The 57,671-nt window shown below is 66.9% G+C and carries 42 protein-coding genes and 3 pseudogenes (1 of these 45 running past the window's edge); 20 read left to right on the top strand and 25 right to left on the bottom strand.

The genetic code is table 11. The features are described 5' to 3' along the window. The 3 genes in view from AB0M45_RS27725 to AB0M45_RS27715 are tightly spaced (at most 2 nt apart) and all read left to right on the top strand, a layout consistent with a single transcriptional unit that may run on beyond the window. A protein-coding gene (locus tag AB0M45_RS27725) for a helicase-related protein (RefSeq protein WP_364335237.1) crosses the window boundary here: on the top strand, positions 1 to 1,056 show its 3' portion. It extends 1,830 nt beyond the left edge of the window; 1,056 of the gene's 2,886 nt are visible here — the last part of the coding sequence; the start codon falls outside the window, past its left edge; the stop codon is at positions 1,054 to 1,056. 2 nt (positions 1,057 to 1,058) lie between these two features. Further along, a complete protein-coding gene (locus tag AB0M45_RS27720) occupies positions 1,059 to 5,693 on the top strand; it encodes a class I SAM-dependent DNA methyltransferase (protein ID WP_364335294.1) in 4,635 nt (1,544 codons plus the stop codon). Further along, positions 5,690 to 6,379, top strand: coding sequence for a hypothetical protein (locus tag AB0M45_RS27715; RefSeq protein ID WP_364335235.1), 690 nt, complete (start codon positions 5,690 to 5,692; stop codon positions 6,377 to 6,379). Before AB0M45_RS27720 ends, AB0M45_RS27715 begins: the two co-directional genes overlap by 4 nt. Before the next feature lie 82 nt (positions 6,380 to 6,461). Here AB0M45_RS27715 and AB0M45_RS27710 read toward each other — a convergent pair whose 3' ends face one another. From AB0M45_RS27710 to AB0M45_RS27700, 3 genes are all read right to left on the bottom strand, one after another. Further along, positions 6,462 to 6,830 carry a hypothetical protein gene (locus AB0M45_RS27710; RefSeq protein ID WP_364335233.1) on the bottom strand — a complete coding sequence of 123 codons (369 nt, stop codon included), beginning with the start codon at positions 6,828 to 6,830 and terminating at the stop codon, positions 6,462 to 6,464. A 225-nt stretch (positions 6,831 to 7,055) separates the two neighbouring features. Then, on the bottom strand, positions 7,056 to 7,262 hold the full coding sequence (locus AB0M45_RS27705) for a DUF397 domain-containing protein (protein WP_364335231.1): 207 nt from the start codon (positions 7,260 to 7,262) through the stop codon (positions 7,056 to 7,058). After that, positions 7,252 to 8,085: a helix-turn-helix transcriptional regulator gene (locus AB0M45_RS27700; protein WP_364335292.1), complete on the bottom strand. Its 834-nt coding sequence runs from the start codon at positions 8,083 to 8,085 to the stop codon at positions 7,252 to 7,254. Before AB0M45_RS27700 ends, AB0M45_RS27705 begins: the two co-directional genes overlap by 11 nt. Positions 8,086 to 8,428: 343 nt before the next feature. Between AB0M45_RS27700 and AB0M45_RS27695 the strand changes: the two genes are divergently transcribed. Together AB0M45_RS27695 and AB0M45_RS27690 are read left to right on the top strand one after the other, a co-directional pair. Next, positions 8,429 to 8,626, top strand: a complete 198-nt coding sequence (locus AB0M45_RS27695) for a hypothetical protein (protein ID WP_364335229.1) — start codon at positions 8,429 to 8,431, stop codon at positions 8,624 to 8,626. A gap of 31 nt (positions 8,627 to 8,657) precedes the next feature. Continuing rightward, positions 8,658 to 8,942: a hypothetical protein gene (locus AB0M45_RS27690; protein ID WP_364335227.1), complete on the top strand. Its 285-nt coding sequence runs from the start codon at positions 8,658 to 8,660 to the stop codon at positions 8,940 to 8,942. A gap of 120 nt (positions 8,943 to 9,062) precedes the next feature. Here AB0M45_RS27690 and AB0M45_RS27685 read toward each other — a convergent pair whose 3' ends face one another. The 5 genes from AB0M45_RS27685 to AB0M45_RS27665 all read right to left on the bottom strand — a co-directional run bounded on the left by AB0M45_RS27685 (position 9,063) and on the right by AB0M45_RS27665 (position 11,674). Further along, positions 9,063 to 9,371 carry a hypothetical protein gene (locus AB0M45_RS27685; RefSeq protein ID WP_364335225.1) on the bottom strand — a complete coding sequence of 103 codons (309 nt, stop codon included), beginning with the start codon at positions 9,369 to 9,371 and terminating at the stop codon, positions 9,063 to 9,065. A 124-nt stretch (positions 9,372 to 9,495) separates the two neighbouring features. Beyond that, a complete protein-coding gene (locus AB0M45_RS27680) occupies positions 9,496 to 9,807 on the bottom strand; it encodes a hypothetical protein (protein WP_364335223.1) in 312 nt (103 codons plus the stop codon). Beyond that, on the bottom strand, positions 9,807 to 11,054 hold the full coding sequence (locus tag AB0M45_RS27675; protein WP_364335221.1) for a polymorphic toxin type 37 domain-containing protein: 1,248 nt from the start codon (positions 11,052 to 11,054) through the stop codon (positions 9,807 to 9,809). The genes AB0M45_RS27680 and AB0M45_RS27675 overlap by 1 nt, the downstream gene beginning before the upstream one ends. 1 nt (position 11,055) lies before the next feature. Continuing rightward, positions 11,056 to 11,355 (bottom strand): WXG100 family type VII secretion target, encoded by a 300-nt coding sequence (locus AB0M45_RS27670; protein ID WP_364335219.1) that lies wholly within the window; start codon positions 11,353 to 11,355, stop codon positions 11,056 to 11,058. Between the two features lie 4 nt (positions 11,356 to 11,359). Then, a complete protein-coding gene (locus tag AB0M45_RS27665) occupies positions 11,360 to 11,674 on the bottom strand; it encodes a WXG100 family type VII secretion target (RefSeq protein WP_364335217.1) in 315 nt (104 codons plus the stop codon). Positions 11,675 to 12,084: 410 nt separating this feature from the next. Here AB0M45_RS27665 and AB0M45_RS27660 point away from each other — a divergent pair, with 410 nt between their 5' ends. The 4 genes and pseudogenes from AB0M45_RS27660 to AB0M45_RS27645 all read left to right on the top strand — a co-directional run bounded on the left by AB0M45_RS27660 (position 12,085) and on the right by AB0M45_RS27645 (position 22,674). Then, on the top strand, positions 12,085 to 18,432 hold the full coding sequence (locus AB0M45_RS27660) for a DEAD/DEAH box helicase (RefSeq protein WP_364335215.1): 6,348 nt from the start codon (positions 12,085 to 12,087) through the stop codon (positions 18,430 to 18,432). Next, positions 18,432 to 20,660, top strand: a complete 2,229-nt coding sequence (locus AB0M45_RS27655) for a 3'-5' exonuclease (RefSeq protein ID WP_364335213.1) — start codon at positions 18,432 to 18,434, stop codon at positions 20,658 to 20,660. Before AB0M45_RS27660 ends, AB0M45_RS27655 begins: the two co-directional genes overlap by 1 nt. A gap of 502 nt (positions 20,661 to 21,162) precedes the next feature. Then, positions 21,163 to 21,255 (top strand): annotated as a pseudogene (locus AB0M45_RS27650) (TIGR03089 family protein); the annotation flags it as partial. Positions 21,256 to 21,369: 114 nt separating this feature from the next. Then, positions 21,370 to 22,674: a cytochrome P450 gene (locus AB0M45_RS27645; RefSeq protein ID WP_364335211.1), complete on the top strand. Its 1,305-nt coding sequence runs from the start codon at positions 21,370 to 21,372 to the stop codon at positions 22,672 to 22,674. A 558-nt stretch (positions 22,675 to 23,232) separates the two neighbouring features. On the opposite strand, the gene AB0M45_RS27640 is transcribed toward AB0M45_RS27645, so the two are convergent. Then, the gene (locus AB0M45_RS27640; protein WP_364335209.1) at positions 23,233 to 24,147 is read right to left on the bottom strand and encodes a helix-turn-helix transcriptional regulator; all 915 of its coding nucleotides are present in this window, start codon (positions 24,145 to 24,147) and stop codon (positions 23,233 to 23,235) included. A gap of 117 nt (positions 24,148 to 24,264) precedes the next feature. Here AB0M45_RS27640 and AB0M45_RS27635 point away from each other — a divergent pair, with 117 nt between their 5' ends. From AB0M45_RS27635 to AB0M45_RS27625, 3 genes are all read left to right on the top strand, one after another. Then, a complete protein-coding gene (locus tag AB0M45_RS27635; protein WP_364335207.1) occupies positions 24,265 to 25,023 on the top strand; it encodes an SDR family oxidoreductase in 759 nt (252 codons plus the stop codon). A 119-nt stretch (positions 25,024 to 25,142) separates the two neighbouring features. Continuing rightward, positions 25,143 to 26,030, top strand: a complete 888-nt coding sequence (locus AB0M45_RS27630) for an LLM class F420-dependent oxidoreductase (protein WP_364335205.1) — start codon at positions 25,143 to 25,145, stop codon at positions 26,028 to 26,030. Between the two features lie 438 nt (positions 26,031 to 26,468). Continuing rightward, on the top strand, positions 26,469 to 26,918 hold the full coding sequence (locus AB0M45_RS27625) for a helix-turn-helix domain-containing protein (RefSeq protein WP_364335203.1): 450 nt from the start codon (positions 26,469 to 26,471) through the stop codon (positions 26,916 to 26,918). Positions 26,919 to 27,230: 312 nt separating this feature from the next. Here AB0M45_RS27625 and AB0M45_RS27620 read toward each other — a convergent pair whose 3' ends face one another. After that, positions 27,231 to 28,505, bottom strand: a complete 1,275-nt coding sequence (locus AB0M45_RS27620) for an IS256 family transposase (protein ID WP_364335201.1) — start codon at positions 28,503 to 28,505, stop codon at positions 27,231 to 27,233. Positions 28,506 to 28,642: 137 nt separating this feature from the next. Here AB0M45_RS27620 and AB0M45_RS27615 point away from each other — a divergent pair, with 137 nt between their 5' ends. Further along, on the top strand, positions 28,643 to 30,049 hold the full coding sequence (locus tag AB0M45_RS27615; protein WP_364335199.1) for a hypothetical protein: 1,407 nt from the start codon (positions 28,643 to 28,645) through the stop codon (positions 30,047 to 30,049). A gap of 78 nt (positions 30,050 to 30,127) precedes the next feature. Here AB0M45_RS27615 and AB0M45_RS27610 read toward each other — a convergent pair whose 3' ends face one another. Next, complete coding sequence (locus AB0M45_RS27610) at positions 30,128 to 31,279, bottom strand: hypothetical protein (RefSeq protein ID WP_364335197.1); 1,152 nt, start codon at positions 31,277 to 31,279, stop codon at positions 30,128 to 30,130. A gap of 257 nt (positions 31,280 to 31,536) precedes the next feature. After that, entirely contained in the window at positions 31,537 to 32,691 is a 1,155-nt protein-coding gene (locus tag AB0M45_RS27605; protein ID WP_364335195.1) for an IS630 family transposase, read from the bottom strand. A 111-nt stretch (positions 32,692 to 32,802) separates the two neighbouring features. Here AB0M45_RS27605 and AB0M45_RS27600 point away from each other — a divergent pair, with 111 nt between their 5' ends. Further along, positions 32,803 to 33,147, top strand: a complete 345-nt coding sequence (locus AB0M45_RS27600; RefSeq protein WP_364335193.1) for a hypothetical protein — start codon at positions 32,803 to 32,805, stop codon at positions 33,145 to 33,147. A 334-nt stretch (positions 33,148 to 33,481) separates the two neighbouring features. Here AB0M45_RS27600 and AB0M45_RS27595 read toward each other — a convergent pair whose 3' ends face one another. The 5 genes from AB0M45_RS27595 to AB0M45_RS27575 all read right to left on the bottom strand — a co-directional run bounded on the left by AB0M45_RS27595 (position 33,482) and on the right by AB0M45_RS27575 (position 37,162). Beyond that, positions 33,482 to 33,673: a hypothetical protein gene (locus tag AB0M45_RS27595; protein ID WP_364335191.1), complete on the bottom strand. Its 192-nt coding sequence runs from the start codon at positions 33,671 to 33,673 to the stop codon at positions 33,482 to 33,484. 107 nt (positions 33,674 to 33,780) lie between these two features. Further along, positions 33,781 to 34,359 (bottom strand): hypothetical protein, encoded by a 579-nt coding sequence (locus AB0M45_RS27590; protein WP_364335189.1) that lies wholly within the window; start codon positions 34,357 to 34,359, stop codon positions 33,781 to 33,783. 166 nt (positions 34,360 to 34,525) lie between these two features. Continuing rightward, the gene (locus AB0M45_RS27585) at positions 34,526 to 35,356 is read right to left on the bottom strand and encodes an alpha/beta fold hydrolase (protein ID WP_364335187.1); all 831 of its coding nucleotides are present in this window, start codon (positions 35,354 to 35,356) and stop codon (positions 34,526 to 34,528) included. A 176-nt stretch (positions 35,357 to 35,532) separates the two neighbouring features. Beyond that, a complete protein-coding gene (locus AB0M45_RS27580; protein ID WP_364335184.1) occupies positions 35,533 to 36,015 on the bottom strand; it encodes a nitroreductase/quinone reductase family protein in 483 nt (160 codons plus the stop codon). Positions 36,016 to 36,229: 214 nt separating this feature from the next. Next, on the bottom strand, positions 36,230 to 37,162 hold the full coding sequence (locus tag AB0M45_RS27575; protein WP_364335182.1) for a universal stress protein: 933 nt from the start codon (positions 37,160 to 37,162) through the stop codon (positions 36,230 to 36,232). A gap of 645 nt (positions 37,163 to 37,807) precedes the next feature. On the opposite strand from AB0M45_RS27575, the gene AB0M45_RS27570 reads away from it, so the two are divergent. Together AB0M45_RS27570 and AB0M45_RS27565 are read left to right on the top strand one after the other, a co-directional pair. Next, positions 37,808 to 37,975: a hypothetical protein gene (locus tag AB0M45_RS27570; RefSeq protein WP_364335180.1), complete on the top strand. Its 168-nt coding sequence runs from the start codon at positions 37,808 to 37,810 to the stop codon at positions 37,973 to 37,975. Continuing rightward, a pseudogene (locus tag AB0M45_RS27565) lies at positions 37,959 to 38,078 on the top strand (universal stress protein); the annotation flags it as partial. The gene AB0M45_RS27570 and the pseudogene AB0M45_RS27565, both read left to right, overlap by 17 nt. A 24-nt stretch (positions 38,079 to 38,102) precedes the next feature. Here AB0M45_RS27565 and otsB read toward each other — a convergent pair. After that, the gene (otsB, locus tag AB0M45_RS27560; RefSeq protein ID WP_364335178.1) at positions 38,103 to 42,083 is read right to left on the bottom strand and encodes a trehalose-phosphatase; all 3,981 of its coding nucleotides are present in this window, start codon (positions 42,081 to 42,083) and stop codon (positions 38,103 to 38,105) included. Positions 42,084 to 42,223: 140 nt separating this feature from the next. On the opposite strand from otsB, the gene AB0M45_RS27555 reads away from it, so the two are divergent. From AB0M45_RS27555 to AB0M45_RS27545, 3 genes are read left to right on the top strand one after another with little or no spacing between them, the layout of a single operon-like run. After that, complete coding sequence (locus AB0M45_RS27555; RefSeq protein ID WP_364335176.1) at positions 42,224 to 43,222, top strand: NAD(P)H nitroreductase; 999 nt, start codon at positions 42,224 to 42,226, stop codon at positions 43,220 to 43,222. Positions 43,223 to 43,242: 20 nt separating this feature from the next. Further along, positions 43,243 to 43,950: an SRPBCC family protein gene (locus tag AB0M45_RS27550; protein ID WP_364335174.1), complete on the top strand. Its 708-nt coding sequence runs from the start codon at positions 43,243 to 43,245 to the stop codon at positions 43,948 to 43,950. After that, a complete protein-coding gene (locus AB0M45_RS27545; RefSeq protein WP_364335172.1) occupies positions 43,947 to 44,954 on the top strand; it encodes a hypothetical protein in 1,008 nt (335 codons plus the stop codon). The genes AB0M45_RS27550 and AB0M45_RS27545 overlap by 4 nt, the downstream gene beginning before the upstream one ends. 61 nt (positions 44,955 to 45,015) lie before the next feature. Here the strand turns inward: AB0M45_RS27545 and AB0M45_RS27540 are convergent, their stop codons facing one another. The 5 genes from AB0M45_RS27540 to AB0M45_RS27520 all read right to left on the bottom strand — a co-directional run bounded on the left by AB0M45_RS27540 (position 45,016) and on the right by AB0M45_RS27520 (position 50,517). Further along, the gene (locus tag AB0M45_RS27540) at positions 45,016 to 46,623 is read right to left on the bottom strand and encodes an ABC transporter permease (protein ID WP_364335170.1); all 1,608 of its coding nucleotides are present in this window, start codon (positions 46,621 to 46,623) and stop codon (positions 45,016 to 45,018) included. Next, entirely contained in the window at positions 46,620 to 47,534 is a 915-nt protein-coding gene (locus AB0M45_RS27535; RefSeq protein ID WP_364335168.1) for an ABC transporter ATP-binding protein, read from the bottom strand. Before AB0M45_RS27535 ends, AB0M45_RS27540 begins: the two co-directional genes overlap by 4 nt. Then, on the bottom strand, positions 47,531 to 48,988 hold the full coding sequence (locus AB0M45_RS27530) for a serine hydrolase domain-containing protein (RefSeq protein WP_364335166.1): 1,458 nt from the start codon (positions 48,986 to 48,988) through the stop codon (positions 47,531 to 47,533). The genes AB0M45_RS27535 and AB0M45_RS27530 overlap by 4 nt, the downstream gene beginning before the upstream one ends. 253 nt (positions 48,989 to 49,241) lie before the next feature. Continuing rightward, a complete protein-coding gene (locus AB0M45_RS27525; RefSeq protein ID WP_364335164.1) occupies positions 49,242 to 50,219 on the bottom strand; it encodes a 1-phosphofructokinase family hexose kinase in 978 nt (325 codons plus the stop codon). Positions 50,220 to 50,316: 97 nt separating this feature from the next. Beyond that, complete coding sequence (locus AB0M45_RS27520; RefSeq protein ID WP_364335162.1) at positions 50,317 to 50,517, bottom strand: hypothetical protein; 201 nt, start codon at positions 50,515 to 50,517, stop codon at positions 50,317 to 50,319. A 237-nt stretch (positions 50,518 to 50,754) separates the two neighbouring features. Here AB0M45_RS27520 and AB0M45_RS27515 point away from each other — a divergent pair. Then, positions 50,755 to 52,468 (top strand): annotated as a pseudogene (locus tag AB0M45_RS27515) (adenosylcobalamin-dependent ribonucleoside-diphosphate reductase); the annotation flags it as partial. 69 nt (positions 52,469 to 52,537) lie between these two features. Here the strand turns inward: AB0M45_RS27515 and fdhF are convergent. Both fdhF and AB0M45_RS27505 read right to left on the bottom strand, forming a co-directional pair. Then, positions 52,538 to 55,225: a formate dehydrogenase subunit alpha gene (gene fdhF, locus AB0M45_RS27510; RefSeq protein WP_364335160.1), complete on the bottom strand. Its 2,688-nt coding sequence runs from the start codon at positions 55,223 to 55,225 to the stop codon at positions 52,538 to 52,540. Continuing rightward, the gene (locus AB0M45_RS27505) at positions 55,225 to 56,826 is read right to left on the bottom strand and encodes an NADH-ubiquinone oxidoreductase-F iron-sulfur binding region domain-containing protein (RefSeq protein WP_364335158.1); all 1,602 of its coding nucleotides are present in this window, start codon (positions 56,824 to 56,826) and stop codon (positions 55,225 to 55,227) included. The genes fdhF and AB0M45_RS27505 overlap by 1 nt, the downstream gene beginning before the upstream one ends. Positions 56,827 to 57,671 lie beyond the last annotated feature (845 nt).

Here is a 57,671-nt window from a genome sequence, read left to right as displayed (position 1 = left end):
GAGGAGTCGGCCATCCGCGACGTGCTGGCCCGCAAGACCAGCCTGGAGGAGCAGGTCCGCACCGTCGAGGAGGTGATCGGCGGCGAGGACATCGACGCCTTCTTCGCCCAGCTCGACATGCTCGACGACGACACCCCCGAGCTGCCCGAACTCCCCCGCCAGAGCCTCTACCCCGACGACGTCACCTTCCTCGACGAGGCGCTGCGCGCTGCCTTCGACGACGTCCCCCACGCCGAACCGGCCGCGGGCGGGGTCGGCTGGACCGTGCACGCCAATCACGGCATCGCCGAACTGATTCCGCCGCGCGATTTGCGCCAGCGCCTGAACCAACTGCCGCAGAATTACCTCGAGCACGGCCGGGTGCTCGAACGCCTGAAACTCGCGACCACGCCGCAGGTCGGCGACGCTCAGTTGCGTGCCGCCAAGCAGGGCAAAGGCGTCGACAACAGCACCTGGCCAGAGGCGCATTTCCTGGGCCCGCTGCACCCGGTGCTCGATTGGGCCAGTGACCGCGCGCTGAGCGCGCTGGGCCGCAATCAAGTCTTCGCGATCCGCGGCGCGCTGCCCGCGCCGACCGTGCTGTTGATGGGCACTCTGATGAACCGGCGTGGCCAGCTCGTCTCCCGCGTGTTCGCCACGGTCGTCTTCCCGAATCCGGGCAACCCGTCGTTTTCGCTCGTGGAGACCCACCAGGATCTCGGGTTCCTGCTCACCGACACCGGTTTGCGCCCCGGCACCCCCAATCCGGGCCCTCTCGACGACACCGGCGCCCTGCGTCCGCTCATCCCGCGCGCCGTCGGGCAGGCGGCGCAGGCGATGCGGCTCGTGCTGGATCAACAGGAGAGTTCGGCCACCGAGCGGCTCGCCGCCTGGCGTGCCCGCGCCGACCGCTGGTATGCCGCCGCCGATCAGCTCGAGCTATTCGGTAACCAGAAGTCGAAGGTGGACAAGCTTTCCCGCCGTATCGCCGAGGAGCAGCGGCTGGCCGAATCCCTCGCCCCCACCCAGCAGCTGGTACGCCCGCTGCTGGTGATCGTCCCGGAAAAGGATCGATGACCATGCCTTCTTTCGACTCCATCGTCGTCGGCGAGGACTGGATCAGCGAGCACTACTTCACCACTGATTCGGTGAAGGAGTCCTTCCACGGCCGGGTGATGGACCTGCGCAAGACGTGGGACGCCGAAGCGAAGGAGGGCCGCGCCACCGTCCGCAGCCGCTTCCTCGCCGCGGCCCGCGACCTGCAGACCGTGCTGGCCGCTCTCGCCGAGAACCCGGAGGCCGCCCCTAAGGCGCACGCCCAGGTCCGCGCCGTCTTCGGCTTCACCGGTGAACTGTGTGCATTCACCGCCGAACGCGCCGGCTCAGACCTGGTGATCCCTGACGCCCAGGTGCCCAGCACGGCGAACGTTCTTTTCCTGCAAGCGAATCCGGTAGGAGCACTGGAGGACCTGCTGGCCCCGGAGACCGGTCTGCTCATCGCCCCCGCCACCGCGGACGGCAAGCCGATCGAGTCGGTGTCCAAGGCCGTCTCGGCGGCGTTCCGTTCCGACACCCCGCCCGCGTTCGTGGTGGTGCAGGCAGGCCAGTGGCATCTGCTCGCCGAGGCGGAACGCTGGGCCGAGGGCCGCTATCTGGCTGTCGATCTGCTCGTCGTCACCGAGCGCAAACACGAGGCGCGCGGCGGCGAGATCGACCGCACCTGCGCCATTTTCGGGCATCAAGCGCTGCTGCCCGACGCCGACGGCAACATCTGGTGGACCGGCGTGCTGGAGGACTCGGTCAAACACACCGTCGGCGTCTCCAAGGATCTGCGTGAAGGTATCCGCCTGTCCATCGAGATCATCGCCAACGAAGTGGTGCGCCGCCGCCTGACCATGGACGGCGTCGACGGCAACGACCTCGCCAAACAGTCGCTGCGCTTCCTGTATCGAATCCTGTTCCTGCTGTATGCCGAGGCGTCGCCGGAGATGCAGGTGCTGCCCACCGGCGCCGCCGAATACGAGGAGGGTTACGGTCTCGATCGCCTGCGCGAACTCACCCTCACCGAACTCGTCTCCCACCGCGCCCGCACCGGCACCCACCTGTACGAGTCGTTGAAGAAACTGTTCGACCTCATCGACCAGGGCCATACCCCCGCCGTCCGCGAGGCCATCGCCGACGACCCCGCCCCCGGCCTCGAGTTCAACCCTCTGCGCGCCGACCTGTTCTCCCCAGAGGCCACTGCCCTCATCGATGAGGTCAAGCTCGGCAACGAGGCCACCCGGCAGGTGCTCGAGCACCTGCTGCTCAGCAAGGAGAGCAAGTCCCGCAAGGGCGCCGACCGCGGCTTCATCAGCTACGCCGAACTCGGCATCAACCAGCTCGGCGCGGTGTACGAGGGCCTGATGTCCTATACCGGCTTCTTCGCCGGGGAGGACCTGTACGAGGTCGCCAAGAACGGCGACCCGGAGAAGGGTTCCTGGGTGGTGCCCGTCGACCGCGCCGACCATCTCGCCGAAACCGATTTCGTACGCAAGGAGGACCCCGACACACACGAGATGCGCCCTGTCGTCCATCGCAAGGGCACCTTCGTCTTCCGCCTCGCCGGCCGCGAACGCCAGCAGTCCGCCTCCTACTACACCCCCGAGGTGCTGACCAAGTTCGTCGTCTCCCAGGCGTTGGAGGAACTACTCGACCAGAACGGCCACCGCACCACCCCCGAGGAAATCCTCGGACTCACCATCTGCGAGCCCGCTCTCGGCTCTGGTGCGTTCGCCATCGAAGCTGTGCGTCAGCTCGCCGCCGAGTATTTGAAGCGTAAGCAGGAAGACCTCGGCGAACTGATCGAAGCCGATCAGTATCCGGTCGAGTTGCAGAAAGTGAAGGCGCATATCGCCCTGCACCAGGTATATGGGGTGGACTTGAACGCTACCGCCGTCGAACTCGCGGAAATCTCGCTGTGGCTCGACACGATGGTCGCCGGGTTGCAGGCTCCGTGGTTCGGGTTGCACCTGCGGCGGGGCAACTCGCTCATCGGGGCACGGCGGGCGGTGTATGAGCCGGGGCAGCTGGCGAAGAAGGCATGGCTCAAGACGGTGCCGAAGGATGTGCCGCTCGGGGAGGAGATCGGGGCCGGGATTCACCACTTCCTGCTGCCCGCCGAAGGGTGGGGTGCAGTGGTCGACACTGCCGAGGCGAAGACGTATGCGCCGGAGAAACGGGAAGAACTCCGGTTGTGGCGCAACGAGATTCGCAGGCCGCCGTCGAAGGAGATGGTGAAGCGGCTCGCCGGGCTGGCGCAGCGGGTGGAGACGTTGTGGGAGTTGACCTTGCGGCGGCTCACCATTGCGGAGTCGGCTATTCAGCGGGATCTGCATCTGTGGGGTAGGGAGCCGGTCGAGCCTGGGCCTGCCGTTAGTCGGGAGCAGATCGAGGCGGTGCTGAATGATGAGAACGGGGCCTATCGGCGGCTGCGGCGGGCGATGGATGCTTGGTGCGCGTTGTGGTCTTGGCCGGTGACGGGAGATGTTGCTGCGCCGGATTGGGATCAGTGGGTTGATGGGCTGGAAGCAGTGCTGGGAATTCCGCCCAAAGCGGGGAAGTATGAGAAGGACGGACAGATCAGTATTGCCGGGGAACTCAGCTGGTATGACCTGGATATCGCGGAAGATACCGATCGGAAGTTCTCCCGGGCGTTACCGATCGACAAGGCGCTGACCGAGTTTCGGTGGCTGGAGGTGGCCGCCGATATCGCGGAGGATCAGGGATTCCATCACTGGGAACTCGACTTCGCACCGGTACTCGCGCGGGATGGCTTCGACCTTCAGGTCGGTAATCCGCCGTGGGTGCGTCCGGATTGGGATGAGGCGGCTGTGCTGGCTGACTTCGATCCGTGGTGGCGGTTGGCGAACAAGCCGCCGGAAGCCGTCAAGCGAATCAAGCTGTCTGACACTCTAGTTTCACGTCCTGCGCATTTGGCGTTCCTGAACGAACGTACAAAGCAGGCCGGACAGAGCGCACATTTCGGATCAAGTGTGGATCGACCAGCGCTCACCGGACTCCGTCCAGACATGTACCGATGCTTCATGGAACGCACTTGGCGGATCGCTGCCCCCGCCGCGACCATAGGATTGATACATCCTGACAGCCATTTTACTGAACAACGAGCACATCGGCTTCGCCGGGAGACCTATCTGCGACTGCGTCGACACTGGGAGTTCCGCAATGCGCTCAACCTTTTCACTGAGATAGATAGACATATCCACTACTCTGTAAATGTCTACAGCTCCCGACGAACACAACCAAAATTCATTCAGGCCTCATCACTCTTCCGCCCCGACACAGCGATCCGCTCACTCGTCCACGATGGTTCAGGACCAACGCCAGGACTAAAAGACTTCGACGGGAAATGGAATAGTGCGCCGCATCATTCACGAATAATTTCTGTTAGCGACGAGGTGCTCAGCAGGTGGGCGGCGCTGGTCGATGAAGCTGGCACGCCTGCCGCCGAAGCCCGTATGTTGTACCCAGTGAACCGTGCCAGCGCCGAAGTACTGGATAAGATCGCCGACGCGCCCAGGCTATCCGATACCGACTTCCAATGGACTGCAGGTTGGAACGAGACGACAGACCGCAAACTCGGCTACTTCGAATCCCGCTCCGCCGTCCCCGACCGCTGGGACGATGTAATCCTGCAAGGCCCGCACCTCACCGTCGCCACCCCGATCTACCAACAGGGCAACCCGACGATGCGCAGCAATGTGGACTACTCGCCGGTCGACCTGGAAACCGTTCCCGAGGATTTCATTCCCCGGACGAACTACCAGGTAGCGCGGCCGTCGGCCGACTACCTGGCAGCGTACCCACACTGGTACGGCAAGCCCAGCTCAAACTACTACCGACTGGCCTGGCGAGCAATGGCCGACTCAGCTACGGTTCGGACCTTGCATTCCGCGATCATCCCGCCCGGTCCGGCGCATGTTCTAGGGTTGTTCTCGTTGTCGAGCCCGGACCCAGTCGACCTGGCGCTGGCCGCAGCATTCACCTCATCGCTGGTCTCCGACTTCGTAGTTAAAGTAACCGGAGTGTCCAATATTAAGATTGGCGTTCTGGGCAAAACTCCACACGTCAAGAACCACGTGCTCGAATCGAAGCTTATCCTGAGAATTCTTCGGCTGAACTGCCTGGTCCGCCCGTACGAAACACTATGGCGGGAACTGTATTCCGAATCGTGGGAATTGGACTCCTGGGTCCTAGATGGCGGGCGTCAGCAACGCCTTTCCAGCGCAATGTCTCCGGCCGGTGCTGCCTGGACCACGTCGACCCCATTCCGCACCGCCGCCGACCGCCGCCAAGCCCTGATCGAGGTTGACGCCATCGTCGCGGTCATGCTCGGAATCAACGCCGACGAACTCCTCACCATCTACCGCACTCAGTTCCCCGTCCTCCAACGCTACGAACGCGAAGCCCGCTACGACGCCAACGGGCGCCAACTCCCGACAAGAATCGCCTCCGAACTCCGCAAGGACCCCACGCTGGGCCGCAGCGACATCACCGCGGACGGCATCACCTACGCCGCCCCCTTCACCAGCGTCGACCGCGAACGCGACATGGAACTCGCCCATTCACACTTCTTAAACCTCGCGCGCTTCAGGATCTCCGAAGACTCCGGCGGATCTCACTTTGAGCGGACAACCGAGGAGGCACAGCGATGATCATCGCGACCGGATACACCGGATTGTCGAGCGTTGAGGACCTGCTGGGCGGGCTCCCTGACCGCACGCTGACCGATCACGACCGAGGGACCACGGTCTTCCTGCGCAAGATGTCCGGACGGAAATGGCGATACGTCGTGAAACTGACTGAGCGGAGTCCATCAGGAGACCTGCGGATTGGTGAAGTCATCCAGTCGGGCGAGCGCACCACATCACGGCGTGCGGACTCGCTTGCACTGGAAATCGCGGAGAAAGCCGAGCCGCAAGCCCGGGAGATCCTGGACAAGCGTGAGCGCGAACGAGTACAGCGCGCCGAAGAGAGCAGGAGTCGCGAGAACGAGATGTTCGAGCGCGATATGCGGATGGCTCCATCGGTGAATGCGGAAAACATGCGTCGTCTGCAAGCTGGCGGCCCAGATCGGGTGGTCGGCGAGTGGCGGTCCGGTGACGTGATAGATGTCAGCCCAATCCATCCGGGACGCGGCAAGCCGGTCAGCGCCATGCAGCTGGCCGGATATACGGTAACCGCGTCGCGACAAGCCCTCCCTGACGTATTCGCGATATGCCGAAACCACAGAACCGCATACGGCACATTCAGTCAGGGCGATGCGCGAGAACTCGTCTCACACAGAGCCCGATGGTGCCCTGGCTGCCTTGATGAGGGTGCCGAATCGCCGACCACCTAAGTAAGGCGCGAGCTCGGCTCGACGATGTGTCGTCCGGCTCGTTGCGGTTCTCGTCGGCACTTCGCCCCAAAATCATCTTGCTCTACAGAAGCTCGATCTGACCGGGCTCGGGCAGCGCGTGTGGGTGTTCGTCCGTATACCAGGCGTACTCGATTCCGCTGAGCCAGCCGTTCTCGACCCACAGAATGACCTCGCCGATCGGTGATCCGTTGCAGTCGGTGACCGCTCCGCTGGCGAAGATCCCGTCCGGCGAACCGGATGCTCGCACCGCACCGGGCCGCACCGCCAGATCGACGCTGGGTGAACCGATACCCCAGATTACGACCACCTGCGAATACGGCACCTGCGCCAGGTATTCGGAGGCGCCGGGCAGCCCTGACGACAGCAGCTTGGTGACAACGCTGGTTTCGAGATCGGTCAGCGTCCGCGGCTGAACCGGTGTACTACTCATCGTGCTTCTCGGTTCTCGCGCTGCGTCTGAAATGATGCGGTGCCGATTTTGAAGACACCGTCGATTTCTCGGAGATACCTCAGCCCGATAGGTTGGCCAGATCGTCGTCCCGGCCGCCGAACATGTGCCACGAAACTGCACCGCAATCGCGGTCAGTCGGTAGGCGTAACCGCGCCTACCGACCGCGCGACGAGATCGGCCCCACAGGCGAGACTGGCGCTCGGCTCAAGACCGGTCGAACTCTCCACCCCGCGCGCCCGCCAGGAATGCATCCCACTCCGAGGGCGTGAACACCAGCACTCCACCTGCGGGGTTCTTCGAGTCACGAACCCCCACGTGCCCGCCGTCCAGATGTGCGATCTCCACGCAGTCACTACCGGCGGAACTGCGAGTGCTCTTGAACCAGCTCACCCCGGATAGATCAACGGACACAGTCGAACTCCTTCGCTGCCTGCCGCAACAGGCGTTTGCTACTCTGCACGTCCAACGCTACCCGCTGCATAACCTCGATTGCCGCTCGATACCGCCGAACAGTGCCGGGTCGCTCCAGATAGATGTCACCGGTGTAGCTCTGGACGTAGACGACCGGCGGCTCCAATGGCCGCCCGTCGTCGTGACTCGCAAAGTCCAAAATCGTGAATGGTCCGGTGGAGGTTCCCAGCGGATACCCTGCCCCGAAGGGAAGCACCTGCACGCGAACGTTCGGCGGCAGGTCCGCCAGGTGCCGCATCTGCGTCGACATGACGCGAGGATTGCCGACGACCCGCCTGATCGCTGCCTCGTCCAGCAAGAGCACCGCTGCCAGCGGCGCGATATCGCGGGTAATCAACCGTTGCCGGTTGCGCCGAACCTTGACCCGACGCTCGATCTCCTCAGCGGTGTCCATCGGGAAATACGCACGGTCGAGCGCACGCGCGTACTCGGGGATCTGAAATATTCCGGGCAGCAAGTCGGAACGGTAGCTCGTGAGATGGGAGGCCGCCGCCTCCATCTGGATGTAGGCGTTGAACGTCGGATTCACCTGATCGGGAAACTCGTCCAACCACGACGGCGTTCTCCCCTGCGCTGCCAGCGATTTCAACACCGGCAGCATGTCCACCTGCTGATACAGCCTGCACAGCCGCCGCAGGTCTTCCTCCCGCACGATCACGTTCGGCGCACCGGTCTCCAATCGGTGCAGCGTCCCCGCCCCGCGCCCGATCGCCCGCGCCGCCACTTCGATGGACAGTCCCGCCTCCTGCCTCATCCCGCGCAGGCAGCGGCCGAGGCTGCGGTGTGGAACGCCTCCGGTCCCGCGAATGTCGGCCTTGACCTGCCGATCGTCGGCGCTCGCATCCCTCTCCCCCATACTGTTTGCTCCCTTCTGTGGAATATTCGCATTCGCTGAGTGGAATTTCCTGAAAGATATTGTCGAAGGCCATAATTCGACCCTATGAACGCCATTGTGCAGGGTCGCTGGAAGGTGTCCAGGGCGTTTGCCACTTTCTGTCGCGAATTTCCCCGGGGATGTCCACGCGGCCCGCATCCGGTGCTCCACTGACCGCGTGATCGGCGCGGCGAGACTCCCCTTTCGCCGCCACTCGACCAGCGGAGGACACATGACCAACGCACTACCGCAACGCGTTCCGTTCCCACGGCCCCGCGCCCCCTACAAGGGCGTGCCGCTGCCCGTGCTCGAGCGCTACGCCGTCGCGCTGCGGCAGTGGGCCGACACACCCGAACGTCCCGGAGGCGGGGTGCAGACCCCTCCCCCGCCTCCGGTGACCCTCACCGAAGCCCTGTCATGGGCCGAGTGACCCGGCACAGGCCCGTCCGAGCGCGGAGGTCGTGACCGTGCGCCAGTACCGCGTCGAAGTGCACTGCTGCGGCCCGCGATGGCTCATCCACGTGCCGGAGGTGGACCGCTGGACATTGACCGGCGACAAGTCGGCGATCCGGTCCACTGCTCGGCGGATGATCGCGGCGATTACTGGACACAGCGACCAGTCGTTCGAGTTGCACCTCATCGCGGGCCGGGCGCTGCGCGATGCCGAGGAGTTCGCGGTGGGCTGCCGGGTGCTGACGCGGTGGCATCCGCCCGGGGGCCAGGCAGGGCGCACACTTCCGGAGTGAATTCGGTCCGAGGACGGAGGTCGCCATGATCTGAGAGAATCGCGGCGACCTCCTCCGCGCAGACGTCGACGCCTTGGTCGACGACGCACCCGCAGCCGGAAACGGTGCGCAACGACTGACCTAGCTCGACGTGCCGAAGACTGATTCGTACCAGTAACTTTCGGTCTTTCGGAACCATTTGCCGATCCGCTCCGTATCGAACACCCGCAACTGCGACATGTCGATTTGGTATCGATGGAACAGGGATACGATTTCGTATACGGATTCGTCATCGGCTGTGGCGTCGACTTTGATATAGAGTGTTCGCAGCTCACCTTCGTATGACCGCACGGCAGGAATCTTGTCGAGCCACTCGAAGAAGGCCGCTTCATCGAACGGTGACCCGTATCGTACGCCGGTTGCCTTTAGCAGGATGCCATCGTCGCTCATCGCCGTTCGCCTCCTGAGCAAACGTTGTCAGTAATCCTTACTGCCCTTGCCCTGCACGTCCCAGCGTGGTCCACCATGGGCGATACCACCCTGTCCGGTCGGCACCCACACATTTCCATACGGACTAGCTCGACGTGCCGAAAATAGATTCGTGCCAGTATTTTTGAGGGTCGCGGAACCAGGGGCCGATTTGACTGTTGTCGAGCTGGCCAAGTTGGGCCAAGTCGATGCGGTACCGGTAGAAGAGCGCTAGGAGTTCTCGCAGAGAGTCGTCGTCTACTGGGGTCTCGACGACAATCTCCAACGTGCTGAGTCGCCCACCGTACGAGCGGACCGCGGGGATCCTGTCGAGCCACGCGAAGAACGCCGCCTCATCACCACGCGAGTAGTACCAGACATCGGTCGCCTCCAGTACCACCGTCGACCCGTCGCCCATCAGCTTCCTCCTCCTGGTCTGACGTTCTTGTAGCCGCCCTTCGGGAACTCCACATCCCAATGCGGGCCGCCGTGTGCCGCACCGCCCTGCCCGGTCGGTACCCACACATTTCCATCGGCATCCTCCCAGCCGAAGCCGCGACCGTTGGGATTGGGCACCCAGCGGTCACCGCCTTTGGGTGGCACGAATCCTTCCGCTTCGCCTGGACGGCCTGGCGCCTTTGGCCCGTTGGGATCATAGGCATTGCTCGGGGGCTTGTAGTTCGAGTTGAATGTCGAGTCCCCGGCTATGGACAGGATGGTCAGGCCGGTGATGGAGGCGAGTGCACCGACCGCGAGTGCCGCGGCGCTGAACTTTATCCCGGCCAGTGCTGTGAAGAACGACCCGATGGCGCCGGCGATGGCGGTCGCGGCGGTGTCCAGGGCGGGGCCCTCCACAGTTGCCGCCCGCGGATTGCGGATTGCCACGGCGGTTACGGCGATTACGACCGACGCGACGACGAGCGTTGCAGCCACCTGAGTATTGATGTCCGCGCGAACCGCGACGACAGCGGCGTGGTGGCTGGTTGTCGATTTCGCCAGGTCGTCGGCGACCAGCTTGATCTCGTCCGCGTTCTTCGCGAGTGTTCTGAGGTGGCCGGTCAGGTTCGGGATGTCGGGTGCATCGAACTTGCCGAGTCCGTCGGCGACGACTCGCAGCCGGGGTCCGGCGGCGAAGATCGTGTTGTTGTCGGCGAAGGATTTCCACGCCTGGGCCGCGCGGTCGAGCTTGTCGGTGTTGCCGTCGGGGACTTTGTCACCCGCGAGCTTGGCGACGACCTTGTCGTACAACTCCGGAAACTCGGTCTCCAGTCCGGGACCGTTGTTCCGCGACGACGCTACACCAACGACAACACCTGCGCCGTAGGGCAATTCGGAAGGAATAGTGCGGGGACACGCAGGACCGGTCCCCTTGTTCGGATCGCGATTTGCCGCGTAGTTGGAGCATTCCCAGTTGTAGCCCGACGCGATCAGAATGTCGCCAAAATGCTGCAGCGCCCTGGCGAAGTTGGTCGCCGCGGTGGTGAAGGCACCCGCGCGCTCATCGTAGGCCTCGGACCATGCCTTCGCGGCCTGGCAACTACCGGCCATTCCGCTGGTTTCGAGTAGCGCCGTCTGCAGCGGGTTGTACGCGGATTGGAACTCCCTCGACAGCTTGTAGCACTCCGCCGCGGCTGTGTAATAGGACTGCGGCGCAACAACAGCCACGTCATCCCCCCGTCATGCGCAGGTTCACGGCCGCCGCGTCCGAGTAGGACTCGTGTGCCGTCCGTCCGGCCTGTTCCATCTGAGCCAGCCCGTCGAGCAGCTCACGTGCCGCAGCCACCCAGACCCGATGCTCCTCGGCGTAGGCCGCCGCGGCCGCGCCCGTCCACTGCCCGCTCTGCATGAGGCCTTGGACGGTGCGGTCCAGTTCATCGAGATGATCGGCGAAGAACTCCTTGAAGCCGCGGGCACGGGCGGTCACCTGGTCGATGTGATCGAGATCGAACTCGAATTCAGAAGTCATGCCATCAGTCCAACCGCAGCGAGCTGATCGGCGCCGCGTTGGAGCTGTCCTGATCCTGCAGCGTCGACACACTGACGCCGAGCTTCGAGGCCAGGTCGGTGAGCGCCTCCCATGCCTTCATCGCGCCGTCCTGCATGTCATCCCAACCCTCGCGATAAGCATCGGCGGCGCTCCCCTTCCAGGTGTCGAACAACGCCTGAACCTCACGGTCCAACGCCATCGATCCCGATTTCAGCTGTTGCGCAACGTCATAGGCATGCCTGCCGACCGCCGTCACCGCGTCGGGAACGACGTTCAGCGGTTGGTCGTTTGTCGCCATGTTCTCTCCTCCCCAGCCCCCAGACCATCGCCCTGACCCTACCCGCTCTTCGCGGCACTCATCTGGCCTGGGCCTGATCGACCTGGCGCCGCCGACGCAGCACCAAGCCAGTCCCATTGCCCCACCGGTGACGAGGGCCCGTACAAGGGACGCGGCAAATTCGACTCGCAGAAGGCTGCCTCGGAGCAGTTGCCGACGACACCAGGATGCAAATCCGACGTCACCACGGCAGTCACCCCGCGCTGACGCGAGCCGACCAAGTCGGCCAGATCTTCGACGCACCATTTCAGCTGGGAGAGAGACGATTTCGGCGAACATGTCGGCGAAACACCTGCCCTGTGCGATAGCGTCCAGTGACGTCGACTGTCGGCACCACCGGGTGATCACACCACCGTCAAGGAGCAAGATTCATGGGGGCACTCCTGCCGACCTTGCAGGCAGACCACCTGCGCGAAGGTCTCACCGACTACCTCGCCACGACCTTCGCGCTCACCGACCCCGACACTCAGGCAGCACTGATCGACTTCGTCGGCGACTTGCGTGAGGGCATGTTCAAAGGTCCCTACCTCCGCCTGCGCCTTCCGTTCGCCCCCGCGCGCGGCAATTGGGGGATGCACCTGGACTGGCTCCCGAACGGTTTCGTCCCATACGGCCACCAGGCCAAGGCATTCGAGCGCCTGTCGACCAAGTTCCAGCAGCGGCCGCAGCCGACGCTGGTCACCACCGGAACGGGGTCCGGTAAGACCGAGTCGTTCTTCTTCCCGATCCTCGACCACGTGCTGCGCGCGAAGAAGCGGGGCGTCGCGGGGATGAAGGCGCTGATCATCTACCCGATGAACGCCCTCGCCAACGACCAGGAACAGCGGCTCGCGGGGATCATCACCACCAATCCGGAACTGTCCGGCGTCACCGCCGGCCTCTACACCGGCGAGCAGTCCTCGGGCGGGCGGACGATGGTGTCGGCGGACGGGCTGATCACCGATCGGCGGCTGATGCACGATTCACCGCCCGACATTCTGCTCACCAACTACAAGATGCTCGATCATCTACTGCTGCGGCCGGATCGGGCGGCGATGTGGCGGCAGTCGGCGCAGTCACTGCAGTATGTGGTGCTCGACGAGTTCCACACCTACGACGGTGCGCAGGGCACGGATGTGGCGATGCTGCTGCGGCGGCTCGGGCTGGCGGTGAAGTCGTACTGGACCGATGCGACGGAGGTGAGCGCGCAGGACCGGGCGCGGCCGTTGGGGCGGATCACGCCGGTGGCGACGTCGGCGACGCTGGGCGGCGCGGGCGAGCCGACGACGATGCTGGATTTCGCGCACGCGGTGTTCGGGGAAGTCTTCCCCGCCGACTCACTCGTCGGGGAGACGCGGCTGGGGCTCGACGAATGGCTGGCCGATCGCGAGACGGATCTGGATCGGCTGTACCTGCCCGTCGTCCCGGCGGTCGAGGAAGCCGTCGCGTACCTCGTCGCGCTGAAGGAGACCTCGCCCAGCAACGCCCACCTGACGGCCGCGGTGCTGGCCACACTGTTCGAGCGCGCCGGAGACCATCATCCGGGGCCCGAGGAACTGGCCTCGGAGCTGCGTCGCCTCGATGAGACCGAGCAGTTGGATCTGCTGAAGAAGCACCACCTGTTCGTCCAGCTGGTGAAACGCTGCGCGGAAGCGGTGTCGCTGGCCGAGGTGGCCTCGGCGGTCCTGCCCGCGCCGTCGGCCGAGCGGGACAACGCGCGGGCGCAGGCCACCCGCCAGCGCTACCTGGACTTCGTGTTCGCAGCGCTGTCGCATCTGCGTGCCGAGATCGGTCGATCGGCGTTGAATGTCGATGTCCACCTGTGGGTTCGGGAACTGTCCCGGATCGACCGGGAGCTGGCGGCCGCGACGCGGTTCCGCTGGGCCGACGACGGCGCGCCCGAAGGCGTCGAGGTCGAATATCAACCCGCCCTCTACTGCCGCCACTGCGGCCGTTCGGGCTGGGGTGTGCGGATGGCGCCCACCGGCGAAGTCCTCGACCCGGACCAGGACTCCGTGCGCTCCCTGCATCTCAGCGGCGACGCGCGGATCCGCGCGCTGATCTCCGCGCCGCTGGAAGCCGAGCTCGACACCGCCGTGGACGGCCTGCGCTGGCTGCTGCTCGACAAGCGCGAACTCAGCGACCAGACTCCGGACCCGGAGAGTCGCGAAATGCTGGAAGGGCACGCGCTCCCGGTGCTCGTGCTCAACGGGCCTGCGGCCGAGGAAGATTCGCGCAAGGATGTGTGCCCGGCCTGCAACACCGCCGACGGCATCCGCTTCCTCGGCAGCGCGGTCGCGACGCAGCTGTCGGTGGCGCTGTCGAACATGTTCGGCGACGCCGACCTCGACGCCGACGAGAAGAAGGCGCTCATGTTCACCGACAGTGTGCAGGACGCCGCCCATCGGGCGGGGTTCGTTCAGGCACGCTCGCACACGCTCAGCCTGCGTTCCACACTGCGCAACGCCCTCGGCGCCAAAGTAACTGGCTCGAAGGCGACCGCGATGCTGACGCTGCCCGAACTGTGCGAGGCGGTGATCGAGCGTGCGGGCGACGACCCCACCCGCCGCTACCATCTGCTCGCACCCGACATCGTCGAACGCGACGAGTTCGTCGCGTTCTGGCAGCGGGACAAACGTGCCGACGAACGGCGTAAGGCGCTGCGTAAGGTCAAGCGCCGGGTGCAGTTCGACATCGATCTCGAATTCGGCCTGCAATCGCGGCTCGGCCGCACCCTGGAACTCACCGGCAGCGTCGTCGTCGAGGTCGACCTCGGCTCCCCCGCGCGCGTCGCGAGCTTCGGCAGGTACGCGCTCGACGGCGCGGAACACCAGATGGCCGTGTCCGAACCGGACACCGCGGCGCTCACGCGTTGGGCGCGCGGCACGGTGGAGCGCATGCGCACTCAGGGTGCGATCCGGCACGTGTGGCTGGACAAGTTCGTGCAGCGCGACGCCAACCGGCGCTGGGTGTGGGGCGGCCGACCGCGCGGCGAAGGCATGCCGGCGTTCCCGAAAGGCCGTCCAGCACCGGCATTTCCGGCGATCGGGGCGCGGACCATTCCGGAAGGATTCGACCCGATCACCGCGCCCTCGTCGTGGTATGCGCGGTGGGCCTCGCGGTGTCTGGGCGTTTCCGCGTTCGAGGGCGGGTTCCTGGCGCGGTCGTTGTTCGCGGTGCTGGCCGAGCAGCGTGTCCTCACCACCATCATCACCGAAAAGGCACTGACCGCTTACCTGTTGAGTGAGGACGGCATCCTCGTTGGCGCACCGGACCTGGCCGATCTGCAGGCGGGCAGACATCTGCTGGTGTGCGGAGTGTGCCGGACACAGAATCCCGGCAGCGCCGCCGTCGTGGACCAGCTCGACGGCGCGCCGTGCCTGCTCGCCCGCTGCCCCGGCACCCTGCGGCGGGCACACAAGAGCGACAACTTCTACCGCAGACTCTACGACCGCTCCGAGATGAAAAGGGTGGTGGCACGCGAACACACCTCGCTGCTGCCGACCAAGACCCGGCTCGAGTACGAGACGAAGTTCAAGCAGTCCGGCGCCGACCCCACCGCGGCCAACGTGCTCGTCGCCACGCCCACCCTCGAGATGGGCATCGACATCGGCGACCTGTCGACAGTCATGCTCGGCTCGATGCCCCGCACGGTCGCCTCCTATCTGCAGCGCGTCGGCCGGGCGGGACGCCGCACCGGGAACTCGCTGGTGCTGGCGTTCGTGCGCGGCCGCGGCGAGCACCTGCCCAAGCTCTACGATCCGCTCTCGGTCATCGCCGGGGAAGTGCGCCCGCCGGCGACCTTCCTCAACGCCGAGGAGATCCTGCAACGCCAGTACGTCGCCCATGTCATCGACCGGCTCGCGCGACTGCCCGGCGCACAGGACCCGCTCGACGCCCGCGCGGTGCTGGGCAGCTTCGACGAGAACACGTGGATGGCACGGCTGATCCGCACCGCCGAAACCGAGGCCGCGACCCTGCTCGACGATTTCCTCGTCCAGTTCGGCGACCTGCACGACGGGACCACCCGCGACGGCTTGCGCGCCTGGGCCTCCCCGGGCGCGGACGGCGAACCCGGTCCGCTCACCCGGCACCTGCGGGAGGCGGTGCACCGCTGGAACCGGGACGTCGACGAACTCGCCGAGCGCCGCACCGCCGTCGACGCCGCGCTGCCCGAATTCGAACAGCGCGCCAACTCGCCCGCCGCCACCGACGACGACCGCCGCACCCTGCGCTCGGCACGCGGCACGCTGCGGTTGCTCGGCAAGCACATCAGCGACCTCACCAACGAGCACTGGGTGGGCGTGCTGGAACGCTACGGCGTGCTGCCCAACTACACACTGCTCGACGACTCGGTGACGCTCGACGTCGGCATCACCTGGATCGATCCGGAAAGCAACGAATACCACGGCGACACCGAGAGCTACCGGCGCGGCGCCCGTGTCGCGCTGACCGAACTGGCCCCCGGCTCCACCTTCTACGCCCAGGGCTTGGCCGTGCGGATCGACGCAGTCGACCTCGGCGGCGGCGCCTCCGCCATCCACGCCTGGCGGCTATGCCCGCGCTGCGGGTGGGCCGACATCAGCGCGAGCGGTGAGCAGCCCCGGCACCGGAGCAACTGCCCGCGCTGCGGCGACGGCGCCATCGCCGACGTCAGCCAGCAGCTGCAGGTAGTCGAGATGTCGAAGGTGTCGGCGGAGGTGCGCCGCGACGAAGCCGCCATCACCGACTCCCGCGACGAACGCCACCGTGAGGTGTATTCGGTGGTCACCGCCGCCGACATCGACGCAGGCAATGTGGCTCGCCGCTGGTTTGTCACCGATCACGCGTTCGGCGCGGAATACCTGCGCCGCATCGACATTCGCTGGCTCAACGTGGGCAGGCGCGCCTCCCAGGGCGTCCGGCGCACCATCGCGGGCACCGACGTCACCACCGGCCTGTTCCGGGTGTGCTCGGGCTGCGGACAGCTCGATCGGGTGGCCGGCCGCAACGAGGCCTACGAACACCGCAGCTGGTGCAGATACCGCAAAGCTACCGACGAACGCCACGTCCGCGACATCGCGCTGGCGCGTACGCTGCGCACCCAGGCGGTGCTGCTGCACGTCCCGCCGGAACTGCGCTACGACACATTCGCGTATCCGAGCCTCAGCGCGGCCATCCTGCTCGGCCTACGGCAGGTGATCGGTGGCGCGCCCGAACACCTGGACGTCGTCGCCGTCCCCGACGCCCTGTACGCGCCGGACCAGCGGGCGCTGCTCATCCACGACACAGTGCCCGGCGGCACCGGCTACCTCGCCGAATTCGCCGACCCGATCAAGGTGTGGTCGGTCCTGTCCGCGGCCCGCGAGGTGCTGCACCAGTGCTCGTGCGCCGCCGAATCGCGGCTGGCCTGTCACAACTGCCTGCTGCCGTTCACCGCGCCGAACGAGCTGGACAAGGTCTCCCGGAAGACCGCGGCGAAGATCCTCGACACGATCCTCGACGTCCAGGACACCGAGCCGTCGTGGGATCAGTGGTCGCAGTCCATCATCGACGAAACGCCGGACAACCGGGTCGGCAGCCCGGAGTCGCCGCTCGAGCGCCGCTTCTACCAGGCCTTCCTCGACCGGCTGCGCACCCTCGGCGCCACCATCAAGGAAACCCCCGGCACCTACGCCAACAAGGCCACGATCACTGTGCCCGGCCCGACCACCCGGACCTGGACGCTCACCCCGCAGATGCAGATGGGCAACAGCGTGCCGGACTACGAACTCAAGACCGGGGACCCCGAGATCCCGGTCATCGCCATCTACGCCGACGGACGCGAATATCACGCCGTGCCGGACAACAACCGGGCGGCCGACGACGCGCGAAAACGCGCCATCCTCCGTTCAGGCGGGGTCATGGTGTGGTCGTTCTGCCACGAGGACCTGGAGCGATTCGAGGCCAAGAAATTTGTTACCCCGCTTTGGTTTTCGGCGAAGTTGGGCCAGCTCATGCTGAAGCAGGGCAACCTGCGCCGATCGGTGACCGACCTGCTGCTCGCCGATCCGATCACCCAGTTGTTCGGATTCCTGACCGATCCCGACATCGAGGAGTGGGCGAAGGTCGGGCATTGGCTGCCGCTGATGTTCATGCGCGAGCACCGCGCCAGGGGCGACAGCTCCGGCCTCGCCGAATGGGCACTGGCCCTGCTCGACGGCCGCGACGCCGCCATTCCGTCAGGCAACCACGCGTGTGCCTCGTACACCTACGGACCGCTCACCGTCGCCGCGGCGATGCGGCCGGACATCGAAACCGTCTCCGCCGTACTCGTTCTCGACGACCGCGACGACGCCCTCGGCACCGGCGACGGCTGGCGGGAATGGCTGCGCCTATCGAATTGGTTCGGCCTGTGCGATACCCATTTGGTGACCACGCGCAGCCTGGTGGCAGGCGACACCACGGCACCCGAACCGCGCACCGACAACACCACGGACGACCTGGGGCCGGAATGGGAGACGCTCTACGACACAAGCATCTCCGACGCCGAACGAGCCCTTGTCCTGGACCTGGCCGGAGCGGGAACCCCGCTGCCAGCGCAAGGCTTCGAAACCGACGACGGCGAAGTCGTCGATATCGCCTGGCCCGGCGCCCGCGTCGGCGTGCTGTTCGACGGCGGCGAGGCTGCCACCAATACGCTGACCGATCAGGGTTGGACGGTCTGCCCACCGGAGACGGCGCGGATCGTCGCGGCCCTGACTGCGAACGGAGTGATGTGATGGCCAACATCGTGATGACGAACCAGACCAAGGCGCTCGCCAAGCTCGACGGGTCGCTGGTGCAGCGCGTCTTCAGCTTCCTGGACAAACTGCAGAACGACGACACCGCACCGGGCCTGCACATCGAACCGATCAAAGGCGCCGTGGACCGTCGCGTCCGCACGGGCCGCGTAGATATGAACCATCGCGCCGTCCTGTTCCGGGTCGACCCGAAAGAAGGCGGCACCACCTACGTCTACATGGGGACCTGGAAGCACGACGTCGCGAACTCCCTCGCCGAGCGCGCGATCCTGCGGGTCAACCCCGTCAACGGCATCCTCGAGGGCGTCGTCACGGAATCGGTCGAGGGCGCGACCCCGCCGATCACAGCGCATCCGGTCGATGCGCCCAAGGAGCCGATGCGAGGTTTCCTGGCGCAGGCGGGATTCACGCTGTCGGACCTCACCGACCGGCTCGGTATGGACGCCTCGCTGGCCGGGCGCGCGCTGGCCGCCGGCGACGACTTCGAACTCAACGACATCGCCGCGGTCGCGTCCGGATGGCAAGCGGACGCACTGCTCGAACTCGGTTGCGGCACCGGCATCGACGACATCCGGGACAAATACCGATTCACCGAGACCCCCGTCGACACGACCGTGGACGAGGACGACCGCATCATCCAAGCGCTCGACCGTCCCGCGTCGAAGATGCAATTCACCTACATCGACGGCAGCGACGAGTTGCGGCGCGTCATCGAAGGCGGCGACTTCGCGGCATGGCGGGTCTTCCTGCACCCGGAACAGCGCCGATACGCGGAAAAAGACTACAGCGGACCGTTCCGGCTCTCCGGCGGCGCGGGCACCGGCAAGACCGTTGTGGCGATCCACCGCGCCCGCAACCTGCTGCGCCGCAACCCGGACGCGCGAATCGTCCTCACCACCTTCAACAAGATCCTCGCGAAGAACCTCGAAGCCGACCTCGAGGCCCTCGAGCCCGGCATCAGAATCGCGAAAAGACTCGGCGAGCCCGGCATCTACGTCGAAGGAATCGACAAGCTTGCCAACGATGTCGTGCGCCAAGCCGACGACATCGGGCCCGCGACCGAGGCCGTTCTCGGTGCGCGCACCGAGGTGCCGGTCGCCCGCACCAAGAAGGACCAGGTGTGGCGGGAAATCGTCGATACGATCGCCACCGGTCTCGAGCCCCGGCTCGCGACGACCTGGTTCCTCGACACCGAATACACCTCGGTCGTCCTCGCCAACAAGGTGACCACGCTCGAACAGTACGCGCGAGTCTCGCGGGCCGGTCGGGGCGTTCGGCTGTCCCGGCCGCAACGCATCGCGGTGTGGAAGTCGGTCGAAGCCTACCGGCGCCGCAGCCGCATGGACGAAACCCTCAGCTTTCCAGAAGTTCTGGCTGTCGCCGCCGAGCACCTGCGGCAGCGAGCCAACGCCACCGCGGACCGCCTGGCCGACCACGTCATCATCGACGAGGCACAAGACCTGCACGCGACGCACTGGCTGATGCTGCGAGCCCTGGTCGCCGAAGCCCCCAACGACCTTTTCATCGCCGAGGACTCCCACCAGCGCATCTACGGACAACCCGTTGTGCTCGGACGACTCGGCATCAAGATCGTCGGACGTTCACGGCGGCTGACACTCAACTATCGGACCACCGCACAGAACCTCGCGTTCGCCGTCGGCGTGCTCAGCGGCGCCGAGTATCACGACCTGGAGGAAGGCCAGGAATCCGCACTGGAATACCGGTCGGCGCGCTCCGGCCCCAAACCGATTCTGCGACAGTGCGCTTCCGCCGCTGAGGAGCTGCAGGCAGTCGCCGATCAAATCAACGAATGGTTGTCCGACCCGTCGGTCGAACCCTCCACTATCGCTGTACTCACCCGCGGTGTCGGCGACCGCAGCCAGTTGGTCCGCGCCCTTGCCGAGCGCGGCATCAGCGCCCGCGCATTGGACGAGAATCAGGCGATACCCGGCCACGTCCAGATCTTGACGATGCACCGTTCCAAGGGAATGGAGTTCTCCCGGGTAATCCTCACCGGCATCGATGAAGCCCACGTCCCTGCGAAAGCCGGTCTGCACGGTGTGCCGGAGGAAGAACTGAACGAGGCGCGACTGCGGGAACGGTCGCTGCTCTACGTCGCGGCCAGCCGCGCGCGGGATCAAGTGGTCGTTACCTGGAGCGGGCGCAGGTCGGAGCTTCTTGTGGGGACGGCCGACACCGCTGGCTGATCGAGCTGGCACGCGGACTCCTCGCGCCGGAACGGCTCATCCCGGTCCGGCTCGGGTCACCTTCGGCGCCGGGGTGGTCATGGATGTCGCACATTTCGTCCGGACGGACGCGGCAGTCAGGCACTCACGCCAGACTCGAGATCCGTCGTCGACGAAGCACGTGTGCGTAGTGGTCGACTCCCCCTCCGGGCACAGACAGTACGCACACGGGTGGTTGTGGAGCAGTTTCTTGGCCGCCGACGCGGAGGAAGCCACCCGGTGGCGCCTCACGGTGCGGCCCATTCTGCCTGCGGCCTGGGAATTAGGGCCGGTGACGGGGACCGTCGCGGCGAGTACGGCCGGGAACAGCCGGTGTCCTGATGGGTCCCGCTAGAGCTGGGAGCGGCATCGATGCTGGTTGTGAGTCGGATGTAGGCGGCGGTGGTTTCGGGCGTACCACGACGGGCCGCGCGTGGCGGCCGAACGGTGGCGGGCCCTCAAACCCCGCATGGGCGGGGGCGCCGCGGCCGGGGCATCGCTGATGCAGGTGACCAATCCCGATCCGGCACTGCGGGATCGGCGCGTGGAGACCGAACGGGTGACCCGCACGTTCTGAAGGCCACGCCTCCCACCACGGCAGGTCTCGAGATGCCGCTCCGTCGGGTTCCGCGAGACCTGTGATATTCGTTACGCCCAAAGGGACGCGACGGTTCGATGATGGAGGGGCTCGATGAAACCGCATTATGTGTATCGGTGGGTCAACAATCACGGGTTGATTCGCCTGTTCAATACGGTACTGCTCCGTCGTGGTGATCTGTTCGCTCGGTTGATCGGCAGCGTGGAGGGTATCGAGAATCCGTACGCTCTGATCGAGGAGATGCGCGGGGAGGGTGGGTTGCACCGCGCCCTTCCGGTGTGGATCACTTTCGATCACGATGTGGTCCGGGAGATATTGCGCGACAACCGTTTCCGCGTAGGTATACCGACCGTGCTGCGTATACCGCGGCCAGTGCTGCGCGCGCTGGAGCGTCGGCCCCTCCCACCGAATCCGGTGGATCCGCCGTCGATGCTGGTGCTCGACCAGTCCGAGCACACCCGGATGCGCAAACCGGTCACCGCGGCATTCACCCCACGTGCCGTCGCCCGGCTGCGCGACAGGATCGAGACGGTCACCGAGGAACTTCTCGCGGAGCTCCCCGACGACGGCCCCACCGATCTGGTGGCGCGGTACGCGGCGCAGGTGCCCATCGCCATCATCTCCGAGATGCTCGGCTTCCCGGACTCCGACCGCGGGATGTTCCTGCGCTGGGGCGACGACATCAGTCCGTTGCTCGACCTCGGTATCTCCTGGCGGACGCACCAGCGGGCGATGGAATCTTCGGAGCGGTTGCACCGGTACCTCGTCGAGCATGTCGAGCGCCTCCGCGCCGAACCCGGCGACGATATCCTCAGCAGCCTGGTCACTGCGGGCGATCTTTCCACCTACGAACTGTGCGCGTCGGCGACCCTGCTGATGGCCGCCGGCTTCGAGACCACGGTCAACCTGATCGGCAAGGGCATCATCTGGCTGCTGCGCCACCCCGATCAGGTGGACCGGTTACGTGCCGAGCCGGAACTCTGGCCCAACGCTGTGGAGGAGATCCTCCGGATCGATCCGCCGGTGCAGACCACCGCTCGCACCACCCGGACAGCGCTGGAGATCGGCGGTATCCGGTTACGCGAGGGGTCGACCGTGGTGCTGTCGCTGGCCGGCGCGAACCGCGACCCCGCCGTGTTCACCGACCCGGCCCGTTTCGACATCACCCGAGACAACGCCAAGAATCATCTGTCCTTCAGCAGCGGTACCCATGTATGCCTGGGCGCCGCGCTGGCCCGTATGGAAGCGGCGCATGCCCTGCGCGCACTGTTCGAGGCGTTTCCGGATCTGCGATTGACCGATCCGCCCACCCGGCGGCCGCTGTTCACCCTGCACGGTTACGAGTACCTCCCCGCACACACCGGTCCGCGCGTCCGCAGCCACCAGCCCATCGGCTGATCGGCACCTGCGGCGCGTCTTCGCCGGCGGGAACAGGAGGTTCGCCCCGCCGACGCGGAGCGGCAGTCCCCAGGACTCCAGCAGAATCGACCTGGGCAATACATGTCTATTGCCTTCACCGAACGCCTTGCCGAGGTGGGTATCCACCCCTCGGTCGGGGCGGTCAGATCCTCCTATGAGGTGAGGCGGCGGCGGGGATCGCACCCGCCGCCGCTCTGAGAACCGTGCTTAACAGTCTCCCGTTACACGGCTCCCGCTGTTGAACCAGTCGGCAACGCGCCATGCTTATGCTGGGTGAACATGCCCGGATCGATCGAGGCGAACTTGGCGAGTTGCCGCCGAGCCTTCCCTTGGCGCGGCGAAACCGTTTGTACTTCCGCATCGCCCATTTCGCCAGAAGCGGGTTGATCCGCTGCTCCAGGAACTGGATCATGTCGGAGTTAGAAGCACCCGTAGTAGTTGATCCAGCCCGCCACGACGGGGTTGATCATCGCGGCAAGGTAAACAGTCCTGCTTGGGTTCGGTGTGGTCGTCTCAGTACGCCGGGCAGCCGCCCCGTCACCGCTGATCGTTGGCAGCAGTCCGCTGCTGCGCGCCCGCCTCGGGCGCAGTCGTCTTCGGCTGCGGCTGCCGTAGCTCGGGCTGCCGGTCGGTGGCGACGGCGCTGCCCAGCAGCCCGAGGGCGTGGGCGGAGGGGCTGCCGGGCTCGGCGTAGTAGACGACGAGGGCTTGGCCGGGTGCGCTGTTGACGGTGAAGGTCTCGAAGTCGAGGGTGAGCTCTCCGACCATGGGGTGGACGAACCGCTTGGTGCCGGTGGTGCGGTTGCGGACGTCGTGGCGGGCCCACAGCTGCCGGAACTCCTCGCTCTTCAGCGACAGCTCTCCGACCAGGTCGGTCAGGCGTGGGTCGTCGAGGTCGGTGCCGGCGGCGGCACGCAGGCTGGCCACCGTGTCGGCGGCGACCGTGTGCCAGTCGGGGAAGGTGGTGCGCGAGCCTGGGTCGAGGAAGAGTGCCTGGATGGCGTTCTGGCCCGCGTTGTGGCAGGCGGCGAGGGCGGAGGCGAGCAGGTTGCCGGCCAGGACGTCCAGGTGGCGGCCCAGCACGATCGCCGGGGTGTGCGGCCAGCAGTCCAGCAGCCTCAGCAGGCCGGGGCCGACCTTCTCCGGCCGTCGGTTGCCGGCGCGCCGGCGGCGGGGTTCCGGCCGGGCCAGCTCATACAGGTGCGCGGTGGCCTCGTCGTCCAGCTGGAACACCCGCGCGAGGGCGTTGAGGACCTGCTGCGACGGGTTGCGGTCGCGGCCCTGTTCCAGGCGTACGTAGTAGTCGACGCTGACCCCGACGAGCAGGGCGACCTCCTCGCGGCGCAGGCCGGGCGAGCGACGGCGGATCGGCTCGGGCAGGCCGAAGTCGGACGGGCGGGTCAGCGCGCGCCGCGCCCGCAGGAACTCGCCGAGGAGATTGTCGCTAGCCATATGGTCGACGATAAGCCGCATGCCAGACGGCTGGGTGGACCTGTCACTACCAGGTACGCCAGTCCCCCGGTGCGAGGCGGCCTGGATGCCGTCTCTCCGGGCCGCGAGCGTGGAAGCATGACTGAACAGCACAACACCCTGGCCGGCCGCGTGGCGGTCGTCACCGGAGCGACCAGCGGCATCGGCGCGGCAACCGCCCGCCGTCTGGCCGCGGACGGCGCGTCCGTCGCGCTCATCGGCCGACGTGAGGAGCGGCTGAAAGAGATGGCCGCCGAGATCGGCGAGAAGGCCGCCGCGGTAGCGGCCGACGTGTCCGACCTGGACTCGATGACCCGCGCTGCCGAGACCGTGCGTGCCGCCCTGGGACCCGTCGACCTGGTGGTCGCCAACGCCGGCACGATGCGCGGCGCCCCATACGAGTCGGCGCAGCCCGCCGAGTGGGACCAGATGATCGGCACCAACCTCAACGGCCTGATCTACACCGGACGGGTCTTCGTCGACGACCTGCTCGCAGCCGCCGCCGAGGGCCGTTCGGCGGACCTGGTGCACGTCGGCTCCATCGCCTCGCACACCTTCTATCCCACCTACGCCGTCTACGCGGCCACCAAGGCGGCGGTCGCCACACTGACCCGCTCCTTGCGCGTCGAACTCGGGCCGCGCAACGTCCGCGTGAAGACCGTCGAACCTGGCATGACCGCCACGGAACTGGGTGAGGACATGCTCGACGACGGCGCCCGGGAGCAGTTCGGCGAGGTCCGCAAGACCGTGCAGGCCCTGGAACCCGGCGACATCGCCGACACCATCGCCTATGCGGTCGCAGCCCCCACCCGGCTGAACCTCGCCCACATCATCGCCCTGCCCAGCTGGCAGGGCTGACCCGCACCGCCGCCCGGGCGTCATCGCCGCGCCCGGGCCACCCGTGACCAGCAAGACCAAGGCGCCGGCGTCGGCTCGTGCGGCCGACGCCCGCCCCGAACGAGGAGTGCTCGAAGCATATGAGTGACGCCACGACCGCGCAGAGCTCCCTGAAGGCGGCTGTCGGCCGGTACGGCATCTGGAGCCTGGGGCTGCGCTCGGAGAACGCGGGCCTGCGAGGCGAGATCTCCGAGGCCGCAGCCGAGCTAGAGGAACTCGGCTTCGGCGCCGTCTGGCTCGGCAACAACACCACCACCCACCACGCCGCGCCCCTCATCGAGGCAACATCCCGGATGACCGTGGCCACCGGCATCCACAGCATCTGGCAGCAGGAGCCTGACCGGACTGCGGCACAGTACGCCGAAATGCAGGCGAAGCACCCCGGCCGCTTCCTCCTCGGCCTAGGAGTGAGCCATGCCATGGCCACGGAGCGGTACCGCCGCCCATACGCCTCGATGGTCGCCTACCTCGACGCTCTGGACGCCGCACACGTGCCCGCCGAACGCCGTGTGCTGGCCGCGCTCGGCCCGAAGATGCTCGAGCTGTCCCGCGACCGGGCCGCCGGCTCGCACCCCTACCTGGTCACCGCCGAACACACCGCACAGGCCCGTGAGATCCTGGGTCCCGGGCCGCTGCTGGCACCGGAGTTGAAGGTCGTCTTGGAGGCAGACCCTGACCGGGCCGGCACGATCGCCCGCGGCTACCTCACCGTCTATCTGAGCCTGCCGAACTACACCAACAGCCTGCTGCGGCTCGGCTTCACCGAGGCCGACTTCACGGGCGGCGGCAGCGACCGCCTGATCGACGCCCTCGTCGCATGGGGCGACGAGAACCGGATCCGCGCCCGGATCGACGCCTTCCACGCAGCGGGCGCGGACCATGTGGCCCTCCAGATCGTCGACGGCCGATCGCCCTTCGACAACGTCCCCCGCTCCGCCTGGCGCCGACTGGCCGACCTGCTGACATGACCAGTCGGGCAGGAAATGCCGTCGTCGATGATCTGCCCCGAGACCCAGGGGGTCCGGTGACCGCCTCGAGCGGCTCGCCGACTCGCAGGTTCGAGCTGACGATCGTGGCCGAACCGCAGCCGTGCAGGCACCGGGCTGGGTCGAGGGCGCGGTCGGCGGCGACGGCAACTGTGCCACGTCGAGCTTCTCCTGCGACCGCATCGAAGGATCGACGGTCAGCTTCGCGCCAGCGTCGGCGATCGGTCTGCGCACCGGCTCGGCTTCGCGCGTCTGCACCGAGCACCCGGCGACCAGCACCGCAGCCACCACCGCCGCCCCACCCGTTCCCACTCCCCAACGGCGTCGGAACGGGGCTCTTCGTTGTGTCCTGGTCCGCGATCTCATATATCCATCTGTACCAGATGCATCGGAAACGATGCACCTTCTATGATGAACAGCATGGACGGCAGACAACTGCACAGACTCGGACGGCGGCTGATCGAACTGGCTCGCCGAGCCAGCACCTACCCCGGCGACCGGATGCCCTCCTCGGGCGAGACCGCTGTCCTCGCCGAGGTCTTGGAACAGCCCGGCTGCTCGATCAGGCAACTGTGCGAACGCACCGGCTTCGTGCAAAGCCACGTCTCCGCGCTCGTGGCCGGCCTGGTCGAGCGAAACCTGCTGCGCACCGATACCGACCCCACCGACCGGCGCCGCACCCTCGTCTACCCCGACACACCCCTGACCCGCGGTGTCGAGCGACGCCAGCGACCCATCGACGACACACTCACCACCGCACTCGGTGATCCAGAGGCGGCGCGGGAAGCCACCGAGCTCCTCGACCGGCTCGCCACCCTGCTACTGACCGACCACAACCCGGCAGCGCAGTCACCGACGTCCGCGCACTGAAACCACCAGTGCATCCCGGGCCCATGACCCGGCGATCCCCCTCACCCACCAACCACCCCACAAGCACCGGCCTTCGTCACCGGCGACACCACCCATCTGGTCGACGATGTCGGTATCCCGCTGAGCTTGGCTCAGTGGTACCGCCGGTGGCTGAACAAGAGCGCAGCCCAGCTCGCAGACGCGCTGTAATGCCGCGTTGCACGCGTCCGAGTCCAAGCGGGCGCACCATCGCTGCGCTTGCGAAGCCGCTCAGTCCTGTGCGGACGATGGGTGTGTCAGAACCTTTGTGGGTGAGGGCGATTGGTTCTGATTCTACTTTTCGGTGTGGTCGGTGATGCGGTCGCCGTAGATCAGGGCGAACTGCTGCAGGGCACGTTTCCAGCCGGGAGTGTGGCCGACGACGTTGGGCCGGTTCTTGCGGCGGTCGCGGATCACCAGGTAGAGCACCTTCAACGCGGCCTGGTCGGTCGGGAAGTGCCCGCGGCGGCGCACCGCTTGCCGGAAACGGGCATTGAGCGATTCGATCATGTTGGTCGTGTAGACGACCCGCCGGATCTCCGGCGGGAACTGCAGAAACGTGGTGAAGTGCTCCCAGGAACCGCGCCAGGTCTTGACGATCATCGGGTAGCGGTCGCCCCATTCGGCGGCGAACTCGGCGAACCGAGCCTCGGCCGCGTCGACCGTCGGGGCGGTATAAACCTGACGCAGCTGCTTGCTGATCGGACCCCAGTGCTGTTTACCAGCGTATTTGAGGCTGGCCCGCACAAGGTGGACCACACACAGCTGCACATCGGCTTGCGGCCAGATCTCGGCGATGGACTCCGGCAGTCCCTTCAACCCGTCGCAGCAGACGATGCACACGTCCTCGACACCGCGGTTGCGCAACTCGGCCAGTACCGCCATCCAATGCTTGGCGCCCTCACCGCCGTCGCCGACCCACAACCCGAGCACGTCGCGGGCACCGTCGAGGCCGATGCCGACGGCGACGTAGACCGGGCGCGAGGCGACCTGACCGTCGCGGATCTTGACCCAGATACAGTCGATCATCACGACCGCGTACACGCGATCGAGTGGTCGGGACTGCCATTCGGCCAACTCGCCGGCCACGGCGTCGGTGATCTTCGAGATCGTCTCCCGCGAGATATCGGCGCCGTAGATTTCGGCCAGATGCGCGCGGATCTCACCGGTCGTGAGCCCTTTCGCATACAGGCTGACCACCGCCTCATCGAACCCGGCCACCCGCCGGGCATGTTTGGGCACGATCCGTGGCTCGAACTGCCCGGCCCGATCACGAGGCACGTCCACGGTGACCTGCCCGATATCGGTATGCACCCTCTTGCGGCTGGTGCCGTTGCGGTGATTGTCACCCGCGGTCTCGGCCGCCGCCGCACGATCGCCCTTGGCGTATCCGAGATGCTCGGTCATCTCCGCTTCCAAGGCGGCCTCGATAACCCGGCGCGTCACCGCCGTCAGCAAACCATCGGCCCCGGTCAGCGACAGACCCTCGCTGCGGGCCTGCTCCACCAGCTCCTGCGCGATCCGAACATCCAGTCCGCCACCAGCAGTCCGAGTTACGTTGTCGTTCAAAGTGATCCTTCCTCGCCGAAGCAGCGGCAGGCTACTTCAGCACCTGTTCGGAATCACCTCCACCCCCAAAGTTCCTGACAGTCCCCCGACGATCGGAAGCTCGACTCAATGTCGGTGCCTGGTGAAAGCATCACGCTATGGATCCTGTTGAAGGCGTGACGCCTGATCCCTCCACTGATGCTGTCTTCGAGATCCTGGAACGCATGCGCACCGACTTGCTGCTCACGATCGCGGTGGCGCGTATGGCGCCTCGAGCAGGCAAGCTGGCCGCTCAGCTGATCAAGGGCGTCCAGATCCCGTTCATGGGACAGACCTACCGCTACAGCCTAACGCGGGGACGCGCCCCGTCTGTCTTCGACGTGTGTGATCCGGACGGTCTACGGCCCGGGTGGACAGCCTCGTCGACGACCGTCGGCGCTGACCGGCTGTTCAATGCACTCACCTATGGCAGCGAGCACCATGCATGGGGCGGTCGGATGTGGCTGCCGACGTTCTTCTCGCTCTGGGAAGAGGACTACCGGCACCGGCTCGCCGCAGTGCACAAAGCCGACACCGACTACTCGAGCCTGAAGAACCTGATCCTCATGATCGCGCACCACTTCTGGGTTCGGATCGAACAGATCAACCCCGGCCAAGCCGACTTGCGCATCAGCACCGACACCTACACCCGGTGGCGGGAATCGATCAAGACCCGCGAGGACAGCAAACCCAGAACCGGCCAGGACGTGATCCTCATTGGTGTCCGCAGCTTCTACTACGACCTGCACACCTGGGCCGCCGAGGAACCGGGGCAATGGGCCGTCTGGGTAGCTCCCTGCCCGGTCCTGCCAGCCGAGCTCCGCGGCCTGGGCGCCCGCCGTCGGCGGATCAATGATCGCTCCGCGAGCCGCACCCGGATCCGGCAGCCACTGCTGCCGACTCTGGTCAGGCACGTCGAAGACCGCTACGACCGCGCCCGCACCATGCTCGAGCAAGCCCGCACCATCGCAGTCGGCGAGACCTTTGTCCACGAGGGCAGCACCTACCGACGCATCGAACGAACCCACCACACCCGCCCGGACGACCCGATCCGCGTCCGCGATGAGGCCACCGGGACGGTGGTACACGTCCAGACCGACGAGGAGGCCACGTTCTGGGACTGGGCATGCGTGGAAACGCTGCGGCACTCCGGCGCCCGGATCGAAGAGATGTGCGAACTCACCCATCTGTCGATCCGCCAGTACCAGCGCCCCAACGGCGAAGTCATTGCGCTTCTGGTCATCGCGCCCTCCATGACCGACCGCGAACGGGTCATCCCGATGAGTGCCGAACTGTTCCACGTCATCGCCGCGATCGTGCGACGTCACACCGGCGGTGGCCGGCCCATAGCCACGCTGAGCCGGTTCGATCCCCATGACAAAGTCTGGAGCGAGCCCATGTCGTTCCTGTTCCAGCGCCGCAGCGGCGCAAAACGTAGCGTCATCGCTGGCACCACCGTGTTGAACCAGCTCAAACGGCTCTGCAACGAACTCGCCGAGCACCACCCGGCCTTCCGGACCGTGTAGTTCACCCCGCACGACTTCCGCAGACTTTTCGCCACCGAACTGGTCAGCAGCGGCCTGCCCATCCACATCGGTGCAGCGTTATTGGGCCACATGAACATTCAAACCACACGTGGGTACGTCGCGGTCTTCGACGAAACATCGTCCACCACTACACGGCGTTCCTCGAAGAACGCCGTCGGCCGCGAGCTCGAGAGCCGATCGCCCGGACAGGTGAGAGGAGTTGATCGACTGGCCGTTGGTGATCGAGGCATAGAACTGAGCGGCATAGTTGATCGCGTCACCGTCATCGATCTCGTCGGCCATGCCGATCGCGAACGGCACCACCTCGGCGGCAAGGTTGTCGATCTGAGCTGCGGAGTTGCACGAGTTCAGCAGCATCAGCAGCGGCGGAGTGTCGGTCGCCTGGATCGTACGGGCGAACGCACCAGCGGCGACATCCATACCCGAATTGGGATCGTCGGTGTCCTGTTCGAACACCAGGAAATCGTCATCGCTATGACCGGAGAAGTGGACCACATGAGGACGGAACTTGGTGATCCCGTCGAGCAGGTCCGCGGGTGTCGCCGCAGGGCGAACATCGAACTCGATCTGATCGCGATGAAGAGCTGACTCGACGGCTGCACGGATCCGCTTCTGCTCGCGGCCCACTCGAAGATCGCCCTCGCCTGCGGCCCCGAGGATCAACACTCGCAGCTTCTCGGGTTTGGGCGCGGGCAGCTGGCGAAGTACATGCTCAACCGCGGATTCAGTAGTCGCGACCCGGGATTCGAGCTCCGCCCGCTGGCCAGCGGCGAGACGCTGAGCCCGCTGCTCCTCTCGTTTGCGCTTGACCTCGGCGGCATCGGCTTCGGACTTCTCCGCCTTGGCGAGCTTGCCCTGGAGCTCGGCCTCGCTCTTGGCATAGCCGCTGGCCCTCAGCTGCCACCGGCCAGCTTCCTTCCCGGCGGTTTCAGCCTCTTTGTCCTTGCGCTCGGCCTCGCGGAGTTTGGATTTCACGGTCGACTCGCTCTTGGACTTCGAGGCCGCCAGTCGCGCGGCTGCGGCTTCGGCGCGCTTCTTCGACTCCTTGGTCCGGAACTCACCGGCCTTCTTCTCGGCGTCGACGCGCTGCTTGCGCTTGCTCGTGAGCTGGCTTCGATACTGGTTCGCGCTCAATGAATGGCTCCTCGCACCAAGATGTCTTGCCCGGCAACCTCCGAGCGCCGCAATGTTAGGTCGGGGCACCGACACGCCTTGGCCCTCGCAAGAGAGGCCTGATTCTGGGTTTGCTCGCCCCGACCTAACGGCGGAACTTTCGACTAGCGAATGACCCGCAACGGTCACGTCGATTACATGTCCACGTCGATGACTCCCACGTCGGAGTCTTCGAATGCTGGGGCAGGTCGGAAAGCTCGACGAATGCGCTCAACTCGGCAGAAGAGTGTGTTCGGGCGACGCCGGGATGGGGAATGGCCAGCTAGTGGGTGCGCCCGTTAGTCCGTCGGGGGTTATGCCGCGAGTGGTCGGGGTGCGTGCAGGTCGTGGCGGCCGAGGCGGTGCAGTATCTGGTTGAGGTCATTGCGGGTGAAGGTCCAGTCGAACGGGCGGGCGGTGGCGTTGTAGTGATCCTGGAAGGCGAGCAGTCGGTTGCTGACGTCGTCGAGGTCGGTAAAGTCGTCGGGGCACAACGCTTTTCGTTGAACGACAGAGAAATAGACTTCCACCTGGTTCAACCACGACGCGTGCACTGGCAGGTGCACCATGTGCGCATTGGGGTAGGCGTCGTTGAGACGCGCCGCTGCTGCCCAGTTGCGGTGGGAGGCCCCGTTGTCGACGATCCAGAACACCCGCCGGGCGCTTGCATACGGTTCTTGTGTCATGACCTGGGCGGTCAGTCGGGAGAACGGTTCGATGCCGGTCGTGGGCTCGCAGCGGCCGACGACGTGGGCGCGGTGCACGTCGTAGGCGGCGAAATACGCGAGAGTGCCGCCGCGGCGGTATTCGGATTCGACCCGCATCGGTCGACCGGCGGCCGGTGGCAGAGGGCGGCAGACGCGGCGGCGGGCCTGGACGCCGGGTTTCTCGTCGGCGGACAGCACGTAATCGTCGGCGCCGAGTGGCTCGTCATCCCACATTCGCGCATACAAGTCCAGCGCGCGGGCGGCCTTGGGCGCGAAATACGGGTCGCGGGGAAAGATCCAGGAGCGATGCTGCCAGGGCTTGATCGCGTCCCGAGCGAGGATCCGCCGCACCGTCGATGCCGAGATCTGCTCGGCAACCCCGCGTGTGGTGACCTCACGGGCCAGTTCGGGACAGCTCCACCGGGGCAACGGCAACCCGGACACCGATGGCAGCTCGCAGGCCAGGGCCTTGACTTCGGCTACCTGCTCGGCGGTGAATGTTCGTGGCCGGCCGCTGCGAGGCAGATCGGTCAATCCATCGATTCCTTTGCAGCAGAACCGTTTCCGCCACTTCCGGGCGGTATCGACGTTGATGCCGAGGGCACGGGCGATATCGGTGTTCGATTCCCCCTCCGCGGCTGCGAGCACGATTCGTGCCCGCAGCACCGTGCGATACGGCGCCGAGGATCGGCGGGTGATCGTTTCCAGCTGCGACCGCTGCGCAGCGGTCGCGACGACAACATACGGACTGCGCGGCGACACGAAGATATTTCCTTGTCCCTCAACATGATTACGAATCGAGAAACTCTGCCCGACCGGTCACACCGAACCGGGTAGCCACGCCGCAGGCTCGTACGTGGCAGGGTGACACGCATGGCTGCACCGCCGGAATCGACCAAGACCTCGCTGCGGCAGCGACTGGCCGCCCACGCCGCCGACCGCTGGCCGCAACGGGCCCGCCTGCACGTGCGCTACCACGGCACCTTTGCCTACGTCACCGGCGAACTCGCTGACGGCACCCAGTTGCCGCTGTGTCGCCTGCGCTACACCGGATCAGCAACGACCTGGGGATTTGCTATCTACCTGGCCAGCCGCGACGGCTACGAGAACTCCATCCTGCCCAACGGCTGGCCAGCGGGCACACCAGCAGAAGCCCTCGACTGCGCCTGCGGCCTCTACCTCAACGACCCCACCGCCTGGCAACCCCCGACGGACTAACGGGCGCACCGACTAGGGGGATCTGCACCGTGGGTGACGGCAGTCGCGTCCCGGACAAGATCATCGTCACCGTCCTGGACTGGCGCCTGGGCACACGCCTGGAGCCGTCGGCCGTGGGGACCACTATGGTCCGGCAGGCGATTCTGGCGGGCCGAGGTGCACTACGACCGGGAAGTCGGTGAATACGTCATCGGCGGATGGAGACAATCACCCGCCGAGGCGGCAATTCTGCACCTGCGATCGAACATGCAGGTGTGTCGATGCTCGGGTTGGCGTCGGTCGTTATTGCGCTGGTAATCCGGCAGCAGACGACGGCCGATCTCGTGCGCGCTCGTCAGGCGACCGGAACCCTGGCAGCCCAGTAGGCGAGCTGGCGGTAACCGCTTTCCTGGTGCAGCAGTTTCGCGCCCAGGTACGTTCCGGCAACGATCTGCACGGCCTCGTCGCGAATCTGGTTGATCGGCCATGGGTTGGTGCCGATGGTTTCGTAATCGAGGACCAGCACATGGGTCAGCAGCAGCGCCACCAGCAGAGCCCCGCCGACGCGCCGAACGCGCCCGCCCGCCTCGGGGCACCGTGTTCCGGAATCCTTATCGGTGAGTTTCGCCTGCATCCTCGACTCGCGGTTCCCGACTACGTGGTCCCCGCCTTCGGCAGATACTTCAGCCAGTCTATTCGGGCGAATAGGACGACCGCGGCGAGAAGCGCGACCTGAATCGCTATTCCGAAGGGTGACGTGAGCGAATCGAGGAACGTGTCGCTGAGTTCTCGCTCGGCAACGGTGGTAGCCGTGACATAGAAGGAATAACTGACGAGTCTGCCCGCGATGTGCGCGAGGGTTATCGGGAGCAATCGCACGCCCATCAGCCCGGCCGCTTCGAACATCTGCGCGGACGGCAACGGCGACACCACGAATACGGCGAGTCCGGCGAGAGAACGTCCGGTGTGGCCGGTGACGTACTGGTTGGCGGCCTCCAGAGAGGCCTTGCGACGGTCGCCGAGGTGGTCGCGGACGCGGTTGGTGGCGACCGCGAGCAGGTAGCGGCCGGCGCCCGAGGAGAAGGCGCCGAGGATGACCACGGCGACCGGCTCCAGGTGCCAATTCAACCCGAGAAGCACCACCACCAACGCGCCGGGCGGACCGAACGCGGGCATGAGGTTCACCGCGAACACCACCGCGATGAACGCCAGATAGTACAGCGCCGGGTTCACGGTGCTCGTGTCCCGTCCGACGCTTGCGAATCAGCCGTCATCGCACCTTCTCTGCCGTGTATGCCTGCGCGTATCGAGTCCATCAGGCGTATGCGGACCCCGGCCAGAGAACAAGGTCACCTGCGGTCGCCGCCGATCGGCTCCGCCGAGTGTGAACCGGCCCGAGCTAGCGTGACTGCGGCGCGCCTGCGGTCACGGCTGAGTCCCGCGCGTCCAGCCACGCTGTCATCACATGAAGTGCGAGCCGGAACCCGTTGAGGTGGGCGCGGTTCAGGTATCCGTGCCAAGAATGCGGCACCACGGTGTACGACACCGGGACCCCGGCGGCCGCGAGTTCGGCGGCGAAGGACTCCCCCGAGGCGCGAAGGGTGTCGTGGTCGGCGTCGAGCATCAGAGTTGGCGGCAGGCCGGTGAGGTCGCGGCCGCCGGGGAAGGCGCCGCTGTTCAACAGGTCCTCGTTGCCGACGTAGTTGAGGTTCATCCGGTGGACGGCGGGCGGTGACAACTGCCGGTATCCGGCCAGTCCGCGCACGGCCGCACGTACCGATTCCGACAGCGGCGGCAGCTCGGCGTGAAAGATGCCGTAGCACAGCAGCAGTCCGGCCACACCGAGTAGCCGTTGTGCGGCGGTGACGGCGAGGCAGGCACCCGCGCTGGCGCCGCCGACCACGATCGCGTCGCATTCGGCCGCCAGCGCGCGCCCCGCGTCGACCACGTCGTCCAGCCCGGCGGGGTAGTGGTTGACCGTGGCGGAGCGGCTCCAGGGGAGGCAGGGCGCGAGCCGGTAGTCGACCGTGCGCACCCTGCGCCCGGTTTCCGCCAGGCGCAGCGCGACGAGGTGGGATTCGGCCTGATCCAGGTTCCCCCACGCGAATCCGCCGCCGTGCAGCCACAGTACGGCCGCGGCGCCCGCACGCGGCTGTTCCGGGAAATAGTCTCGGACGGGTATCTCCCCCTGTTTGCCTCGAAGTGTCCGATCGTGGATACGGACCCGCATTCCACCTCTGTCGGCACCCGTGGGCAACGAATCGTGACGTTCCAACATGGCAGCCCCTGACCTGTGAGAACACTTCAGCCCGGCAGCTTACTCAACCCTCGATCCGCCGACGGAGTTCCTGCCGCGGTGCCGCACCGCCGAGATCCGCCGCGTGATCTGCTCCACGGATGAAATCGTCACGTCGTGCGGGTCGGTTCGGGTTCGATGCGGAACACGGGGAAGTCCGGTGCGATCTGCTCGTACTCGGCTGGTGCGGCGTTCGGCCCGATCAGGATGTGCGGCCGGGCGCCTGGAGCTATCCGCAGGTATTGCCGCAGGATCGGGCCGCGCCGGTCCGGCGCGACCTCAGCGAGGTGGACGGTCTCCCGGACGCCGTGGCGGAGTATGGCGTGGCCGTCGGCGGCGGTGAGGTTGCGCACCCAATTCGTGTTCGTGCCCAGCATGGACACGACGTACCGCTCGCCGTCGACTTCGGTCAGTACCACCGGGAACCAGATCAGTCGGCCCGTTCGCCGCCCGATGATGCCCAGCGCCGCCACCCTGCGTGGCAGCACACCCCAGGCGAACAGCGTGGCCGAGAAACGGTTCTGCAAGCGGGCGAACATATTCGGCCGTCCGGTTCGATACAGCCAGCGCAGGTAGTCGCTGTAGGTCCACATGGTGTGCTCCTCGAATGCGGTGTGGTCGACTACTGGCCTCAGGCGCTCAACCGATCAAGGCGGGCCTGGCGAACTCCATCCGCCCATCACGCACCATCCTGGCCGCGGCGCCGACAACCGGCCCCATGATTGAGGACCGCGCTCTGTCGTCGAAAGCCGGGAGGGGGATGACACCGGCTCGAACCGGGCCAGGTCAGTGACGCCGTTCCCTTTGCTACGCGCCGTGCTGTTCGGCGTGCGGGTGGACGACCATGACCGGGCACGACGCGTGCTGGACCAGGGTGTTGGCTGTCGAACCGAGCAGCAATCCCGCGAAACCACCGCGCCCGCGGCTGCCCACGACCAGCAGCTGAGCAGACTTCGACCAGGACAGCAGGTGCGGGGCCGGTGCCGACACCTCGATCTGCCGGGAGACGCGCACGTCCGGGTATTTCTCCTGCCAGCCCGCCAGACGCTCGGCAAGAATCGCCTGTTCGGCGTTGTCGAGTTCGGCCTCGGGCAGGCTGACCCGCCCGGCGAATCGGCCGAAATCCCGGTCGCTCCAGACATGCACGGCGACGAGTTCGGCATCCCGTGCGGCCGCCTCGGCGAAAGCCGCCGCGATGGCCGCTTCACCGACCGGGCTGCCGTCCACACCGACGACCACCGGACCCGAGCGGTGGATGGTGTCGTCCGCGTCAGGATCCGTCCGCACGACCACCACCGTGCCTTGGGCATGCGCCGTGACCGCCAGCAGCGTCGAGCCCAGATGGGCGACGGTCCCGGTGTTCCCGGTCGCACCCAGCACGACCGCGTAGGCCTCGGCGCTGTGGTCGATCAGCAACTGCCTACCCGTGTCCGTGGACACTCGGCTGGTGACCCGCTGTTCCGGCCGAACCGAGTGGGCCAGCTTCTCGGCCCGGGCGACCACATACTTGCTGTGCTCGCGGACGGCGTCCACGACCGCCGGGACCAGCACCTCGTAGCCGCCCAGCACCCAGCTGGTCCCGATCAGTTCCATGCCGTGCACGATCTCGAGTTCGCGTCCGCGCTCGGCTGCGAAATCTGCCGCCCACTGCACGGCAGTCCACGATCCCTCCGAACCATCCACACCCACAACGACCTTCGCTGCGGCGAGTTGATGCGGATTGTCGAACCGCTCTGTCATGGAGGCCTCCCGAACTTGTGTGATTGTTCCGCGCCACCGCGGCACTGATTTCCACGGTATGAACCGCACGCCAGTCGCCAACGCGGCTGATCGTCACCAACAGTGAGGCCGAAAGGCCATACGAGCGAATGAGCCGCGTATAGGTCCCGCGATGCCGACGCCGAACAACTCCCCTGCGGAAGCGAGTTCGGGCCGGTTCCCGAGGGCAGCCGCGCCGCAGCGTTCGGCACGAAAGCCGCGAAACCGTCCTGGCTGCCGGGCTCCGCGGGCCGTGGCGCCGGGAAATGGTTGCGGAGCTTGGGCTACACACTTACCGACGAGCCGATGGACTTCCTCGTCGACGGCGCCCGCGCGTGGGGCGAACACCTCGCGCGCACCGAGCTCACCCCGTGCGGGCGCCGTCGACGAGGGCCGACCATCCGGCATCCGGCAGGAAATCCGGCTCGCCCTTCGGCCCCAGACCGACCCGACTGGCATCAGAGGACGATATGCCTCGATGGGACACCGCTGTTCAGGGGAGTGTCTGATCATCTCCGGCTCTGGTGCACTCCCAGGCGGCGCTGTCTCGACAAAGGCTCTACGAGCAGCATTCCGATCTTGTCGCCGAATTCCAAGCCAAAACCGGTTCGGTACCTGCCTTCGCGAATGCCATTGCCCTACAACAACAACTGGCTGGCGCGCGATCGGATCCGCGAACTCGAGGACCGCGAACGCGAACAGCTCGACCAGATCAAAACCCTCTGCGCGGTCATCACCGAGCTCACCCCCGAAACCCAAGCCAGCAACCTGGGTGCTGCTGATCGTGGTCGGTAGTCACGGGCGTGGCGGTTTCCCCGGGATGACCCTCGGTTCGGTCAGCCAGGCGGTACTGCACGGGGCACACGTGCCGGTGATCATCGCCAGGCCGACAAGCTGACATCACCCTGCCCGTTCCGCCCGGTCAAGCCGAGGGCGCCGAGTTCACCAACCGAATCGTGTCCCCCGCCGCCAGCTGTGCGATCTGTTCTCGGCAGGTGATCTCGATCGGCGGGGCGGGCCCGGCGTCCGAGCTGACTTCGACGGCGTCCCCGCTGATGTGGACGGTCAGCCGATGGCCGCGGTAGATGATCGGAAATGTCAACGCCCCCAGCGATTTCGGCCAGTACGGGCAGAAGATCAGGCGGTCGTGGCGGATCTCCATGCCGGTGAAGCACCGTTGTAGCAGGTCGAGGCTGCCGGCCATGGCGCCGAGGTGTATTCCCTCCGCGGTGGTGCCGCCCTGGATGTCGGCGATGTCGGACTCGAGCACGAGGTCGAAGTATTCGATGGCGCGGTCACGGTTGGCGCGGGCCAGGACCCATGCGTGCACCAGCGCGCTGAGTGTCGAACCGTGGGAGGTGCGGGCCAGGTAGTAGTCGATGGTGCGCAGGATCATCTCGCCGGGCAGCTCATACCCGAGATGCCGGAGCAGTTCTCGGAGTTCGTCGGCCGACAGCAGATAGAACAGCATCAGCACGTCGGCTTGTTTGGCCGCGCGGTAGCGGTTGACGTTGTCGCCCTCGGCCTCGAGTATCCGGTCCAGCCGCTGAATATTGCCATGGCGCTGCCGATAGCGATCCCAATCCAATTCGGCCAGTTGGTCGTAGCCGTCGAATTGGCTGATGACCCCGTCGTGGAACGGCACATGCATGCGGCGAGCGACATCCCGCCAGCGCTGGAGCTCCGGCGGGCGCACGGACAGGGCTTCCAGCAATTCCGACCGTGCGCGCGGCGAGAGGAGAGCGAGGGCGTCCAGCGTCCGCAGGAGCACCCAGACCACCATGACGTTGGTGTAGGCGTTGTTGTCGATGCCCGCTTCCGGCGCCTGCGGATAGCCGGTATGGAACTCGTCGGGGCCGATCACGCCACGGATGGTGTAACGGGCGCGCTCGATGTCGTAGCCGGCCAGGCTCGACCAGAATCGCGCGATCTCTACCAGCAACTCGGCGCCGTTCTCGACGAGGAATTCCATGTCGCCGGTCGCCTGATAGTACTGCCACACGTTATAGGCGATCGCCAGTCCGATGTGATGCGCGCGCCCGCTGGGATCCGGATTCCAGTGCCCCGATAGGGGATTCAGATGCAGCCGCTGGCTCTCCTCGCGGCCGTCGCTGCCGGACTGCCATGGGAACATCGCCCCGGCCAGTCCAGCTTCGGCGGCTGCCTGACGGGCCTCGGGAAGGCGGCGGTAGCGGTAGCGCAACAGCGATCGGGTCAGAGCTGGGAAGCGCGGATTGAGCACGGGGAAGACGAACAATTCGTCCCAGAACACATGACCGCGATACGCCTCGCCGTGCAGTCCGCGTGCCGGCACGCCCACATCGAGTTCCGTGGTGTTCGGCGACAAGGTCTGGGTCAGGTGCAGCAGATGTAGACGCATGATCCGCACCGCGTGTTCCCTGCTGTCGAGGTCGATCCGCAGCCGTGCCCACAGATGCTTCCAGGCAACAACGTGCCCTTCGAACAGGTCCGCGTAATCCCCGGTCGCGTCGAGCCAGCGGACCGCTTCTTCATCGGGCCCTGCTATCGCATGGTCGCGTCCGGTGAAGACGGTGACGATCTTCTCCACCGTCACCGGGTCCCGCTCGGCGATATCGAGGGAGAAGTCGTGTCCGATGACTGCGTCTCGATGGACCAGTTCCCCTGTCGCGCCGATGGATACTCCGCCTCGCCGAAGGGTGCTGCGGGTCGCCACCGCGACCGTAATTCCCGATTCGCTGGTACGCACCACGAGCAGGACCGAATCACCGGATAATTGCTCGGCACGCACTGCCGTCAGATGCTTCTCCGATAGGTCCCGATAGCGCTCGACCAGCCGATTGCGCACGGAGCCGTCGACGGACGAGCGGATCCGCAGGTTCCCCGACCAGTTCTCGGCGGTGATGGTCGTCGCAAGCGCGCCGACATGGGGACGGTGCATCGCCACGAGCCGGCGTTGAGTCACCGTGGTGATCCGCCCCGCGGTATCGCGAAAACGGAACAGCCGCACGAGTTCGGCGCGGCGCAGATCCAATTGCTGCCGATACGACAGTAGATCAGCGGTATCGATGTCGAACCAGTCGCCGCCATCGATCTGGAAGGTCACCGGCAGCCAATTCGGCAGATTCACGAGGCTCTCGTTATCGACGCGCCGCCCGGCGATCTGGTCGCGGAGCCGGTTGTACACCCCGGCGATGTAGGTGCCCGGGTAGTGGACCACACCGGCACCGCATTCCGGCGCCGCGCCGCGGGTGGCGAAGTAGCCGTTACCCACCGTGCTGAGCGCCTCGCGGAGCTTTTCCTGCGGCGGGTCGTAGCCATCGAACGTGAGCGTCCACGATTCCGGAGGGTTCGCAACCTTTTCGGTCTGCAGGAGCTCCGCCAGCCGCCCGAGGAAGTCGCGCACCTGGCGCGGCCCGGCCACCGCGAATCGCGCGGCCGTGTACCGGTCGCCGGTCTCGCCGTGGCGCACCACGATGGGCAGTCCATTGGATGCGACGGCGTCGAAGGCGTCCTCGTCGGTCAGGTCATCGCCCAGGTAGATCGGCAGCACGGGCGCGGTGACGTGCTCGAGGATCCAGCTCAGGGCAGTGCCCTTGTCCCAGTCCACATCAGGGCGCAATTCGACGACCCGCCGACCATGGGTGACGCGCAGCCCGGCCGCATGCCCGGCTTCGTGCGCCGCGGCGACCACCGCTGCGACGTTCTCGGCCGCCACGTTGCGGTGATGGACGGCGACCGCGAATCGTTTGTGTTCGACCAGAACTCCGGCGATGTCATGCAACTGTCGCCGAAGCTCGGTGGCGGCCTCGGCCAGCGCCTGTTCGGCGCCCGGCGCGGCGTCGTGGACATGGCATGTGCCGTCGGGGCCCATCAGCTCGAAGCCGTGGCTGCCCGCATACCAGATCCCGCTGACGCCGACGCGCTTACGCAGATCGCGTAAATCGCGTCCGCTGACGACCGCGACGGGGCATTCCGCGGCCAGCTTCCGCAGCACCGCCGGCATTCCGTCGACCGGCTTCGCGGCGTCCGGATCGGCGACGATCTCGGCCGAGGTGCCATCGAAATCCAGCAGGACGGCGGCCTTCTCGGTGCCGAGGAGATCCACCACGCGCGGCCAGCATTCGACCGCGTCCGGGACCTCGGACATCCGCCGGAAGCCCCCGCGCAATCGCACCCGTTGGAGATCATCGACAACGGCATCGGCGCCCCGCGCCAGCAACCTGTCCGCGTGCGCACCACGGTCGACACCGATGATCAGCGCGAACCCGCCGCGCCGCCCGGCCGCCACCCCTGCCTCGGCGTCCTCGACCACAACTGTGCGGCCGGGGTCGGCGCCCAGCCGGCGCGTGGCTTCGAGCAGCATCGCCGGGTCGGGTTTGCCCGGGAGGTCCAGTTCCTCGGCGAGGATGCCATCTACCCGAACCGCGAACAGGTCGGCGATTCCGGCGGCCGCGAGCACTTGCGCGCAGTTGCGGCTGGCGGAGAACACACCGGTGGCTATCCCCGCGGCGTGCAGTCGCCGAACGAGCGTGACGGTCGATTCGAACACAGGCACGCCGTCGCGGGAGATCCGGTCCCGAAACAGGCGATCCTTGCGGTTGCCGAGCCCGCACACGGTCTCCGCCGTCTCCGGATCGGAGGATTTCCCCCAGGGCAGCGCGATGCCTCGCGCGGCGAGGAAGTCCGCGACGCCTCGATAGCGCGGTTTGCCATCCACGTAACGCAGGTAGTCGGCTTCGGTGAACGGTGAACGGTCTTGTCCGGCACTTGCAGGACGTTGCGTGAGGAAGACGTCGAACAGGTCGGCCCAGGCCGCGGCGTGAATCGACGCGCTGTCGGTCACGACGCCATCCATATCGAAGATCACCGTGTCGTGGCGGCGCGCATCGATCCGCGGCGCCGCTGCTGCACCGTTTCCCACACCTCCAGAGTGAATGCGTCGATTCGTCCCGTCCAGGGGAAAAGGTCCGCAACAGCCGCCCGACGTGCGGGGCTACCAGCCACGAGACCTGGGACCAACGACTCCTCCGCCACCTGCTTGCGGCGCCTACCGTCGACGATATGACCGAGCTGCCCACCGCTGAAACCATCGAGAAGGCCGTACTGCTCGCCGGCCGGGCGCCGTCGCTGCACAACAGCCAGCCCTGGCACTGGACGTTCGACGGCCAAGCGCTACGTCTGTTCGCCGTGCCCGAACGCATGCTGCCTGCGACGGATACCGCCGGTCGGCAGATGCTGCTCAGCTGTGGCATCGCTCTGGGCCATTTCCGGGTGGCCATGGCCGCCGCTGGCTGGCGCATCTTCGTAGCCCGCTTTCCCAACCCACACCGGCGCGATCACCTCGCCACCATCAGGTTCCAACCAGCCGAGATCGTGACCGATGGCGACCGCGCCCGCGCCGACGCCATACTGCGCAGGCATACCGACCGACTGCCGTTCGCCGCGCCCACCAGCTGGTCGGATTTCGAATCCGTCCTGCGGACCATCTTCGATCCGGCCCACGCCACGCTGGACGTCTTGCACGACGACAGCCGGCCCGCGCTCGCCCGCGCCTCGGAGTTGACCGCGTCCCTGCGTCGCTACGACTCCGGATACCACGCCGAATTGCAGTGGTGGACCGGCCACACCATCGCCAGTGCCGGTGTCCCCGGGGAAGCCCTGATTTCTCCGGAGGAACGGCAGCGGGTCTCCGTGGGCCGCCAGTTCCCCACTACCACCGGCACACCGCGACGCAGCGAGGTCACCGCAGACCACTCGGTGATCCTGGTGCTGTCGTGCGACAGCGACGCCGCGGAGGACCTGGTGCCCTGCGGTGAGGTGGTGTCCACCGTCCTGCTCGAATGCACCCTCGCCGGGTTCGCCACGTGCCCGCTGACTCATCTGACCGAGGTACCGCGCAGCCGCGCCGTCGTCCGGGAGCTGACCGCGCACTCCGGCTTGCCGCAGGTTCTGATCCGGGTCGGCATCGCGCCCGAACGCGAAGGGGACGGTCCGGCGACGCCCCGCCTGCCGCTCGGCGAGATCCTCGACATGTCCGAATCTGCCGGACAACCGAAATGACTCGGATGGCAGCGGGACGCATGAGAACTACAACACTTGCCGCAGCCACCGCTTCGGTTCTCGTCGGATTGGCCGTGGGCTATCGACGCTTGCGGCGCACCGAGTGTCTGATCTGGGGTGCCTCGGCGGAGGAGATCGCCAGGGTCATGCCCGGTGACGAGCTGTTGGTCGACGCCGACACCGTCGCGACTCGGGCGATCACGATCGGGACGGGGGCGGACGCGATCTGGCCGTGGCTGGTTCAGCTGGGTCCCGGCCGCGGCGGCGCTTACACCTACGACTGGATCGAGAATCTGCTCGGCCTCGAGATGCACAGCGCCGAGGAGATCTTGCCGCAGTTCCACAACCTCGCGGTCGGCGACGCCTTTCCGCTCGGCAAGTCCGGCCTGCGCATGCGGGTGGCGGTCCTCGAGCCCGCACGTGCCCTGGTATTCGCCTCCGACGGCGGCCGATGGGTATGGGCCTTCGGCCTCTACCTGATGGGGAAAGCCACCCGGGTGGTGAGTCGCAATCGCATCGCCCTGACAGGTGCGCTGCCGCTCACACGTTTGGTCAACGTTCTGGTGATCGAACCGGGCAGTCTACTGATGGAACGGAAGATGCTGCGGGGCATCAAGCGGCGCGCCGAGCGTACGGGAACGCCGGATATGCGGGGGACCAAGGGCACTGTTCCCCGGGCGGAAGGCCCGTATCCGCCGGTCCCCTTGCCGAGAAGACTCGAAATATGACCGCTAGCGACGACGCGCCTGCCGTTCCGGTACCGGATCGTCCGACGATACTGGCGGCGCTACGGCTTGCCGCTCGTGCGCCGTCGGTGCACAACACTCAGCCGTGGCGCTGGGTACTGGACGGCACTCGCCTGCATCTATACACCGACGCCGATCGGGTGCTGACCTCGACCGACCCACGCGGCCGCCAGTTGGTGATCAGCTGCGGCGCCATGCTGCACCATGCGCGGACCGCGTTCGCCGACCGGGGGTGGCACACCGATACGGTTCGCTTGCCTGTTTCGCAACAACCCGATCAACTGGCTACGATCCTGTTCCGGCCGTGGCCGGACCCGCCCGATGGAGTCCACACTCGTGCGCTCGCCATCGACCATCGGCGCACCGACCGGCTACCGATGGTCGCCCCGCGGGGGTTCGACGGGATCTTGCCCGGGATGCGCATGCTCAGCTCACCGCACGGGGTCGAACTCGACGTGCTCGACGAGAGCGCCCGTCCGCGCCTCGCCGCCGCATCGCAGCAGACCGAAGCCCTGCGCCGCGACGATATGTTCTATCAGACCGAAATGGATTGGTGGGCAGGACATCCGGATACACCTGAGGGTGTGCCGCCATCCGCGCTGGTATCCGACGCGGAATTCGCGCGCGTCGGCATCGGGCGCGCCTTCCCATCCGCCCCACATTCGATGCGACGCGACCACATCGAGGACCAGGCGCGGCTGGTGGTGCTCAGCACCGACGGCGACTCGGTGATGCAGTGGTTGCGTACCGGCGAGGCACTGTCAGCGGTGCTGCTGGAATGCACCGCGGCCGGGCTGGCGACTTGTGCGCTGACCCATATCACCGAACTCCCGACCGGCCGGAAACTGCTCGCGAACCTGATTTCCCGCGCGGGCACGCCGCAAGTGGTGATCCGGGTCGGGACTGCGCCCGAGGACAGCGAGATGATCCCGCCCACTCCCCGTCGACCGCTCACGGACATCTTCACAGTCGTCGGATCCCACTGATCCGATCGGTCGTGCGGTGCCGGGACCGGCGGCGGGGCCTTCGCCCCAGCGGCCGGGTTGCTCAGTATCCGGCGTCACGCCTGCGGAATCCGGCGAAACCGAACGCCATACCGGCCACAGCTATCGCGACGATCACGAGGATGGGTGCGGCCGCCACGGCTTCGAGCGGCGCCTTCGGAGTGTGCGTGAACGGGGACGCATCGTCGAACCAGTCGGGCAGATCGAAGGCGGTCGCGAACAGCACGGCGACGGCACAGTAGGCGAAGGCGGCCCAAGCGAGTGGGACGGCCGCCCTGGGCAGCCAGCCCATTCCGATCGCCGCGACCGCGACGAGGAGCCAGACAGCCGGTAGGTAGGCGAGCGAGACCGCGGTCATGCGTAGTGGTTGGACGGCATCGGCGATAGTCAGCCCGTAGGCCAGCCCGATGCCGAAACCTCCGACGGCCAGCACGAACGCGCCGCCGCACAGCGCGATGGCGAGGTGGCTCGCGAGCCAGGAGTTGCGGCTGACGGGTGCGGCCAGGACCGGTTCGGCTCGGCCTGCGGTCTCTTCCCCGCGGGCGCGCAGGACGCTGGTGACTCCGTATGCGGAGGCGAGTAGCGCGACGATCGAGACCGTGAGTGCCAGGTACGAATCCACCGCGTCGGCCACGCCGCCGGGCAGGTAGGCGGCGATCTCCGGGTTGTCGGCGAGAAAGTCCTCGATACTGTCGGCAAACGAGCCATACGCCGCGCCGAGGGCGAAAACACCGACCGCCCACCCGAACAGCGAGCCGCGTTGCAGCCGCCAGGCCAGACCCAGCGGGGAGCTCAGCGCCCAGGACGCGGTCGCGCGTCCGGTCCCGTACGGGAGCAGTCCGGCGCCGAAGTCCCGCCGTTCGAGCAGGGCGAACGCGATCGCGGTGAGCGCGAGGGTCGCGACGGCGAACAGCAGCACGGTCCACCAGCGGTCGCCAACATACGGGTAGCTGCGCTGCCCCCATCCGATGGGTGACGCCCAGGACGCGACGCCATTGCCGACGTCGCCGATGGCGCGTGCCACGTACGCGGCCGCGAGGGCCAAGCCGACGGCACCGTAGACGCTGCGCGGGTTCTCGAACACCTGCGCGGCGACCGCGGTGACCGCGGCGAAGGTGACACCGACTCCCCCGGTGACGACTCCGAGCAGCAGGGAACCGCCGACCGGGAGTCCGGTGCCGACCGCGGCGGCGAAGATCACCAGCACGATTGCGGCATCGGCGAGCCCGGCCAGAGCCAACGCCGCGACGGCGGGAGCCCGGCGTCCCACCCGCGCCGAACGCAGCAGTTCGGCGCGGCCGGTTTCCTCGTCCGAGCGGGTGTGCCGTCCGACCAGGAACATGTTCATCAGCGCGACCACGACCGCGAGATAGGCGAAGATCTCGAACACGATCTCGCCGCCGATGGTGTCCAGCAGCTGGGTGGGCCCGCCCATGGCGATGGCTGCCGCGCTGGCGCTCATGGTCTCGCGGATCTGCGCGAGTTTCTGTGGTGTGTCGTAGAAGCGCTGGCTGCCGAGGGATTGGAACGCCAGCAACGCGGCGGTCCCCAGCAGCCAGAACGGCAGCGTGAATCGCTCGCGCCGCAACGCGAACCGCAGCAGCGTGCCCGCTCCCGGGACGACCTCACGCATTGTCGACCTGGCGCTCATGATTCCTCCTCGCCCGCGGGGACGGGATCGGGGCCGTAATGGCGCAGGAAGATGTCTTCCAAGGTGGGTGGTGTGCTGGTGAGGCTGCGCACGCCGAGATCGGCCAGCATGCGCAGAACGTTGTCGAGTTCGGCGGTCTCGGCGTCGAACCTGGCCCGCGTGCCGTTCCTTACCAGATCGTGCACGCCCGGCATCGCGTCCAGAGCCGTCGGCGGCCGGATCGTTTCGACGGTGATCGTGGTCCGTGTCAGATGCCGCAGCTGCGACAGCGTGCCGCTTTCCACGGTCCGTCCGTGCCGAATGATGCTCACCCGGTCGCACAGCGCCTCCACCTCGGCCAGGATGTGGCTGGACAACAGGACGGTCCGGCCCTCGTTGCTGGTCTCCGCGATGCAACGCTGGAATTCGGCCTCCTTCAGCGGGTCCAGGCCGACGGTCGGCTCGTCGAGCAGCAGCAACTCCGCCTCCGAGGCCAGCGCGGCGACGAGCGCGACTTTCTGCCGATTGCCCTTCGAATAGGCGCGTGCCTTCTGGCGCGGGTCGAGATCGAATCTCTCCAGCAGTTCGTCCCGGCGCCGCCGGTTGATGTCGCCCCGCAGCCGTCCCATCAAGTCGATGACCTCACCGCCGGTGATCCCGGGCCAGAGCAGGACCTCACCGGGCACATACGCCAACCGGGCATGCAAGGCGACCGCGTCCGACCACGGATCGCCGCCGAGCATCCGCACCGTGCCGGAGTCTGCGCGCAGCAGTCCCAGCAGGACCCGGATCGTCGTCGTCTTACCTGACCCGTTCGGGCCCAGAAACCCGTGTATCTCACCGGTGTGCACGGTCAGATCCAGGCCGTCGAGCGCCCTGGTAGCGCCGAAGGATTTCGTCAAACCGGCGATGGAAATCGCGGACTCGCTCATCGGGACATCCTTCCGGCCAGAAGCGTCCATGGGTGTTCAGACTTCCACAGGGTCAGCGGATGCAGGTCCAAGTGCATGCGCATCGTCCCGGTGCGGGACGCGCGGGAGAAGAGAATCCTGCCGGTGCCGAGGCCCCACCGGGCCAGATCGATGCGGAAGGCAAGTGGGTCGTCCGGGTCGTCCGGGCGCAGCGGCAGCCCGTGCAGCAGGGCGGGAATCGGGGTCAGCACCCGCAGTACCGGGCGGCCACCGCTGATCCGCACGTCGACCCCCGCGCCCACCACCGATCGGGCGCGGACATCGCTGAGCGACCCCGGCAGTGAGTAATAGCCGCAGATCTCCGGCCAGATCTCTGGACGGTGCGGGATGTCGTCGCGAATCGCCGGTTCCGCGACACCGAGCAGCTCGTGCAGCAGGCCGGAGGTCTCGGCAGGGAGCCACAGCATGGCCTGATGGCCGCCGGTGACGAAGACCATGAGGCCCAGCCCGTCGTCCGGCGCCAGCCACATCTGGGAGTTGAATCCCGGCAGGATGCCCTGATGCTCGATCACCCGATGCTCCGCTGCGACGCCGCGGAAGAAGCCCAGGCCCATGCCCGGCACCCGCGGGTCGGGTTGGTACTGCGGCGCGTACATCATTGCCAGCGTGTCGGATTCGAGGACCGATCCGTGTTCGTTGCGGCCACCGCTCAGCAGCGCGGTCAGGTACCGGCCCATGTCGCGCGCGGTGGAGTAGGCCGAAGCCGCACCGGCGGTGATCATCTCGCGGTGCGTGACCTCTTTCGGCCCGTGCGACCGCAGTCGGTACCCGATGGCCCGGCGCATCGGCGCCGAACCGGGCGGATCGAGACTGGTGTCGTTCATTCTGAGCGGCAGGAAGAGGTGATCGCGCAGATAGTCGCCGAAGGGCATACCTGTGACGTCGGCGACGACCTGGCCGAGGGTGGCGAAACCGTGGTTGGTGTAGGTCCACCGGGTGCCCGGTTCGGCTTGAACGCGCAAACCGTGCCGGTAATACTCGCTCAACGGCGGGACCGCGGCGCTCGGGGCGACGCTCTCGCCGAAATCGGGTCCGAACACCCGCAGTGGATGGGCCGTCTCTCCGATGCCCGAGGTATGGGTCAGCAGATGGCGCACCGTGACCGGACCGAACCGCGAATCGGCCGGGACCAGGCGGTAGGCCCGCAGATACTCGCCCACCGGCGCATCCAGAACGATCCGCCCGCGCTCCCACAGCTGCATCACCGCGATCGCCGTGAATGTCTTCGTGATCGAGGCGATTCGAAAGAGCGTGTCCTCGGTGACCGGCCGGTTCATGGCGATATTCGCCGAGCCGTGCCCAGCGAACTCCATCCGCCCATTACGCACGACACCGACGGCGGCACCGACGACCGCCCGGCGATTGAAGCACCGCCGTATGTGGTCTGCCAACCGGATTTCTTCGATTCCCAGCACAGTCTCCTCCGTTCACCAGCCCCCGTCCAGGCGGCGTGATATCAGCCTGCGGCTCCCTGGACTCGAGCGGAGGAGGACATCGGCTCAGGCCGTGGGGCCGAACGTCCTCGCCTGCTCGAAGACCGCCGACGCCGAGGACGGTCTCCCCATCCCAGATATCGCACGACAGTCGGCCGCGGCTCGAACAGTGCCCATGGGTGGAAGGCGGCCAACGGCACCTATCAGGCCAGGTCGTAAGCGCGCGACAGACCCGTCACGACAGCCGCGGGTCTGCGACTGCGCCCGCACCGCCGCCGGAGGTACCGGTCCGCATGAGTTCTTCGTACAGTTCCGTAATGTGGCCAGGCCGTCCCGGGGCGGTGCCCGCCGTAGCGAGAGCCGCGGTCGCCGCCGCGATGCCCAGCCGCACCGCGGCGTCCAGCGAGTACCCCTTGGCCAGCCCGGCGGTGGTGCCGCCGACCATCGCGTCCCCGGCGCCGATCCCGCTGCGCACCCGCGCCGGGATCGACGGGAACCACTCGTGCGAGTCCCTGGTCACGACCATCGCTCCGGATGCACCGAGCGACAGAAGCACGATCTCGGTCAATCCGGAGGTGATCAGTCCACGGGCCGCCGACAGCTGTTCGGCGGTGTCGCGCAGCGGACGGCCGATATAGTCGCCGAGTTCCCGCACGCTGGGCTTGATCAGATACGCGCCGCCGCGTACTGCACGCAGTGCCGCGCCCGACGTGTCCAGCACGACGCGGACACCCAGGTCGACGACGAGATCTATGAGGACCTGATAGAAGTCCGCCGACGCACCCGGCGGCAAGCTTCCACTGGCGACGAGGTAGCGCGCGCCGCTCACCGCTCGCTCCACCGCGGCCAGACAGCGATGCTGTTCCGGATCGGTCAGCCGCGATCCGGGAAAGACGAACCGATACTGCTTGCCGGTCGCCTCCTCGGTCACCGAAAGACTCTCCCGGGTGGATTCGGCCACCGGCACGGGCCGCACCGGCACGCCGGCATCGCGCACCAACTGCTCGAGCAGCTTGCCGCTGTACCCACCCGAGGGGAACACCGCCGTCACCTCGAGGCCGAGCGCGGCCACCGTGCGCGCCACGTTGATCCCACCCCCACCGGGATCGAATCGTGGTGTCGCACAGCGCATCTTGTCGACCGGCACGACCTTCGCCACCCGAGCCGCGAGATCGACCGCGGGGTTCATAGTCAAGGTCACGATCGGACCCACCGGAAACCTCCTCGAACCAACCTTCCGTACCGCCTACCCCGGGTAGCGCGTCTGGCAGCCACGTCGTCGCTACCGCGGGGTGGGGTGTCAACCGGTCCTATTCGCCGCTGGTGATCGCGATCTTCTCGAGGCCCGGGATCGCGGCGCGGACCACGTAATGGCTGTCTTCGACGGCGTCCTCCACACGGATCACGTCGGTGCCGAACACTGGCATCGCCCCGGGTACGAACGAGTTCCACAGGTCGGCCAGATCGGGTAGCAGAGCACCGGGCGTCCGGTGAATGGGAAGCAGACTCATGGTTCCTCCTCGGGAACGGATGCTTCGACACTGTCGATTTCACGGGTATTCCGGGACGGCGGATAGGGCACGCGGTACTCCGGTATTCCGGCAGTTGTCCGCGGGAAGGTGACCAAAGTCCTCTCCGTCGCTGCCCGGCCAGGGTGGCCGCCGTACAGGGGCCGAAGGTCACCAAGCGAGGTGCCGGTCGGAACGAGCGAACGGCCTCGGTCGTGCGCGATGCTGTCAGCAGATCGCATGCCGAGGAGGTGGTGTGCCGTGCATGAGCCGTCGGAGCCGACCGAGGCTGTCATCGATGACGTGAATTTGTCACCGGTCGCGCTGGCTGTGCTGGCCGAACGCTACTTGCGCCGAGACGCACGGGGTGTCGTTTGCGAGACTCCGGGGCAGATGTTCGATCGGGTGGCCGAGCATGTCGCCGCCGCCGAGGAGACGTATCGTCCTGGCAGTTCGGCTCGGTGGGCGGAACGCTTCTCGGCGATCATGCGGAATCGGGAGTTCCTGCCCAACTCCCCCACGCTGATGAATGCCGGTACTCCGCTGGGGGTGCTGTCGGGTTGCTTCGTCCTGCCGATCGAGGATTCCTTGGAGTCGATCTTCCAGACGCTGCGCACCACCGCGCTGCTGCACAAGGCCGGAGCGGGCACCGGCTTCTCCTTCTCCCGCCTGCGTCCGCGTGGTGATGCCGTCGCCTCCAGTGGCGGCGTCGCCAGTGGCCCGGTCTCGTTCATCGAACTGTACGACGCCGCATCACAGGTGATCCGGCTCGGCGGGCGCCGCCGCGGCGCGAACATGGCGGTACTCGACGCCCGTCATCCCGACATCGAGGATTTCGTCTCGGCCAAAGCCGAGCCGGGCCCGCTGGCGACGTTCAACCTGTCGGTGGCGGTGACCGACGAATTCATGCGGGCGGCCGCCTCGGACCGGCCCCACGCGCTGATCAACCCGCGCACCGGCCGGACCGTGCGACCGATCCCGGCTCGCGTCCTGCTGGAGCGGATCGCGGAGCAAGCCTGGCGTAACGGCGAACCCGGGCTGCTGTTCCTCGACGCGGTCAACCGGGCGAATCCGCTACCTGACCATGGTCGGATGGAGGCCACGAACCCGTGCGGCGAGGTCCCCTTGGCAGCCTACGAGTCCTGCAACCTCGGCTCGGTGAACCTGTCGCGTTTCCTGTCCGGTGACCATCTCGACGAGAACCGTCTGGCCGATGTCGTGCGGGCGGCGGTGCGCTTCCTCGATGACGTGATCGATGTCGCGCGATACCCCCTGCCCGAACTGGCCGACGCCGCGCGAGCCACCCGCGAGCTTGGGCTCGGCGTCATGGGCCTCGCAGAAACTCTTGCGGCCCTGGGCATCCCGTATGACAGCGAGCAAGCGGTGCGTTTCACCGAGCATGTGACGGCACACATCGCCCGGTGGGGGCACGCGGCCTCGGAATGGCTTGCCGCGGAGCGCGGTGTGTTCCCGCTGTTCTGGCACAGTGTATGGGCGGACGGGAACGGACCGCCGATCCGCACCGCGCAGGTCACCTCGATCGCGCCGACCGGCACCATCGCGCTGATCGCCGACACGTCCGCGGGAATCGAGCCACTGTATGCCCTGGCCTGGCCTACACCCGCCACATACTCGGGCGCGACTTCCACCACCTCGATCCGCTCTTCCGGGAACTCGCCGTTGGCAGCGGAGCCTGGTCCCCCGCCCTGGCAGCCGAAATCACCTCGTCCGGAACTGTTCCGGCTGCACCGAACTCCCCGAGGAACTACGGCGCCGATTCGTCACCGCCCAGGAGGTCCCGCCTTCCTGGCACGTTCGCATCCAGGCCGCCGCGCAACGGCACACCGACGCCGCCGTCGCGAAAACCGTCAACCTCCCCGCGGACGCGCACGTCGAGGACGTGCTCGACATCTTCCGACAGGCATGGTCGGCGCAAGTCAAAGGGATCACCGTCTGCTGTCGATCCTCGTATATCTGGGCGTGACCGCACTCGTCGTGACATGATCGCGGCCCAGCGCGGCGGTCACCGCGGGACCGGCCGCAGCGCCACCGCGGTCACCTTGTACTCGGGGCAGTCGGTGACCTCGTCGGTGCGGCTCGAGGTCAGTTCGTTGGTCGGCGCTTGCGGGAAGTGGAACGCGGTGAACACCTGGCCGGGCGCCACCTCGTCGGTGGGGCGCGCTGTGAGGATCATCCGGCCGCGGCGGCTGCGGATCTCCACCCTGTCGCCTGCGGCGACGTCCAGGGCAGCGGCATCGCTCGGTGCCAGATCGAGGGTTTCCGCGCCGAGCAGATCCATGTTCGCGGTGCGCCGGGTCATCGATCCGGTGTTGTAGTGCATCAGCCTGCGGCCGGTCACCAAGACGAACGGGTACTCGGTGTCCGGTTGCTCCCCCGGCGGCAAATAGGGACGCGCGGCAAGCTGGGCCCGGCCATCCGGCGTCGCGAAGCCCTCCAGATACAGTACCGGTGTTCCTGGGTGATCGCTGGACGGACAGGGCCATTGCAGCGGTCCTGTGGCATCCAATCGCGGGTGGCTGATTCCACCGAAAACCGGGGTCAGCGCAGCGCATTCGGCCATGGCATCGGCAGGTGCCGGGCAGCCGAGATCCGCACCCATCGCGTCGGCGAGCCCGTGCAGGATCGCGAAATCCGTTCGAACCTCGCCAGGCGGTGCGAGCGCCGGGCGGACCCGCTGGAACCGGCGCTCGAAATTGACGAATGTGCCGTCCTTTTCCAGGAAAGCGGCGGCGGGCAGCACCACATCGGCCAGTTCCGCGGTGCGGGAGAGAAAGACGTCCTGGCTGACGACGAAATCGCAGGCGGCCAGCGCGGCACGGACGTGGTTGGCGTCCGGGTCGGACGTGACGAGGTCCTCGCCGATCACATACAGCGCCCGCAGGTCTCCGTCGAGCGCGGCGCCGAACATCGCGGGGATGCGCAAACCTGGACGCGGCGGCACCGGGGCGCCGCCCCACACCGCCGCGAACCGCTGCCGCACCTCGGGATCGGTGACCTTCTGATAGCCGGGAAGCACGTCGGGCAGCGCGCCCATGTCGGAGGCACCCTGCACATTGTTCTGCCCGCGCAGCGGCAGCACCCCACAGCATCCAGGAGTGCCGACCGCGCCGCGCAGCAGCGCGAGGTTCGCCAGTGTGCGCACCCCGTCGGTGCCGTGGGCGTGTTCGGTGATGCCCAGCCCGTACACGATCACCGGTCGTTCGGCGCGCCCGAGCAGCCGCGCAGCCTCGATCAGGGATTCCGCTGGAATGCCCGCGAGGGCGGCGACCTGGTCAGGCGCATAGTCGCGCAGTACTTCGAGGAGTTCGGCGAGCCCGCCGGTGCGAGTCTCGAGGTAGGCGCGATCGACGAAGCCGTCGTCGAGCAGCACCCGCGCCAGACCATTGAACACCGCCACATTCGACCCCGGTGTGCCGCGCAGGTGGACATCGGCCATCTCCGCGAGCTCGGTGCGGCGCGGATCGATCACGATCAAGGCTGCCCCGGCGTTTACCTGGTGCACGATGCGTGAGCCGACTACAGGGTGGGCCTCGGTCGGGTTGGCTCCGGCGACCAGGATGCAGTCGGCGCGGTCCAGATCGTCGAGGGAGTTGGTGCCGCCCGCGTAGCCGAACGAGGCGGTCAGCCCGGCGGCGGTCGGCGCATGGCACAGCCGCGAGCAGTTGTCGATGTTGTTGGTGCCCAGCACAGTTCGGGCGACCTTCTGCGCGAGGTAGTTCTCCTCGTTGGTGGCGCGGGCCGAGCAGATCATCCCGATGGCCGTACCGCCGTGGGCGTCGCGGATGCGGGTCAATTCACGGGCAGTCAGTGCCAGCGCCTCGGCCCAACTCGCCTCGCGCAGCGGCGTGCCGCGGCCCGCCGAGCGGATCAGCGGCCGGGTGAGCCGGTCACCGGAGGAGACGAAACCGTGCGCGAATCGTCCCTTCACGCACGCATGTCCGCGGTTCACCGGTGCGCCGTGGGTGGGGGTGACCGAGACGATCCCCGCCGCGTCGGTGTGCACGTCCAGTGCGCAGCCGACTCCGCAGTATCCGCACGTGGTCGTTGTTGTTTCGGTGAATTCGCGGTCGCCGCAGCGGCTTTCGAACAGAGCGCCGGTGGGGCAAGAGTCGACGCAGCCACCACATGACACACACGGAGACTCCACCCACGGGCCGCCGTTGCCTGCTGTGACGACGGTGTCGAAGCCCCGACCGGACAGTTCCAGCGCGAAGGTGCCCTGCACCTCGGCGCACATCGCCACACACCGCCCGCAGGCGATGCACAGGTCGCGGTCCAGGGTGAGGTATGGATGGGAGTCATCGATGCCGCGCTCGTGCACGGCACCGGAGAATTCGCCACCGCGCACGTCCAGCCGCTCGCACACCCGCACCAGTTCGCTGCGCTGCGCCGGAATGTCGAGTGCCCGCGGCGGGAGTTCGGAGACGATCAACTCGAGCGCGCCGCGCGCGGCCGACCGCGCCTGGGCGTCGTCCGGGTAGACGGTCATGCCGTCGCGAACGGGTGTCGTGCACGCGGCCACCACCGAGTTATCGGCGCGGACCAGGCACACCCGGCAGGATCCGCGCGGGGTCAGCCGCTCGTCGTGGCACAGCGTCGGCACATCGCCGCCCGCGGCCAGGACTGCGTCCAGAATCGTGGCGGTATCAGCGATTTGGACCTGACGACCGGAAACCTGCACCCGCGCCATCACGACCTGCCCGAGGGTGGTTCGGCATACACGCGCAGCAGGCTGCGCACCGCGGCGGCCACGCCCGATCCGAACGCGCACATGCTGGCGGTCTTCATGATGTCGAGCAGGCGCCCGTAAGTCTCGTCGGCCGCACTCAGTGCAGGGTCGATGTTGCCGACCAGTTCGAGGCCGCGCCGCGTGCCCACCCGGCACGGCGCGCAGGCGCCGCAGCTTTCACGGGCCGCGAACGTCCACAGGTGCCGCAGCAGATCCACCGCCCGCACCTGCTCGGGGATCGCGACCACACTGCCGTGCCCGAGGCTCACTCCGCATGCGGCGAGATCGGCCGTGGCGAGGCCGACGTCGAGATCGTGCGGGCCGAGGAAGCCGCCGAGCGGGCCGCCGATCTGGATCGCGCGCAGGCGCCGCCCGCCGCGCAGGCCACCACCGAGCTCTTCCACGATGCGGCGCAGTGGCGTTCCGAATTCCACCTCGTACACCCCGGGCGTGGTGAACTCCTCGTTGAGGCACACGAGCTTGGTCCCGGTCTCGGTTTCCCGGCCGAACCGCGCGTATGCGTCGCCGCCGTGTCGCACGATCCACGGGATGGCGGAAAGTGTTTCGACGTTCTGCACCGCGGTGGGGCGTCCCGCATAGCCGTACTCGGTCGGATACGGGGGTCGCGCCTGCGCCGAACCGCGCAGCCCTTGTAACGAACGCAGCAGCGCCGTCTCCTCCCCCGCGACGTATGAACCGGCGCCGTCATGCACCACGATGTCGAAATCGATCCCGCAGCCGTAAATGTTCCCCCCGAGATGGCCTGCGGTTCCGGCTTGTTCGACCGCCTCCCGCAGCGCCGCCGCAGCAGCCGGATACTCCGAGCGCACCAGCACCAGACCGTGCCGGGCGCCGACCGCGTACCCGCACAGCGCGAGTCCTTCCAGCACCCGGTGCGGGTCGTATTCCATCAGCAACCGGTCGCAGTAAGATCCCGGATCGCCCTCGTCGCCATTTGCGACGACATAGCGCGGTGCCGGGTTGTTGCGGGCGGCGCGCCATTTGGCGGCCACCGGGTATTCGGCACCGCCCCGGCCGCGCAAGCCCGACCGCGCGACCTCCTCTGCGATAGCGCCCCACCTTCGCTGCGACAGCACCGCCGACCATGTTTCCCACGCCCGCTCCTGCCCGCACAGCCGGGCCAGAATCACCGGTTCCGGCGCCACGCAGGCATACGGAATCGGCGGCGCCGGCGTCCGGTCCGGACCGGTCAGCGGGGCATCGTCGACGAGCATCGCCGGTGCGGCATAACAGAATCCGAGGCAGTACACGTGCTGGGCAGCGCCGCCCGCCGCAGAAGTCGCGCCGCCGCGGGCCACGAAGCACCCGGTGCCGTCACACGCCCGGACCTGGTGTCTCGAAGCGAGGTCGGCATAGAACGACGCGGTTCCGGCCACCGCCGCAACAGGACGGCGCGCGGCGGCCGCGACGGCGTCGATATCCGATCCGGTGATCTCGTGGTGGTCGGCGATCGCATCGCGCAACCTCTCGGTCACGTCCTCGGCGGGTGTGGCGAGCCGGTTCGCACGCACTGCCATCCAGTCTCGGGGTCGGCCGTTCATCGCCTCCTCGTTTCCTCCCGGCTCGTCGACGGCTGACACCGACTACTCTGCTCCGGGCCCCGGCCCGGGGGCAGGGCCGGGTGACTCTCCGTCGTGAGGACATAGGTCCCTTGCCGTCAGGTGCGCACCCGTCCCCAGCCCGAGGCGCCGCGCAGGACATGCCCAGTCCGGGTCACATTCCCATCGTCATCGGCGGCAGGATGCCCCACTCGTGCAGCCGCATCATGAGCATGTGCATCATCCGGCACAGTTCGCACTCCATAACCGTTCATCTCCTCGTCGGCACACGACCCGAACCGGCTTCCCGATGACGGGTCGCCGCCCGGGGTCGAGATCGCTCCCGGCCACCCGGCAGGTCTTCTCCAGGGACTGGGCTTCATCCACCTGCACTCTCCGTCATCCGCGCCCCCGTTGCCAGTGCGACGTGTCACCATCCGTCATGACATTCGGCCCACGGCAGTCACCCCGGCCGCTCCATGCGTCCGCCAGCCCGGATTCTGGCATCACCAGGGTCGAATTTCTTTCTCCTGCCAGGGCCGTTGGTCCATGCGGCACAGTACGGATGCCGCTACCGCGGACTGTCGTGACGAGGCACGATCAACTCACTGCGCCGAGCGCGGCCCCGGCCACCCCGGCGGGAAGGAGGCGGATCCATGATCGTAGGCGTTGTCCTCCTGGTCGCGTGCGTAATCGTGGCCCTGGCGATGCTGCGGCGGTATCGGCGCAATACCGGCGGCACGAACTCCGGTTCTAGACGAGTAAGTCCGAACGCCTGTCAGTGGTCATAGGCGATCAAGGATCGGGTGATCGGTTGTCCGGTGGTGTGGTTGTGCCAGATCGCGGCG

Source organism: Nocardia sp. NPDC051787, from assembly GCF_040681325.1.
Taxonomy (GTDB): domain Bacteria; phylum Actinomycetota; class Actinomycetes; order Mycobacteriales; family Mycobacteriaceae; genus Nocardia.
Note: the sequence above shows the minus strand (reverse complement) of the source record. Positions and strands in the feature narration are given on the sequence as shown.

Bases quoted from the DNA above. Each gene is read 5' to 3' on its own strand.
- AB0M45_RS27625 (WP_364335203.1), top strand. From the start codon at position 26,469: ATGGACGGCAGACAACTGCACAGACTCGGACGGCGGCTGATCGAACTG.
- AB0M45_RS27535 (WP_364335168.1), bottom strand. From the start codon at position 47,534: ATGAGCGAGTCCGCGATTTCCATCGCCGGTTTGACGAAATCCTTCGGC.
- AB0M45_RS27600 (WP_364335193.1), top strand. From the start codon at position 32,803: ATGGCTGCACCGCCGGAATCGACCAAGACCTCGCTGCGGCAGCGACTG.
- AB0M45_RS27710 (WP_364335233.1), bottom strand. From the start codon at position 6,830: ATGAGTAGTACACCGGTTCAGCCGCGGACGCTGACCGATCTCGAAACC.
- AB0M45_RS27640 (WP_364335209.1), bottom strand. From the start codon at position 24,147: ATGGCTAGCGACAATCTCCTCGGCGAGTTCCTGCGGGCGCGGCGCGCG.
- AB0M45_RS27585 (WP_364335187.1), bottom strand. From the start codon at position 35,356: ATGCGGGTCCGTATCCACGATCGGACACTTCGAGGCAAACAGGGGGAG.
- AB0M45_RS27575 (WP_364335182.1), bottom strand. From the start codon at position 37,162: ATGACAGAGCGGTTCGACAATCCGCATCAACTCGCCGCAGCGAAGGTC.
- AB0M45_RS27635 (WP_364335207.1), top strand. From the start codon at position 24,265: ATGACTGAACAGCACAACACCCTGGCCGGCCGCGTGGCGGTCGTCACC.
- AB0M45_RS27580 (WP_364335184.1), bottom strand. From the start codon at position 36,015: ATGTGGACCTACAGCGACTACCTGCGCTGGCTGTATCGAACCGGACGG.
- AB0M45_RS27660 (WP_364335215.1), top strand. From the start codon at position 12,085: ATGGGGGCACTCCTGCCGACCTTGCAGGCAGACCACCTGCGCGAAGGT.
- AB0M45_RS27630 (WP_364335205.1), top strand. From the start codon at position 25,143: ATGAGTGACGCCACGACCGCGCAGAGCTCCCTGAAGGCGGCTGTCGGC.
- AB0M45_RS27520 (WP_364335162.1), bottom strand. From the start codon at position 50,517: ATGAGTCTGCTTCCCATTCACCGGACGCCCGGTGCTCTGCTACCCGAT.
- AB0M45_RS27540 (WP_364335170.1), bottom strand. From the start codon at position 46,623: ATGAGCGCCAGGTCGACAATGCGTGAGGTCGTCCCGGGAGCGGGCACG.
- AB0M45_RS27545 (WP_364335172.1), top strand. From the start codon at position 43,947: ATGACCGCTAGCGACGACGCGCCTGCCGTTCCGGTACCGGATCGTCCG.
- AB0M45_RS27715 (WP_364335235.1), top strand. From the start codon at position 5,690: ATGATCATCGCGACCGGATACACCGGATTGTCGAGCGTTGAGGACCTG.
- AB0M45_RS27655 (WP_364335213.1), top strand. From the start codon at position 18,432: ATGGCCAACATCGTGATGACGAACCAGACCAAGGCGCTCGCCAAGCTC.
- AB0M45_RS27665 (WP_364335217.1), bottom strand. From the start codon at position 11,674: ATGGCGACAAACGACCAACCGCTGAACGTCGTTCCCGACGCGGTGACG.
- AB0M45_RS27505 (WP_364335158.1), bottom strand. From the start codon at position 56,826: ATGAACGGCCGACCCCGAGACTGGATGGCAGTGCGTGCGAACCGGCTC.
- AB0M45_RS27685 (WP_364335225.1), bottom strand. From the start codon at position 9,371: ATGAGCGACGATGGCATCCTGCTAAAGGCAACCGGCGTACGATACGGG.
- AB0M45_RS27695 (WP_364335229.1), top strand. From the start codon at position 8,429: ATGACCAACGCACTACCGCAACGCGTTCCGTTCCCACGGCCCCGCGCC.
- AB0M45_RS27720 (WP_364335294.1), top strand. From the start codon at position 1,059: ATGCCTTCTTTCGACTCCATCGTCGTCGGCGAGGACTGGATCAGCGAG.
- AB0M45_RS27615 (WP_364335199.1), top strand. From the start codon at position 28,643: ATGGATCCTGTTGAAGGCGTGACGCCTGATCCCTCCACTGATGCTGTC.
- fdhF (WP_364335160.1), bottom strand. From the start codon at position 55,225: ATGGCGCGGGTGCAGGTTTCCGGTCGTCAGGTCCAAATCGCTGATACC.
- AB0M45_RS27680 (WP_364335223.1), bottom strand. From the start codon at position 9,807: ATGGGCGACGGGTCGACGGTGGTACTGGAGGCGACCGATGTCTGGTAC.
- AB0M45_RS27645 (WP_364335211.1), top strand. From the start codon at position 21,370: ATGAAACCGCATTATGTGTATCGGTGGGTCAACAATCACGGGTTGATT.
- AB0M45_RS27550 (WP_364335174.1), top strand. From the start codon at position 43,243: ATGAGAACTACAACACTTGCCGCAGCCACCGCTTCGGTTCTCGTCGGA.
- AB0M45_RS27670 (WP_364335219.1), bottom strand. From the start codon at position 11,355: ATGACTTCTGAATTCGAGTTCGATCTCGATCACATCGACCAGGTGACC.
- AB0M45_RS27570 (WP_364335180.1), top strand. From the start codon at position 37,808: ATGCCATTGCCCTACAACAACAACTGGCTGGCGCGCGATCGGATCCGC.
- AB0M45_RS27555 (WP_364335176.1), top strand. From the start codon at position 42,224: ATGACCGAGCTGCCCACCGCTGAAACCATCGAGAAGGCCGTACTGCTC.